Annotated in this window: 47 protein-coding genes, 2 tRNA genes and 3 pseudogenes (1 of these 52 cut by a window edge); 29 read left to right on the forward strand and 23 right to left on the reverse strand. The window is 56.6% G+C overall.

Annotation, left to right across the window (positions count from 1 at the left end; all coding sequences use genetic code 11):
* From B5D61_RS26435 to B5D61_RS18745, 4 genes and pseudogenes are all read right to left on the reverse strand, one after another.
* A pseudogene (locus tag B5D61_RS26435) lies at positions 1-234 on the reverse strand (IS110 family transposase); the annotation flags it as partial.
* Positions 235-327: 93 nt separating this feature from the next.
* Positions 328-717 (reverse strand): annotated as a pseudogene (locus tag B5D61_RS27235) (IS110 family transposase); the annotation flags it as partial.
* Positions 718-1,100: 383 nt separating this feature from the next.
* A pseudogene (locus tag B5D61_RS18740) lies at positions 1,101-2,921 on the reverse strand (NACHT domain-containing protein); the annotation flags it as partial.
* Between the two features lie 305 nt (positions 2,922-3,226).
* Positions 3,227-6,781 carry a beta strand repeat-containing protein gene (locus tag B5D61_RS18745; RefSeq protein ID WP_078814966.1) on the reverse strand — a complete coding sequence of 1,185 codons (3,555 nt, stop codon included), beginning with the start codon at positions 6,779-6,781 and terminating at the stop codon, positions 3,227-3,229.
* 159 nt (positions 6,782-6,940) lie between these two features.
* Here B5D61_RS18745 and B5D61_RS18750 point away from each other — a divergent pair, with 159 nt between their 5' ends.
* Positions 6,941-8,104 carry an acyltransferase family protein gene (locus B5D61_RS18750; RefSeq protein WP_078814967.1) on the forward strand — a complete coding sequence of 388 codons (1,164 nt, stop codon included), beginning with the start codon at positions 6,941-6,943 and terminating at the stop codon, positions 8,102-8,104.
* Positions 8,105-8,111: 7 nt separating this feature from the next.
* On the opposite strand, the gene B5D61_RS18755 is transcribed toward B5D61_RS18750, so the two are convergent.
* The 4 genes from B5D61_RS18755 to B5D61_RS18765 form a co-directional block, all read right to left on the reverse strand.
* Entirely contained in the window at positions 8,112-8,420 is a 309-nt protein-coding gene (locus B5D61_RS18755) for a Dabb family protein (protein WP_078814968.1), read from the reverse strand.
* Positions 8,421-8,481: 61 nt separating this feature from the next.
* The gene (locus B5D61_RS27010; protein ID WP_281251800.1) at positions 8,482-8,607 is read right to left on the reverse strand and encodes a hypothetical protein; all 126 of its coding nucleotides are present in this window, start codon (positions 8,605-8,607) and stop codon (positions 8,482-8,484) included.
* Positions 8,608-8,699: 92 nt separating this feature from the next.
* The gene (locus tag B5D61_RS18760; protein ID WP_078814969.1) at positions 8,700-10,391 is read right to left on the reverse strand and encodes an ABC transporter permease; all 1,692 of its coding nucleotides are present in this window, start codon (positions 10,389-10,391) and stop codon (positions 8,700-8,702) included.
* Positions 10,392-10,418: 27 nt separating this feature from the next.
* Positions 10,419-12,083, reverse strand: a complete 1,665-nt coding sequence (locus B5D61_RS18765) for an ABC transporter substrate-binding protein (protein WP_139373363.1) — start codon at positions 12,081-12,083, stop codon at positions 10,419-10,421.
* Between the two features lie 142 nt (positions 12,084-12,225).
* Here B5D61_RS18765 and B5D61_RS18770 point away from each other — a divergent pair, with 142 nt between their 5' ends.
* Positions 12,226-12,606: a YkvA family protein gene (locus tag B5D61_RS18770; RefSeq protein WP_176159528.1), complete on the forward strand. Its 381-nt coding sequence runs from the start codon at positions 12,226-12,228 to the stop codon at positions 12,604-12,606.
* On the opposite strand, the gene B5D61_RS18775 is transcribed toward B5D61_RS18770, so the two are convergent.
* From B5D61_RS18775 to B5D61_RS18795, 5 genes are read right to left on the reverse strand one after another with little or no spacing between them, the layout of a single operon-like run.
* Entirely contained in the window at positions 12,607-14,454 is a 1,848-nt protein-coding gene (locus tag B5D61_RS18775) for an acyl-CoA dehydrogenase family protein (RefSeq protein WP_078814972.1), read from the reverse strand. It lies immediately after the preceding gene.
* A gap of 45 nt (positions 14,455-14,499) precedes the next feature.
* Positions 14,500-16,632: a 3-hydroxyacyl-CoA dehydrogenase NAD-binding domain-containing protein gene (locus B5D61_RS18780; RefSeq protein ID WP_078814973.1), complete on the reverse strand. Its 2,133-nt coding sequence runs from the start codon at positions 16,630-16,632 to the stop codon at positions 14,500-14,502.
* A 27-nt stretch (positions 16,633-16,659) separates the two neighbouring features.
* On the reverse strand, positions 16,660-17,937 hold the full coding sequence (locus B5D61_RS18785; protein ID WP_078814974.1) for a thiolase family protein: 1,278 nt from the start codon (positions 17,935-17,937) through the stop codon (positions 16,660-16,662).
* 27 nt (positions 17,938-17,964) lie between these two features.
* On the reverse strand, positions 17,965-19,455 hold the full coding sequence (locus tag B5D61_RS18790) for a phenylacetate--CoA ligase family protein (protein ID WP_078814975.1): 1,491 nt from the start codon (positions 19,453-19,455) through the stop codon (positions 17,965-17,967).
* On the reverse strand, positions 19,409-20,449 hold the full coding sequence (locus B5D61_RS18795) for a patatin-like phospholipase family protein (RefSeq protein ID WP_078814976.1): 1,041 nt from the start codon (positions 20,447-20,449) through the stop codon (positions 19,409-19,411). The genes B5D61_RS18790 and B5D61_RS18795 overlap by 47 nt, the downstream gene beginning before the upstream one ends.
* 142 nt (positions 20,450-20,591) lie before the next feature.
* Here B5D61_RS18795 and B5D61_RS18800 point away from each other — a divergent pair, with 142 nt between their 5' ends.
* Entirely contained in the window at positions 20,592-21,512 is a 921-nt protein-coding gene (locus tag B5D61_RS18800; RefSeq protein ID WP_176159529.1) for a bifunctional riboflavin kinase/FAD synthetase, read from the forward strand.
* Here the strand turns inward: B5D61_RS18800 and B5D61_RS18805 are convergent.
* Positions 21,495-22,448: an endonuclease/exonuclease/phosphatase family protein gene (locus B5D61_RS18805; protein ID WP_078814978.1), complete on the reverse strand. Its 954-nt coding sequence runs from the start codon at positions 22,446-22,448 to the stop codon at positions 21,495-21,497. The genes B5D61_RS18800 and B5D61_RS18805 overlap by 18 nt on opposite strands.
* 16 nt (positions 22,449-22,464) lie before the next feature.
* A complete protein-coding gene (locus B5D61_RS18810) occupies positions 22,465-22,728 on the reverse strand; it encodes a Sec-independent protein translocase subunit TatA/TatB (protein WP_078815093.1) in 264 nt (87 codons plus the stop codon).
* Between the two features lie 182 nt (positions 22,729-22,910).
* On the opposite strand from B5D61_RS18810, the gene B5D61_RS18815 reads away from it, so the two are divergent.
* The 13 genes from B5D61_RS18815 to B5D61_RS18880 all read left to right on the forward strand — a co-directional run bounded on the left by B5D61_RS18815 (position 22,911) and on the right by B5D61_RS18880 (position 36,689).
* The gene (locus B5D61_RS18815; RefSeq protein ID WP_078814979.1) at positions 22,911-23,852 is read left to right on the forward strand and encodes an ABC transporter ATP-binding protein; all 942 of its coding nucleotides are present in this window, start codon (positions 22,911-22,913) and stop codon (positions 23,850-23,852) included.
* Between the two features lie 14 nt (positions 23,853-23,866).
* Positions 23,867-24,625 (forward strand): ABC transporter permease, encoded by a 759-nt coding sequence (locus tag B5D61_RS18820; protein ID WP_078814980.1) that lies wholly within the window; start codon positions 23,867-23,869, stop codon positions 24,623-24,625.
* A gap of 33 nt (positions 24,626-24,658) precedes the next feature.
* Positions 24,659-26,149 carry a DUF7088 domain-containing protein gene (locus B5D61_RS18825; protein WP_078814981.1) on the forward strand — a complete coding sequence of 497 codons (1,491 nt, stop codon included), beginning with the start codon at positions 24,659-24,661 and terminating at the stop codon, positions 26,147-26,149.
* A 14-nt stretch (positions 26,150-26,163) separates the two neighbouring features.
* The gene (locus B5D61_RS18830; RefSeq protein WP_078814982.1) at positions 26,164-27,999 is read left to right on the forward strand and encodes a DUF4340 domain-containing protein; all 1,836 of its coding nucleotides are present in this window, start codon (positions 26,164-26,166) and stop codon (positions 27,997-27,999) included.
* Positions 28,000-28,107: 108 nt separating this feature from the next.
* Positions 28,108-29,187 carry a pyridoxal-phosphate-dependent aminotransferase family protein gene (locus tag B5D61_RS18835; protein WP_078814983.1) on the forward strand — a complete coding sequence of 360 codons (1,080 nt, stop codon included), beginning with the start codon at positions 28,108-28,110 and terminating at the stop codon, positions 29,185-29,187.
* A 65-nt stretch (positions 29,188-29,252) separates the two neighbouring features.
* Positions 29,253-29,543: a hypothetical protein gene (locus B5D61_RS18840; RefSeq protein ID WP_078814984.1), complete on the forward strand. Its 291-nt coding sequence runs from the start codon at positions 29,253-29,255 to the stop codon at positions 29,541-29,543.
* Positions 29,544-29,546: 3 nt separating this feature from the next.
* The gene (locus tag B5D61_RS18845) at positions 29,547-30,359 is read left to right on the forward strand and encodes an LpxI family protein (RefSeq protein WP_078814985.1); all 813 of its coding nucleotides are present in this window, start codon (positions 29,547-29,549) and stop codon (positions 30,357-30,359) included.
* A 131-nt stretch (positions 30,360-30,490) separates the two neighbouring features.
* A complete protein-coding gene (locus B5D61_RS18850) occupies positions 30,491-32,119 on the forward strand; it encodes a tetratricopeptide repeat protein (protein WP_176159530.1) in 1,629 nt (542 codons plus the stop codon).
* A gap of 90 nt (positions 32,120-32,209) precedes the next feature.
* Positions 32,210-32,285: transfer RNA gene (locus B5D61_RS18855), tRNA-Ala, on the forward strand.
* Positions 32,286-32,405: 120 nt separating this feature from the next.
* Entirely contained in the window at positions 32,406-33,995 is a 1,590-nt protein-coding gene (locus tag B5D61_RS18865; protein ID WP_245846567.1) for a DEAD/DEAH box helicase, read from the forward strand.
* Between the two features lie 58 nt (positions 33,996-34,053).
* Positions 34,054-34,809: a CAAX prenyl protease-related protein gene (locus tag B5D61_RS18870; protein ID WP_078814988.1), complete on the forward strand. Its 756-nt coding sequence runs from the start codon at positions 34,054-34,056 to the stop codon at positions 34,807-34,809.
* A 48-nt stretch (positions 34,810-34,857) separates the two neighbouring features.
* Complete coding sequence (locus B5D61_RS18875) at positions 34,858-36,153, forward strand: MFS transporter (RefSeq protein ID WP_078814989.1); 1,296 nt, start codon at positions 34,858-34,860, stop codon at positions 36,151-36,153.
* A 95-nt stretch (positions 36,154-36,248) separates the two neighbouring features.
* Positions 36,249-36,689, forward strand: coding sequence for a MauE/DoxX family redox-associated membrane protein (locus B5D61_RS18880; RefSeq protein ID WP_176159531.1), 441 nt, complete (start codon positions 36,249-36,251; stop codon positions 36,687-36,689).
* Positions 36,690-36,706: 17 nt separating this feature from the next.
* Here B5D61_RS18880 and B5D61_RS18885 read toward each other — a convergent pair whose 3' ends face one another.
* Positions 36,707-37,879: a serine hydrolase domain-containing protein gene (locus B5D61_RS18885; protein WP_078814991.1), complete on the reverse strand. Its 1,173-nt coding sequence runs from the start codon at positions 37,877-37,879 to the stop codon at positions 36,707-36,709.
* A gap of 262 nt (positions 37,880-38,141) precedes the next feature.
* On the opposite strand from B5D61_RS18885, the gene B5D61_RS18890 reads away from it, so the two are divergent.
* On the forward strand, positions 38,142-38,627 hold the full coding sequence (locus tag B5D61_RS18890) for a hypothetical protein (protein ID WP_078814992.1): 486 nt from the start codon (positions 38,142-38,144) through the stop codon (positions 38,625-38,627).
* Between the two features lie 101 nt (positions 38,628-38,728).
* Here B5D61_RS18890 and B5D61_RS18895 read toward each other — a convergent pair whose 3' ends face one another.
* The 3 genes from B5D61_RS18895 to B5D61_RS18905 form a co-directional block, all read right to left on the reverse strand.
* Positions 38,729-39,901 (reverse strand): aminotransferase class I/II-fold pyridoxal phosphate-dependent enzyme, encoded by a 1,173-nt coding sequence (locus tag B5D61_RS18895; protein ID WP_078814993.1) that lies wholly within the window; start codon positions 39,899-39,901, stop codon positions 38,729-38,731.
* A gap of 21 nt (positions 39,902-39,922) precedes the next feature.
* Positions 39,923-40,402, reverse strand: coding sequence for an Lrp/AsnC family transcriptional regulator (locus B5D61_RS18900; protein ID WP_078814994.1), 480 nt, complete (start codon positions 40,400-40,402; stop codon positions 39,923-39,925).
* A 75-nt stretch (positions 40,403-40,477) separates the two neighbouring features.
* Positions 40,478-41,467, reverse strand: coding sequence for a hypothetical protein (locus B5D61_RS18905; RefSeq protein ID WP_139373364.1), 990 nt, complete (start codon positions 41,465-41,467; stop codon positions 40,478-40,480).
* Positions 41,468-41,599: 132 nt separating this feature from the next.
* Between B5D61_RS18905 and B5D61_RS18910 the strand changes: the two genes are divergently transcribed.
* From B5D61_RS18910 to B5D61_RS18925, 4 genes are all read left to right on the forward strand, one after another.
* Positions 41,600-42,382 (forward strand): glycosyltransferase family 2 protein, encoded by a 783-nt coding sequence (locus B5D61_RS18910; RefSeq protein ID WP_078814996.1) that lies wholly within the window; start codon positions 41,600-41,602, stop codon positions 42,380-42,382.
* Positions 42,383-42,429: 47 nt separating this feature from the next.
* The gene (locus tag B5D61_RS18915; RefSeq protein ID WP_078814997.1) at positions 42,430-44,073 is read left to right on the forward strand and encodes an esterase/lipase family protein; all 1,644 of its coding nucleotides are present in this window, start codon (positions 42,430-42,432) and stop codon (positions 44,071-44,073) included.
* A gap of 118 nt (positions 44,074-44,191) precedes the next feature.
* A complete protein-coding gene (locus tag B5D61_RS18920) occupies positions 44,192-44,551 on the forward strand; it encodes a hypothetical protein (RefSeq protein ID WP_078815095.1) in 360 nt (119 codons plus the stop codon).
* Positions 44,552-44,582: 31 nt separating this feature from the next.
* Positions 44,583-44,939, forward strand: coding sequence for an arsenate reductase family protein (locus B5D61_RS18925; RefSeq protein ID WP_078814998.1), 357 nt, complete (start codon positions 44,583-44,585; stop codon positions 44,937-44,939).
* 49 nt (positions 44,940-44,988) lie between these two features.
* On the opposite strand, the gene B5D61_RS18930 is transcribed toward B5D61_RS18925, so the two are convergent.
* On the reverse strand, positions 44,989-45,690 hold the full coding sequence (locus B5D61_RS18930; RefSeq protein ID WP_078814999.1) for a hypothetical protein: 702 nt from the start codon (positions 45,688-45,690) through the stop codon (positions 44,989-44,991).
* Positions 45,691-45,937: 247 nt separating this feature from the next.
* Here B5D61_RS18930 and B5D61_RS18935 point away from each other — a divergent pair, with 247 nt between their 5' ends.
* From B5D61_RS18935 to lpxD, 4 genes are all read left to right on the forward strand, one after another.
* Entirely contained in the window at positions 45,938-46,660 is a 723-nt protein-coding gene (locus tag B5D61_RS18935; protein ID WP_078815096.1) for a 3-keto-disaccharide hydrolase, read from the forward strand.
* A gap of 38 nt (positions 46,661-46,698) precedes the next feature.
* On the forward strand, positions 46,699-47,433 hold the full coding sequence (locus tag B5D61_RS18940) for a hypothetical protein (RefSeq protein WP_078815000.1): 735 nt from the start codon (positions 46,699-46,701) through the stop codon (positions 47,431-47,433).
* A gap of 236 nt (positions 47,434-47,669) precedes the next feature.
* Entirely contained in the window at positions 47,670-48,698 is a 1,029-nt protein-coding gene (gene bioB, locus B5D61_RS18945; protein ID WP_078815097.1) for a biotin synthase BioB, read from the forward strand.
* 172 nt (positions 48,699-48,870) lie between these two features.
* A complete protein-coding gene (lpxD, locus tag B5D61_RS18950; RefSeq protein WP_078815001.1) occupies positions 48,871-49,905 on the forward strand; it encodes a UDP-3-O-(3-hydroxymyristoyl)glucosamine N-acyltransferase in 1,035 nt (344 codons plus the stop codon).
* 31 nt (positions 49,906-49,936) lie between these two features.
* Here the strand turns inward: lpxD and B5D61_RS18955 are convergent, their stop codons facing one another.
* Complete coding sequence (locus B5D61_RS18955) at positions 49,937-52,561, reverse strand: VWA domain-containing protein (protein ID WP_078815002.1); 2,625 nt, start codon at positions 52,559-52,561, stop codon at positions 49,937-49,939.
* Between the two features lie 144 nt (positions 52,562-52,705).
* Between B5D61_RS18955 and B5D61_RS18960 the strand changes: the two genes are divergently transcribed.
* The 3 genes from B5D61_RS18960 (at position 52,706) to B5D61_RS18970 (ending at position 54,881) form a co-directional block, all read left to right on the forward strand.
* Entirely contained in the window at positions 52,706-53,713 is a 1,008-nt protein-coding gene (locus B5D61_RS18960; RefSeq protein WP_078815003.1) for an MBL fold metallo-hydrolase, read from the forward strand.
* A 43-nt stretch (positions 53,714-53,756) separates the two neighbouring features.
* Positions 53,757-54,146, forward strand: a complete 390-nt coding sequence (locus B5D61_RS18965; protein ID WP_078815004.1) for a VOC family protein — start codon at positions 53,757-53,759, stop codon at positions 54,144-54,146.
* Between the two features lie 114 nt (positions 54,147-54,260).
* The gene (locus B5D61_RS18970; RefSeq protein ID WP_078815005.1) at positions 54,261-54,881 is read left to right on the forward strand and encodes a hypothetical protein; all 621 of its coding nucleotides are present in this window, start codon (positions 54,261-54,263) and stop codon (positions 54,879-54,881) included.
* Between the two features lie 273 nt (positions 54,882-55,154).
* On the opposite strand, the gene B5D61_RS18975 is transcribed toward B5D61_RS18970, so the two are convergent.
* Positions 55,155-55,229, reverse strand: a tRNA-Val gene (locus tag B5D61_RS18975).
* Between the two features lie 109 nt (positions 55,230-55,338).
* Here B5D61_RS18975 and B5D61_RS18980 point away from each other — a divergent pair.
* Positions 55,339-56,913: a S10 family peptidase gene (locus B5D61_RS18980; protein ID WP_139373365.1), complete on the forward strand. Its 1,575-nt coding sequence runs from the start codon at positions 55,339-55,341 to the stop codon at positions 56,911-56,913.
* A gap of 82 nt (positions 56,914-56,995) precedes the next feature.
* Here the strand turns inward: B5D61_RS18980 and B5D61_RS18985 are convergent, their stop codons facing one another.
* Positions 56,996-57,445, reverse strand: the 3' portion of a protein-coding gene (locus B5D61_RS18985; RefSeq protein ID WP_078815006.1) for a hypothetical protein. 93 nt of this gene lie beyond the right edge of the window; 450 of the gene's 543 nt are visible here — the last part of the coding sequence; its start codon lies off the right edge, out of view; it ends in the stop codon at positions 56,996-56,998.

Consider the following 57,445-nt stretch of genomic DNA (forward strand, 5'->3'; position numbering starts at 1 on the left):
CCGCCACTGGCCGCTGTCGCGGTTGAACGGTGCTAGGCCTGCAAGTGCCGCGGCCTGCTCGCGTTTGAGGGAGCCGAGTTCGGGCATGTGGGCGCACAGGCACAGGGCGCTGCGCCAGTCGATGCCAGCCGCTTCATCCAGCCGTTGTGACCTGGCCTGAAGTGCGGCGTTTTCAGCGGCGACTTCGCGCATCAAGGTTTCGAGTTTGACGATTTCCAGGTTCAAGTTGGTCATGAGGCGTCTGATCTGGGCCGCCAACCAAAGGTCGGCATGTTGACGCAGGCGGGTTTTATAGCGGGCGCGCTCCTCAACGAGGCTGTCGCGCTGGGCCACCAGCAGGGCCAGACGGGCAGTGGCGGGATCTGCGGGTGGAGTGGTCGCAGGCTTGAGGGCGGAGCCATAAGCAGCAAGGATGGAGGCATCGATGCGGTCGGTCTTGGCCAGGCGGTTTTGAGCGCGGGCGAAGTCACGGGGCAGGCGTGGATTGACGAGGCTGAGGGGAATTTTGCCTTCGTGAAGAGCTTGGACCATGAGGCGCTCATAGCCGCCGGTGGCTTCGCAAATGACCTGCACAGAGCGAGGGTGTTTGGCGATGAGGTTGCGCAGCTTGCGCACGCCGCAGGGAGTGTTTGGAAAGGAGTGATTTTGGGAGAGGAAGGCAACTTCGAGAGAGTCTTTGGAGACATCAACGCCGAGGTAGACAGGATCGGGGCACATGGATTAAATGGAAGGAGTTGGTGAGGGGTTGGATCAACCTTGTGGATACGAACTCTCGCAAAGCGCGAAAACGCCGTGTGAGGTTCAGGCAACTGTTCGATCTCAGACCGATGAAGCAGAAGAGGGCCAAGCTGGGCTGCGAACTCCCGCAAGGGGTTCAAGGGCGAAGGGGCCTCTCTCCTGCTTGGCGAAGGCGGGCGGCCGCCCGCCTTCGCCAAACCGGTTTTCAACTTATGCAGAACCTCTGCAAAGAAAGAAACCAAATGGATATACAAGGGGGCGAGATAGAGGAGCTCTGCTAGCCACGTATGGACCATTAGCTGTGCGAGCTGCCTGCTATTCAAGTCCCTCGTGTGGTCAGCAGGCGGCGTTGACTCAAGGCGCTTATGCACCTCCGCCTCGTCATACCCCACGACTCGTGAGGTGATGAGGAAGCGGGCCTGGGGGTGGGCCTCGAAGCCTTCCCAGATGGCATCGCGGAGGGCGCGGCGTTTGGCGGGATCGCCGATCTCGTCGAGGCCGTCGAGCATGAACCAGGCCTCAGGGCTTTCCAGCAGGGCGGTCCAGGTGGTGTCATCGGTGGCGAGCGGGGCGGCCATGGCGGGTTTGTGCTCGTCATGCCGATGCCGCAGGAAGGTCTCCAGCAGGGTTGCCCAGGTCCATTTCTCCAGCTCCCTCGGCATGTCCCGCACGACCTCGCGCAGGATGATGGGCAGAGGGATGATCTTGCCAAAGGGGGCGATGTCCTTGGACGGCACCGGAGCGGCCAGGGCGGTGACGAGCCACTGGATGAGCGTGCTTTTGCCCATGCCCGGATCGGCTAGCAGGACGACGCGCCGATCCTTGACCAAGCGGGGGAGCAGGGCCTCGGTTTTGGTTTGCCCGTTCTTCATGGCTTCCTGCATCTCCTCCGGGCTGACCCGCTGCTCCGTGCAGGTGGGCTGGACAAAGAGATCCACGATCTTATCCGGCCCCTGCTTCTGCTTCGGGTCCTCCACCGCCGGGATGCCGACGGCGTTGTGGATGGAGAAGCGGGCGGTGAGGTTAGCCTTGTAGCGGGTAATCGCGGTGATGTGGAGTTGGTTGGCGGTGAGGTTTTCTAGATAGGCGTGGGTGGTTGCGTCGCGAGCTTTGCTCTGGGTGTCGCCATGATCCACGCTGCTCTGGAGGGCGTCCAGCTTGCCATCCATGGCCGCCAGGAGGGCGCTGTCTGTCTCATGGGCGGTGATGAAGGCGGTGAGCTTGGCGTTCAGTCCGGCGATCTGCTGCGGGAGGCGCTGCACGGTGCGGCGGACTTCATTGAGCATGAGCCGCTGAGTGGCGATGCGGAGGCGCTGGTGGTCCTTGTCCTTCAGCACGCTGCCAAAGGCGGCGGGGAACTCGATGGCCAGGGCAGCGAGGGTTTGCCGACGGAACTCGGACGCTCCGCCGAGATGGGGCAGGTCGGTGGCGCACAGGCTCTCAATGACCGGGGCCAGGACGGTGTCATACCACTGGGCGAGCAGGGTATCTGCTGTGGAGGCGAGGCTGTCATCCTGGAGGTCCAGGAAGGCGCTGTCCACCTGCCCGGCGGGGAAGAGGGCCTCGAAGGCGGCGCTGTCGCCCTTCTTCACGGCCTGCTGCATCTGGCTGCGCAGGTGGTCGGCGGCCTGGTTCAGGCAGCGAGTGATGAGTGAGTGTTTGGCCGCGCTTTGCCCTACGCTCTGGGCATACCGCCGGGGCACGGGCCCGCGCAAGGCCTGCTCCAGGGAAAGAATGAGGGCGCGGCGGAAGTCGTGTTTGAAGTCCGGGTAGTCTGCCGGTGCCTGGAAGGCGCGGGGAAAGGCATCGGCGGCGATGTTTCCCAGCAGGCCGCCAATGGAGTCGCCCAACTGCTCCTCGCTGCCCAGGGTATCCCCCAGCAGGTCATAGGTCATGTCACCCAGGAGGCTGCCCGCGTATCCGACCAGGGGGCCGCCAATGGCGACGCCGATGCCAATGCCAGCCAGACGACAGCAGGTGCGCGCGGGGAATTTCATGGGCCGGATGATGGAGAAGCCGCTTAGTCCCGGCAAGCGCAAGCTAGGATATTTTGCACGGTGGCTCACTCGTCCGTGACCGAACCCATGGGGCGCGAGTATGCCGAAGCGAGGCAACGCACCCTTTGTTTGGTTTGGGTAAGCTTTGAGGGCCAGGGCTGAGACAGTATCGGTGAGCCGACGCATATGGTGTAGGACTGCGGGGCGCTGGGAAAGTGAGGCGAGTGGTCTTCGACACACTCGCGCTCCGGTCGCTCGGTTTGCCTGGCGGTAGGGTCCAGGAGTGGGGGCTCCCAGCCCTCAGCCCGGATGTGTGAGGCCAAGCTGGCCTCACGCCTTGGGGGAAGCGAAGCGCTGGATGGCCTTGAGCTGCTCGGAGCCCCGCCTTGAAGCTGACTCAGGGGAGGCCCGATGCCCCCGAACCTTCCGGCTGAAGCCGGGGCTCCTAACGGGTTGAGCCTTCGTGGGGGGAATGGCCCTCGGATGCGGGTTTACCGCACGGATGCGGGTTTCCGCCGACGCATGAGGAGGAAGCCCAGGCCAAGCCCGAACAGCAGGAGGCGGGAGGGCTCGGGGACGATGTAAACGATGCCGTGGCTTTGGAAGAGGGAGGTGTCCCAGGAGAGGCCGATGTTGGTGATGTCGGGGAGCTCGAGGATGCCTGCGACGTCGCTTTGACTGATGCCGGCGATGCCGAGGCCGGAGAAGTCGAAGAGGTCAAAGACCATGCCGCTCTGGTAGGTGATGCCGGTGGGGATGATCTGGACTCGGGTATCGGCATGGAAGGTGAGGGTGCCGGTGACCTCCAGGGAATCGTGCTGGCTGCCGGAGGGGTCAAGATCGCCCAGGGCCAGGATGGCTAGGTTGCGGGTGGCCTGATCCTGGCCGGGATCAATGAAGGCGAGGGCGCCCTGAATCTGCACCTGAATGAGGGCATCGGCGAGGAAGCTGGCGCTGGAATTCACGGTGAGGGTGCCGATGGCGGTGCCGCGTGTGCCACCTGGAAGAACGGTGCCTGCCACGGTGATGGCGCGGCCGAGGGTGCCATTGCCACCGAGGGTGCCTGTGGCAGCGACCTGGAAGGCCGCGCTGGGAGTGAAGGTCTGCTGCTGGATGTAGAGGGCTCCATCCACCTGGGTCAGGCTGCTGAGCTGGAACAGACTGGCGCCGGTGCCGATGAGCTCGACGGTGGCGTCCTCGCCGATGCGCTGGATGCCGGTGGTGTTGCCAAAGGGATCGAGATCAATGGTGGCGAGGCCGGTCTGAGTGGCATTGGCGATCCAGGTGCCGCCGGTGAGCGTGCCTGCACCATCGTTTTGCACGAGGGTGATGTCATCGAAGGTGCCGGAGGCGGCGGTGGTGATGCGGAAGTTGCCGCCGAGCACCTCGACCGTGCCTTGGTTATCAAAGGTGCCTGCGCCTGTGTCGGAGCTGAAGCTGAAGAACTGCGCCTGATCGCCACTGGCGTCCGAGGCTTGCTTTTGAATGAGGCCGCCCGGGGCATTGGTGAAGGTATAACCATCGCGCATTTCGAAGTCGCCGATGTTGCCAAAGATGAAGCTGCCGTTGTTGACGAACTGGCCTCCCGACGTGCTGCCCGTGAGGTTATCGTTGGTGGTGCTGGGGCTGTGATTGAAGGTGCCGTTGTTGATGAAGGTGCCATTGCCCGCAAGCACTCGATTGCCATCTCCATTGACATTGAAGACACCGTCATTGACCACGCTCAAACCACTGGCGATCGAGAGTGTGGCGGTGCTGTTCCACTCGACGGTGCCGGTGGCGGCATTGAGCCACTGGCCCGCGCCGGTGAGTGCGCGGGTGCCGGTGCCGTTGATGTTGAAGGTGCCTTCGTTGCGCAGGCGCGTATCCGCCGCGATGCTGAGGGTGGTGGCCACATCCCAGTTGAAGCTGCCTGTGCTGCCATTGAGGAACTGACCGCCATCTTTGAGGGACCGGGTGCCGGTGCCGGAGATGGTAAAGATGCCGTCATTGCGGAAGAGGACGGTGGAGGTGATGCCCAAGCCGCCGCCGGACCAATCCACGCTGCCGGTGCTGTCGTTGATGAATGACCCCGTGCCCTCATAGCTGCTGTCGCCACTGCCGGTCTGGATGTTCCAGGTGCCTTGGTTCCTGAAGGTGCTGTTATCGGAGATGGTGAGCAGGCCGTCGGTGTGGTTGAAGACACCGCCTGCGGCGTTGATGAACTCGCCACCGCCGCTCAGTGTCTTGGTGCCGCCAACGGTGACGCCGAAAATGCCACTGTTGGTCAGGGTGTTGCCCTGGGTGAGGATGGTCTGCTGCGACCACACGATGCCATTGCCGCTGATGTTGAGCGTGAGCCCCGCCGTGCCAATGCTGAGGTCACTGGCCACGGAGCCGTTGCCGCTGTTGGCGATGCGGAAGGATGAGCTGGAACTGCCTTTGATGACGCCGGTCCATTCCCCGGCAATGTCTAAAGAGCCGCCGTCAGCCGTCCAGGTCGCGGTTTCCACACTGGTGCCGCCAGAGGCTAAGCGGAGAAAACCGACGGTGGCCTGGATCTCACTGCCATCCATGGCGTGGAATTTACCCACGCCGAAGACGAAGCTAGGGTCTCCACTGCTGGAGGTCTTCTTCAGGAGGCCTTTGTTCTCAAAGCTGCTGGTGTTGAGGAACTGGAGATCGCCCGCACCTTGGAAGTCGTAGGTGTCGGTGTTTTCATAGACGACGGAGTTGGTGAGGACGAAGTTATCGTTACCGCCACTCTGGATGTGGTTGAAGGTGCCGTTATTGATGAAACGACCTGTGCCTGCCAGGGTGGCGTTGTTGCCGTCAATGAATTGGGCGGTGCCATTGTTGATGACTTGATTGCCGTTCAAGGAGAGCGTGCCGCGATTGAAGGTCATCAGTCCTGCAGCAGTGGTCGTCAGCGTGCCTGTCCCTCCCAGAACGATGGTGCCGGTGCTATTCATGACGAGGGTGCCATCATTGCGGATGTTGGCATTCGCCGTGAGGTTGCCTTGCGTCAGAGTGAACGTGCCATCGGTGGCATTGATCAGGGTGCCGGTGCCCGCCAGCGTGATGGTGGTGGACGTGGTGCTGCCTTGCAGCGTCATGCTGCCATGGTTGGTGAAGTTGGCGTCCGTGAGAGTCAGGGTGCCGGACTCCAGTCTGAATTCTCCATCGGTGCCGTTTTCCACACTGCCAGTGCCCTGGACCGTGGCTCCCGTGCCCGCGAGGCGCAGAAGGCCGTCGTTGCGGAGAGTATTGCCATTGCCATCCAGGATCCCGGTGGTCCACAGGAGGCCGCCGCCCGTGATGTCCAGGATGGTGGTAGCTGCCTGAGCGGAAAAGATGCCACCGGTGCTTCCGGCAGGGTTTTCATTGGTGAGGGCCACGGAGCCGCTGCCCGTCATGCTGGAGACTCCACGGAGCAGGCTCCAGCCACCCGTGAAGGATAAGGTCGCCCCACTGGCAACGGTGAAATTACCCCCGGTGGATGCCGCCGCTCCGGCACTGGTCGAAGCCCCAGAGATATTAAGATGACCCGCATCCACTTGGATATCGCCATTGTTGACGAAGGCTCCCCCCGTCGTGCTGCTGAGTGGGAAGAAATAGGAAGGATCATTGGCCGAGCCATCGGTGCCCTGGGTCTTATGAATGAGGCCGTTGTTGGTGAATGTGGTGCCTGCCGAATTGAGACGTAGATCAGCTCCGCAGTCGATTTGAAGCACGCCTGCATTGATGATCTTGGCTGAACCATTGAGAACGATGTTGTCATTGCTGCTGTTGGTATCCAGAAGCAGCCGACCCCCCTCATCAATTTGAAGGGTGCCGGGGCCATTGAAGTTGCGACCTCCCGAGCCACCGGTGGAGTTGAAGGTGACAATGGCCCCGGTGGGGATATTCACCAGGATGCCCGAGTTGATGGTGATATCTCCGCCGGTCCAGGTATCTCCGTCAGCGAGAGTGGTGTTCGTGCTGAACGTGCCTGCGATATCAACCCCGAAGGCTGAAGACAGGGCAGCAGTTAACAAAAGAAAGGGGACCAAGAAGTGACGAAGCATGACTGTGGCAATGGGCGGGTGGGGATCCCAAAGGGGGAGGTCAGGTTAGGGGAAAATGAAACGTCATCTCAAGCACTTTTGATCACCCGATGAGAGCTAAAGGATTTCTTTGCTCATGGGCCGAAAGCCTGTCAGATCGAGTCGCGTTGGTTTCCGGCCATGTCTCCCACTCAGCGCCTTGTCTCCCTGGATGCCTTTCGCGGCTTCATCATGCTCTTGATGGCTTCGTCCGGGTTTGGCTTGGTGCAGATGGCCAAAGCGCATCCAGAGAGTTCCCTGTGGCAGCACGTGGCCTATCAGGTGTCTCATGTGGAATGGATAGGCTGTGCACTGTGGGATCTGATCCAGCCGGCCTTCATGTTTATGGTGGGGGTGGCGGTGCCGTTGTCTCTGATGCGACGGCAGGAATCAGGGCAGGGCTTTTTTCTCCGCTTGTTTCATGCGCTCTGGCGTTCGGTGATTCTGGTATTGCTGGGCGTGTTACTCTCGACCCGCACCACCGACACGCAGACGAACTGGCTCTTTACCAATGTGCTGGCGCAGATTGGTTTGGGCTATGTGTTTCTCTTTGTGCTGGCTTCTCTCGGGTGGGAATACTGTGCTGCGGCGGTGATCCTGATTCTGGTGGGGGATTGGTATTGGTTTTTCCAGCATCCATTGCCTGCACCTGATGCCGATCTGACTGCCTGGGGAGCAACTGCTGCCGATGTGATCCCTGGTCGCTTCGCCGCCTGGAGCAAACATCTCAATGCGGCGGCGGATTTTGATCGGTGGTTGCTGAACCTTTTTCCAAGGGCTCAGGCTTTTGTTGCCAACCCCGGTGGTTATACCACGATGAACTTTGTGCCAGCGCTGGCGACCATGCTCATGGGCGCGATTGCTGGGGAAAAGCTACTCCGCAGTTCAAAGACCCATGGGCAAAAGGCCGCAGGTTTGTTGATCGCGGGGATTGTGTGCCTGTTGATCGGCACCATTCTCGGCATCGTTGCTGTGCCGATTGTGAAACGCATCTGGACGCCGTCGTGGGTGATGTTCAGCGGCGGGTGGGTGCTGATGATGCTGTCCGTGTTTTACTGGCTGGTGGAAGTGGCCGGTCAGCGGAAGCTGGTCTTTCCTTTGGTCGTGGTGGGAATGAACAGCATCTTCATTTATTTGATGCATAGCCTCACCTTTGGCTGGCTGCGGGACACGCTGAAAGTGCATGTGGGGGCTCCCTTTTTCAGTGGACCCTGGGGGCCTGTTTGGGAGCACTGCGGCGCTCTAGCCATTCTGTGGCTCCTCTGCTGGTGGCTCTACCAGCAGAGGGCCTTTTTAAAGATCTAAAAGATCTTCAATGAATCGGAGCGGTGTCATAGACGATCACCTTTTCAAAGAAGGGCTTGCACGTATCCACGAAGCGTTTGTGCTTGGGGCAGTCCTTCTGGTAGAACTCGTGATCAGCGAGATTCTTGAAGTGCAGGGTCAGCGAGTAGTTGAAGCTGTGATCCGTGACGGACCGCTCTTCCGTGGGGGCAGGTTTGCCGACAAAGCCATGCTCAAGATAATCAATGGTCTTGAGGGCGATAAGTTCGTTTTCAAAGGTTTCGACCTGGGCTGGAGTCAGGTCCGATTTCAGCCAAAAATAGACGTTGTGAATCATGGTGACCGCATGATGACACGGACTGTGATGAGCCGTCAATCGGCAAGAACTTCACGTGCCCTTACTTCGAGTCCGCTTTGGTCGGCGGCGCGGCGGCTTCAGGTGGTAGTTTTTCAAAGACGGTCAACTTGGCCAATCCATAGTAGTAGCCGATGACACTGCCCAAAAGGAGCAAGAAAGCGAGCATGGGCCAGAAACCTGGAAGCCAGGGTGGAGATAAACGTCGGCGGCGTGACATAGGGAAAGGATGGCGATGACCGGTAAAGTGAAAGCGAAATCTTAGCGGAAGAGAGCTCCGAGTTTCTTACCCAAGAGCAGGGCTGCACCGACGATGGTGATGGTGAGGAAAATCATGGCCCAGACTCCCAAGGCTGAGGCGAGATTGGGGCCATTCCCCAGAGCCATCACCAAGAAGTAGATGGCTTTAGTGATGGGGAAATGAGCCGATTGCTGCGCAAGAATCATGGAGTCACTCACCTCCAGCATGGCAAAGGCGAAGGCTAAAAGACCGCCCGCGAGCAGATTGGGAGCTACCAACGGAAGTGTGACACGCCAAAGGGCCCGCTCGGGACTGGCCCCTAGGTTTTGCGCAGCTTCTTCGAGCGCTGGGTTCACCTGCTGAAAGCCTGCGGTGGCAGATCTTACGATGTAAGGAAGACGGCGGACGGCATAGGCGATCACCAGAATCAAGAAGGGATCTTCTCCCAGGACGAGCCAGTCAAAAGGTTGTCCTGGGCGAGTCATGGCGAGGTAGCCAAAAGCCATCACCACCCCAGGCACGGCGAGAGGCAGCATGGCCATCGCATCCAAAACCTGGCGGCCCCAGATGCGCGTGCGCACATTCACGTAAGCGACTCCGATGCCCAGCACCATGGCGAAAGCGATGGCGATCACGGAGTATTTGAGGCTGTTTGAAATGGAACTGAGCGTCAGTTCGTGACTCAAAGCTTCCTGGTAATGATGAAGCGTGAATGAATGAGGTAGGACCGTGGCATACCAATCGTCGGCAAAGCTGAGCAGCACCACCCCCAGATGCGGAATGACAGCCAGGAAAATGACCAGCGCGAAAAAGATCGTGCATAGCCACCCCAACCCATAAGGCAGATGAATCGTTTCACGGGCCATGGTGGCACGGCCTCCACCAGTCGCGTTGGCTCGGCCAAAGAAGAGCTTACTCAGTGAGTAAATAAGCGTGCTGAAGACCAGCATGACCACCACGAGAGCGTAGGGGAAAGGATTGTCACTGAGGTCATTGAGCGAGCGGAAAATCTGCACCGAGGTGACACGATCAAAGTCAAAGACCAACGGCACACCGAGCTCTGTGAAAGCCCAGATGAAAACGATGGTTCCACCAGCAAAAATGCCGGGCATGATGAGCGGAAGCGTGATCCGCCAAAAGCGCTCCAAAGGGCGGCACCCCAGATTGGCGGCCGCCTCTTCCATCGCCGGATCGAGATTGGCCAAGGCTGCGGCGACATTGAGGTATAGGACAGGATAGAGGTGCAGAACCTCCATGATCACAATGCCGAGCATTTGCCCCTCGCCTAACCAATCGGTGGGATGCTGCGGATTCATCCACCCAAGGTGGATGAGGGCGGAGTTGAGAGCACCGGCTTGGCCGAGGATCGCTTTGACTCCGATCGCCCCGACGAACGGAGGCAGGACCATCGGGGTCAGCACCAGGCTATTGAGCAAGTTTTTGCCAGGGAAGGCATAGCGGACGAAAAAGACCGCCAGGGGAATGGACATGACCAAGCAACCGAGCGTGGTCCAAATGGCGATGAGAAACGAATTGATCAGTCCTTCTTGGTAGATGTGATTGCGGAAAACCTCGAAGACAAACTCCAGCGTCAATTGGTGATCTGGCGTCTCGAATGCCAGCTTCACCGTGGTCCAGATGGGATAGGCAAAGAAACAGCCGAAGAATGCGGCCATGACGCCAAAGACCAGCAGGGCAAGGGTGCGAGACATGAGAGGGGAGCGATGGGGAGAGAAAAATTATTGGCCTCGACGCGCTAGGCGGATGGCTAAAAGATAGTTATGCCGGAAGCCATCGCCCAGAGTCCTGGCCAGCCGTGTTTCCGCCACCTTATCCCGAGAGCGGACGACTTTGGTGATGTCACCCGTCGCCGTGTCATAACGGATGTTGTTCAACTCTTGAAAAACGTAACTGGCACGTGGGGGCTGTTTAGCTTGAATCAGCGCTTCCCAGGCCTGACGTTGCTCGATATGGGTGTCCACGCACATCACTCGGATGAGGAACCTCAAGGTGCTGAAGGCTGAGGCCGTCCATTCGGGGTGGTAGGTGAAGGCCTTGGCTTTTTCATAAGGCATCTCATCGGCATCACTCATGTAACGAAGGTTCTCCGCATTGTAGAAGGCTTTACGAGCCGCCAAACGACGGAGTGCAGAACGCTCTGGGCCACCTGGGGCGCCTGCCCGGTAAGCCCAGATTTTTTGCCCGGCATCGCTGAGGACAAATTCAATGAAAGCCGTGGCCAACTCAGACTCAGGAGCACCGCGAAACATGGCAATCGGGTCCACGCTAACAGAGCTACCTCCCACAGGCATGATGAAACCGACACGGGAACGACCATCAGGCTTGCGTGTGGATTCTTCCGTGGAGCGCCCATAGTAGTCAATGCACATGCCAGCAGCGGCATCTCCTCTCGCCACATCCAGCGGGATCTTACTGGAGCTGTCACTGAAATAGCGTGCGTTGGCACTGATGCGTTGAATGAGATTAAGCCCGTTTCGCCAGCCTTCCCGGACGCCGACCGCTTCGATCTCTTCCGCCGTTTTGAGCATCCCTGGATTCTTGGTCAGGCGGGCGATGGCCTCCTGCATCTCTTGTTGAATGAGCATTTCAAAGGCCTTGGTCACTGTGGCACTGCGACCTGGGTCGGCGAGGGCCAATTGGCCAAAGAGGCGTGGATCTGCGAGATCGCGCCATTGCTGAGGATCGTTTTCGATGCCCAAACGGCGAAGCACATCCCGGTTGAAAACGATGCCGAAACTGGAGAGACAGCAGGCGATCCAGCGGTGTTTACCATCGCGGAAAGGCTCTCCGCTCACCATCTCGGGGATGCCCTCTTCTCCAAACCACTCGGGGTGTTTTTCATGAAGAGAGGCGATGCCAGTGCCTGGGGCATTTTGAGACACCAGAGTGCCCGCTTCGGCTTGGAGCTGGAAATCATAGGCCCCGCCTCCGAAAAAGACATCCATGCCGACTCCCACTGAGGAGTTCAAAAAAGCCTGTCGAGCCGGGAAATCTGCCGGTGCTTTGGCATTCATGAAATTCTGAGCCACTTCGGCGGTCCATTCTCGCCCCATCTGCCGGGTCCAATATTGCTGAAAGGCGGCACTAAATTCGGACTTCAGCATGACCGCGATTTCTGAAGTTCCGCCTGGGACGCGCCAGTCGAGGGCAATCGTTTCCCCGGTCTTGTCCTTCCAATATTTAACGAAAGCGACACTGAACTCAGCACGGAGCCGCTCTGGGTGGGGGGTGACGATGACTAACTTTCGACTGGCCGTGGCCGATGCGGTTGGCTGTCCCGGCTTCATCAGGAAGGGGCCGAGAAGCGTCGCCAGCAGAGCTCCCAGAATGAGGGCCTCCTTTCGCCAGCGTCTGAGAAAAGTGGGGGCAGCGGCATCTGTCATCACGGCGCCTATCCAAGCGGAGCCCGTGCCAGAGGGCAACCTAGCTTTTCCATAGTCAGCAACTTTTCAGCCGAAGAGGCATTGCAAAAAAGATTCTTTTTCAGAATCGCCAAAGAGGTGCATGGTGAGAAACTCTGCCGCTATGTCCACCCCAGACGCCCAGCACGATATCGACATCGCTAAAGTGACCCAGCGAGCCAAGGATATTGAAGACAAGCTCCCCAAGCTGCGTCAATGGATGGCGCACGGGAAGATCATGCTGGATTTGGTGAAGGATTACTGGGCAGGTCGTTATCGTGATGTTCCCTACTGGGTCATCAGTGCCGTGGCTCTCGCCTTGCTGTATGTGCTGAACCCGGTGGACGTCATTCCCGATGTGATTCTGGGCATCGGATATCTGGATGATGCCACGGTCGTCGCCTTTTGTCTGAAGCTCATCGAACGTGAGCTTCAGAAGTATAAGGACTGGAAAGCGGCTCAGACTCCCGATGGAAAAGAAGCCGTCAAGGTGATCGACGTTTGATCAATTGACCAAGTCCCGCACGATCTCGCGAGCCGCTTTTTCATCGCTCTCATGCAGGGCTTTGTAATGGCTGAGCAGGCGCTTTCGGGTGAGCTGGCCAAAGTAGATCACCTTGCGGATGAGTTTGTCGATGACATCAGACTTCACGCTGGAGTCGGTAATGAGGTTCTCGGCATAGGCCAGTGTGGTGGACCACACAAAGAGTTCTGCCCCGATATCCACGATATGGCCTAACAAAACCTGCCGTCTTTCCAAAGCGGGGCCGTTGATGACCATGGCATGGAAGAGTGTCCGGGCGAGTTTCTTACTTTGGCGCGCGACTTCTGCCAAATCATCACGCAGGTTCGGATGCAAGGTCTCACCGGCGCGTCCTGGGAAGGCAGGCAACCATGTGGAAGGATACCATGTGGAGTAAGTTCTGGCTGCACGCATGGCCGCGCGAGCCCTACGCTTCATGGGCAGTGTGGAGTTCACCACCTCTGCACCGATCTTGAGGTGGGGGTCCAGAGCCTCACGGGCGATGAAGAGACGCATGATCTCACTGCTGCCTTCAAAGATGGTGTTGATGCGGCAGTCACGGAAAAGGCGCTCCACAGGATCAGGTCTTTCACCACGAGCTTTGAGGGAATCCGCAGTCTCATAGCCACGACCGCCGCGGATCTGCATCGTGTCATCCACAATGGTCCAGGCATGCTCACTACCCCACAGTTTGGCAATGGCAGCTTCCAGACGCACATCGGCGTGTTTGTCACGATCAACCAAGGCGGAGACGTAATGCACGACCGCTTCCATCGCGAAGCTATCAGCCGCCATGCGGGCCAGCTTATCGGAGATGGCGGCATGTTTGGCCACAGGTTGCCCCCACTGGACACGTTCATTCGCCCAGCGAGTGGAGATTTCCAGACAGCGTTTCGATAGACCCGCACAAGCGGCCGGCAGGGTGATACGGCCCGTATTGAGAGTGGTCAGGGCCACTTTCAAACCGCGTCCTTCACCGCCCAAGATATTGGCCCGTGGCACGCGGACATTATCAAACCGAACGACGCCATTGTAGAGCGCCTTGAGCCCCATGAAGCGGCAACGATGAACAATCTCGACACCTGGCCAGGAGGTCTCGACGATGAATGCTGTGGTGGCATGAGGTTTATCAGGCGTCGGCGTGCGTGCCATGACCACGATGAGTCCGGCTTTGAGGCTGTTCGTGCACCAGAGCTTTTCACCATGGATCAGGAAATGGTCTGGACCATCAGGCACCGCAGTGGTCGTCATCCGGGCTGGATCGCTCCCTACATCATTTTCTGTTAGGGCAAAGGCACTGATCTCCCCTTGAGCACAGCGTGGTAGATAGCGAGCTTTCTGCTCCTCTGAGCCAAAGAGAATGAGAGGCTGGGGCGCGCCGATGGATTGGTGGGCCGATAGCAGTGCAGCTAAATTTCCGCATTCTCCACCCAGCAGCATAGCTGCGCGTGAATAGTTGGTTTGTGAGAGACCCAGACCACCATGAGAGGTGGGGATCTTGATGCCAAATGCTCCCACATCCGCCAACTCTTTCAGCAGGCTTTCGGGGATTTCTCCCGTGCGGTCGATGGCATCTGGGTCTGCATGATCAAGGATCGCTCTCAAGCGAGAGAGAAACGCATCACCTTGATCGTGGTCCTCCAGAGATTGCTTGGGGAAGGGGAGCAGCTTGCTGAAATCTGGCGTGCCGAAAAAGAGTCCCGCCGCCAACCCCACATTACTTCGCTCATCACGAGCGGACTCGGCCATTTCGAGGGCAGCCTTCTGCCCCGCTGACATCTTCGACATATCGATCATCGAAGCTTGAGAAGGAGTGAGTTCTGTTTTCATAAAGTGGAGTGGTTGAGGTGAAATCTGGTTTAATCGCAAAAGCGGTTAGGTTTTGGGGAAGGCCGCAGGCTCGAACGCGTTCGGTTCGGGGGTGCTGACATTGAGCATCCGGAGTTCGACGGCAGCATTGTCCGTCCCGAAGTCATTCAGCCAAGCTAAGGGCCCGCCTCGGAAAGGCGGATAGCCTGTGCCCAAGATCATGGCCAAGTCGATCTCAGATGGTTGCCGAGTCAGACCTTCATAGGCGCAGCGGGCAGCTTCGTTGCTCAGCAACAAGGCGAGCCGATGCTGCACATGCTCGATCATGGCGTCGTCATGATGGATGACGGTTTTCCGATTTCGGCCACCGTCTTTATAGCTGTAAAATCCCTGACCGGTTTTTTTGCCCAGCTTGCCTTCTGTCACGAGGCGCTTCAATAGGCTGGAACCTGTCAAACGATCCGGATAAGCCGCGCACAAGGTGTTGGCGACATGATCGGCCACGTCCAAGCCAATTTCATCCAGCAGACGCATCGGGCCCATCGGCATGCCAAACTCCAGCATGGCTTCATCGATGACTTCGGCGGCAACACCCGTTTCGTGAAGACGAACGGCCTCCATGAGGTAGGGCATGAGGATGCGATTGACCACAAACCCAGGGCTGTCTTTAACAACGATGGGCGTTTTCCCCAGACGCTGGACAAAGGCAACAGCGGTGGCGGTGACGTCGTCCGAGGTCTGGTCGGTCACGATGACCTCCACAAGAGGCATGCGGTGCACGGGATTAAAGAAATGCAGACCGATGACGCGTTCGGGATGGGGAACCGTCGCGGCCAATTCGGCGATGGAAAGCGCCGAAGTATTGGTCGCCAGGATAGCATCCGGGCCGCTTCGCTCAGCTAAGCCGGTAAAGATTTTTTTCTTCAATTCCATGTCTTCCGTCGCGGCTTCGATCACCAAGTGGTAGCGAGCCAATGGCACCGAGGTATGTTCCATCGTGAGACGATCCAGAGTGTCCTGCATATCGCGCCGGGTGAGGGCGCGACGTTTGATCCCGTCCTTCAATAGATCTTGAATGCGACCCAGCCCTTTGGCTAAGGCCAACGGATGGATGTCTTGCATCAAGACGTGGTTACCCCGGCTAGCCGCCCAGTGGGCAATGCCTGAACCCATGACCCCTGCACCGATGACAGCCACTTCATGAATGGGCATGGCCACCCCGCGTGGGTAGGGTTTCTTGGAGGCTTCTTCTTTGCGGAAGAAGAGATCGATCAAGTGCTCGGTCTGAGGGGTAAGAGCCAGATCCAAAATCGCGTGGCGTTCCAGATCCATGGCCTTTTCCAAGGGAGCTGCGGAGGCCGCTGTGGCTACTTCGATGGCACGCAAAGGGGCCTGATACAGACCTCGGGTTTTTTCCAAGACCTGATTGCGCACACGATGCGCCAGAGCGTTGCGAATCCCCGGCAGTTTCCAGAATGCGTGATTGAGTGGGACATCACGCTTCGGCAGACCTTCAGTGATCATTTTGCGCGCGGCTTTTTCCAGGTGTTCGCGCGGCACCACCTGATCGACCAGGCCTAGCCGTTTGGCTGAGGATGGTTTCAGCAGCTTTCCGGTGACGATGAGTTCGAGACCGGTGGGAAGTCCCAACAGTTGTGGCAAACGAGTGGAGCCACCCCAGGCGGGGATGAGGCCGATCTGGGTCTCAGGCAATCCTAAACGAGTCTGCTCACTGTCGCTAGCCAAGCGAGCATCACACGCCAAGGCCAATTCCAAACCACCGCCAAGGCACGCCCCGTGGATGAGAGCGAGCTTCGGCATCGGCATGGCGGCGAGGCGGTTGAATACCTTTTGGCCTAACTGAATGAGCGTTTCCACTCGACGCACCGGGGCATTGCGCACGGCTTTGAGGTCTGCACCGGCGATGAAGATTTTATCTTTGGCACTCTGGATGACCAGTGCTTTGGCCGCTCCCTCTCGACTGAGGGCTTCCAGGCAGAGAGCGAATTCTCGAAGGGTGTTTTCGTTCCAGACATTGGCGGCGCTGCCTTGCATGTCAAAGGTGATCCAGGCGATGTCCTCGTGGTCTCTTTCCACCTTGAAGTGGTTCAGTGAATGCACTCGGTTGGCCGGTGTGGGCGGATTGGGGATAAAGGAATCCTTATCCGCCACGATGTTTTCCAGCAGATGAGTTTTCATAAGTTTAAAGGGGTGAAGGTTTTGAATTCAGACTCTTTCCAGGATGGCTGCTCCACCCTGACCGCCGCCAATGCACAGGCTGACGAGTGCCCGACGACCCTGGTTTTCACGCAGTTGGTCGAGGGCTGTTAACACGAGTCGGGCTCCCGTGGCGCCGACGGGATGACCGAGGGCGATGGCACCACCTCGTGGGTTCAGACGCTCCTCGGGGATTTCACCCAAGGGGGCTTCTAAGCCCGCACGGCGTGCGCAGGCGGGATCTTTGAGGGACTGCAAAACGGCGAGCACTTGGGCGGCAAAGGCTTCATTGATCTCCACCAAATCCATATCTGGGAGATGCAGGTGGCTGCGGTGAAGGACGGCATCAATCGCACGCACAGGGCCCAAACCCATGCGACGGGGATCACAGCCGGTGTAGGCATAGTCCACCAGACGCCCCAAGGGTTGCCAACCATGTCTAGAGACAGCCTCTTCACTGGCGACTAGCAGAGCAACGGCACCATCCGTGATCTGGCTGGAGTTCCCTGCGGTGACGGTGCCCTGATGGCGATCAAACATGGGCTTGAGACGGGCCAGCTTATCCAGGGTGGTGTCGCTTCGCACGCCGTTGTCTTCTAAAACTGGCTGCACCGAGCAGCCCATGACATAGAGGGGGCTGACTTCTCCGCGTAAAGCGGAGGCCGCAGAGAGTGCCCGCTGATGACTGCGCAGGGCAAAGGCATCTTGCATCTCCCGACTGATTTTAAACTCGCGGGCTAGGAGCTCGGCGGTTTCTCCCATGTTCATATCAACCACGGGATCAGTGAGGCCGAGCTTCAGTCCGATAACAGGGGCAAAGTCGGAGGGACGAAAAGTCGTCATGGCGCCGATCTTCTGGCCAAAGCTTTTGGCTTTACCTAGCAGGCCGAACTTCTCCGCAGCGCTGCGTGAGAAATAGAGCGGCATGTTGGACATGCTTTCGGTGCCGCCGACAATAAAGATATCCCCCTGGCCAGCGCTCATTTTCGCGTGCGCTGTGGTCAGGGCTTCCAGACCAGAGGCGCAGTTACGATGCACGGTCATGGCAGGTTTGCTTTCCGGCAAACCGGCGCGCAGGGAGATAACACGGGCGATGTTTTGCGCCTGGGCAGGCTGGCCAACGCAACCAAAGATGGTTTCATCGACGGTATGGGGCTCCAAGCCTGTCTTAGCAAGAAGGGCGGTGATGGAGGCGCGCCCGAGATCCACAGCATCCAGGCCGGCGAGGCTGCTGCCCGCGCGGGTGAAGGGAGTGCGGATCGCTGAGATGATGTAAAGAGGTTTCATGGAAAGGGAAGGTTGATGTGATGGGACCTACCGAGAAGAGAGTTGAGCATCGGAAGCGCGCGCCTGTTTGCGGCGGTCGAGCAGCTTCACTTCTTTGAGCAGCTTGCCGACTCCGAGGCGCTCACGCATGTCCGCAAGGTCATGCAGGTGAATGGCATTGGGTTTGATTTCGGTGACCTCGGCAAAGCGGCGTTGGATGCGCTGCTCTAGCGTATTTGATTCAGTGCCTCGCTCAGGTGCGACGTGCAGGATAAGCTCATCGACTTCATGAGGATCGTCATGGCGTTTGCAGAGCTCGATCTGCCAGGCTGCGACACCTTTTTGATCATCCAGGAGATGTTCCAAGATATTGAAATTCACCAAGGTGCCTTTGATCTTGTCCAGATGCAGCTCACGGACTTCACTCACGCGACTGATGGGACCCAGTAAGCGAGGGCAAGTGCGACCACAGTAGGGGCAGCGAGACCAAGTGAGGCCTCCTTCCGCAATGTCCCCGGTGCGGTAGCGTAGGACCACAGTGCCACGGGCGTCCAGCGGAGTGAAGACGATCTCTCCCGGGTGCCCGTCAGGAACGGGGAGGCCGTTTTGCGGAGAAACGAGTTCAATCATCGCCAGATCAGGGCTGATATGGAAGCCACTGCCCGTCTCAGCAGGGCATTCGGGGAAGGCCATCTTCGCTTCGGTAAAGCCGTAGGTGCTGATGACATAGACATGTTCACTGCCTAGCTCTGCGGCCAATGCGATTAGGCGAGCGCGTAAGCCCTCGGCGACTTTTTCGCCACCGAGGACGATGCGTTTGAGGTTAGGCCAATGCCTCCCCGTTTCGACAGCCTCACGCATGAGATGATACATGAAGGTGGGCATGCCGATCAGCACATCGGGTTGGATCCGATCGATCAGATTCATATTGCCTTCGGTGCCTAGGCTCTTACCTCCACCGGTGCTGACCATGAAGGTGCCGAAACCGAGCCCTGCGTGGTGGGTTTGCCAGAAGGCGAGATGCGGTGCAAAAGGGAAGGCGTTGATGTGGCGAAAATCCTTCTGAGAGCGCCCACATTCCATCAAGCGGCGGCCGGCGATATCGAGGTTATGAAGGTCGTGCTTGGTGAAAAGGAAGGGCACCGGGTCCGAGGAACGCCCAGTCGTGCTGGTGAGCATGACGGGACGAAACTCCTCTTCAATGGCGTTCTTTGCGGCTTCACGGCCATGCAGTAGTGCGTTTTTTATGACGCTCCATTCTCGGCGGAGAACCGCTTCTTCGGGCATCAGCACGAACTCACGCTGCTGATCCCTAGGCACGGTCAGGTCGCTCTTGCTGGTGAAGGGGACATGAGCCCAGTCTTCCAGGCTGCGAAGATCCTGAACTGTCAGATCATGTTCCTTAAACAGTCGCCGGTAGTGGGTGCTAAAAGGGAGCACGCGCTGGCTGAGGTAGGTGCGGAGACGATGGAGTTGCCAGTCCTTCCAGACCTCACGCGGCGCAGAGTCCCAAGCAGGGGTTGTCGATAGAATTTTCATGGTCGGGGTTTTGGTTAGAATTGACCTTGTCCAAAAGGGCCCGGATTCGAGGAAGAGCTTCTTCTGCTGCTCGCCGCCCTGCGGTGATGTAGCGGTCGAAGTTCTCAAAATCGAACCAAGTGCTTTCACAAAAAAAGGGATGGATGACCACATCCGCCCGGCGGCATTCCTTTTCCGCAAGTCCTAGCTGTGCGGCCATGAGGCCACGGCGGAAGGTGTCCATGACATTGCCGTAAGCGAGAAGGTTGATGGGCTTGAGCAAGGCGCGAAGGGGATGTTTCCAAAAACTATTGGACTCAGGCGGTGCTCCGAAGGCCGCATCACGACAGTGGAGAATGTCTTGCGTGGTGGGCAGGACATTCACGGCAATGATCGAATCCAAGGCGAATCGGCCCTGAAGTAAACTGGCAGGCAAAGGTTCCGCCGCACCTCCATCGGTGAAACGCCTGCCATTCAAATGCACGGGGGCGCAGATCCCGGGGATGGCGGCGCTGGCCTGCACGGCTGCACCCAGAGGACCGCTATCGAAAACATACGGCGAGAGCGTGTCTAAATCCGTAGCCACGATCAGAAGCGGGATGTTTAAATCATCAAAAGTTCGATTGCCCAAGGAGCGTTCCAGGTGACGGCGGATTTTATTGCCACGGATCAAGCCGCTGCTGGGAGGAAAAACAGGGTCCAGGAGGCGGAGTAAAGTGCGACGATCTTTGATTTCTTGGGCCAAAGATTGCAGATCTTCACTTTTGAATCCGGCGGCATAAAGCGCGCCGACATAGGCCCCCATGCTGGTTCCCGCGATCGCAGCGATGGGGATGTCGTTTTCCTCCAAAACCTGGAGGACGCCGATGTGTGCGAGTCCGCGGGCACCTCCACCAGAGAGAGCTAACCCGACACGAGGTCCAGAGAGTGGAGGGAGCGGGCAGCCGCCTCCACCTCCCAGATCCTCTGCGTTTCGCATCCACCCGGGGGGAGATGGATTGAGGTTGGGATTCATGTTGATTGCCTCCTTCTTGATAAATTGGACGAGGTAATGGACTGAATCGTTCAACTCTAAATGGTAAATTTAGTGTCTTTTAAAGGCATCCATTCTTTGCTAAACGACGTAGGCTGAGCCACAAGCCAGTCTCATGTTATTCATGCGCTCCATCTCTGAACTTTCCCGATTGCGGGGCCCTGTGTCTTTAGCCATCGGCGTGTTTGACGGAGTGCATTTAGGACACCAAGAAGTGATCCGGGCAGCACTCGAGCATGCTCGGCAACATCAGGGGCAGGCCGTAGTGATGAGCTTCGATCCCCACCCCCTCAGTGTCCTGCGACCGGAGGCAACGCCTAAGCGCTTGTGTGGGGAGCGGCAGCGCTCTCGTGTGCTTAAACAAATGGGTGTGTCAGGCACGCTGTTATGCCCGTTCACGAAAGAAACGGCAGCCACTTCAGCTGAGGAATTTGTGGACTCATTGGTTCAGTCTTGCAGACCCTTGGGATGTATCTCAGTGGGATATACCTGGAGTTTTGGGAAGAACCGAAGTGGCAACATTCACGCCCTGATGGATCTCGGCCAAAGGCATGATTTCGCTGTTTATGGAGTGCCACCCATCCGAGTCGGTGGAGAAGTGGTCAGTAGCACTCTAATCCGCGACGCGGTCATGGCTGGTCATTTGGAGCGTGCGGCGCAAATGCTTGGCAGACCTTACTCTTTGTTAGGGGAAGTGGTGGAGGGGAAAAAGCTGGCGAGGCAGTTGGGTTTTCCCACGGCAAATCTAAAGTTGGAAGCCGAAGTTTTACCTCCCTATGGTGTGTATGCGACGGAAACGCTGGTGGCAGGGGTGTGGCTGCCTGGGATTGCCAATTTGGGGGTTAGGCCCACGGTGGAGGCGGGCGGTTCTGCCCCAGCCCTGGAGGTGCACCTCTTCGATTGGAGCGGCGACCTATACGGCCAGGATTTGGAAGTGCGTTTGAGTGCGTTTTTACGTCCAGAGCAAAAGTTCATCAGCGTGGATGAACTACGATTGCAGATCGAAAGGGACATCGCGCAGGCACGCTCACGGCTGACCCTGTGAAGCCACAGGCGGGCGAGGCTTCAAGGTCATAACGATCGGACGATGATCGCTCGCTTGGTCGAATTCGGCGGAGGAGAAGATGTAAGTGCCTTTCGTTTCGACGAGAGGACGCAAGGCTCGGCTGACAAAGAGATAATCCAGGCGTCCATAGACATCTGCATCATCCCAGAAATGAGTCCAGACCAGCCCATGCTCATCCTTGAGATGGAGATCGATCATGTAGCTCGGACTCGATCGTGAGCCGATGATCTCGCTGATGGCAGGCTCGTTACGATGTTCATTGAAATCACCGTAGCAGACGATTTTTTCCTGAGGGTTCTTATGGAAGACGCTATCGAGATGGCGGCGCAGAAGATGGGCTTCGTTACGGCGCATCAGGGCTTCATCGGCCTCAGGGATCGCCCGCTTGGATTTCAAATGAACGCCAAGGAAACGAATCTGCAACTGCGGGGAGAGCGTGACGGTGGCATCCAAGATGCCACGTTGCATGAGGAAGATGTCTTCGCCGATGTGGTATTCGAGTTTAACCTGCGAGTCCCGTGCGGTGATTGGAAAACGAGAAAGCAAGCCCAGGCTGCGGGTGGGGTCACCACCCATATTATGCTCCAGATAGGGGAGGTCGATGCCTTGCTGACGGAGACGGGTCTGGACATCCTGCAAATCCTCCAGTTTGCCGATCTCACAGACGCCGAGGATGTCTGGCCGGATGGTTTTGAGAAACTCAATGACCTTGCGCTTTTCCTTTTCAGGTTTTGAGGTCGGTGGTGCCTCCTTATCGTCAAAAGAACGCTGCATGAGCAGCCAGTTCTTGAGATTGTAGGAGCAAAAGACGACGGACTCGTGGCTCCACGATGAAGCCTGGCCGAGGAGAGCCAGACAAAAGAAAACGGCGGGGATTAAACCCCGCCGCGTGATCAGATGGTTATGGGAAACCATTAAAGCTGCCTCAAACTCAGACGTCTTGAGAGGAATTGACAGGCTGGCGTTTTTCCACTGGCGCTGGGATGGTTGGGCGCTGGGCTTCGTCTTGAGCGGTAGTCAGTTCGCGCTCGAACTCATCACGAGCTTTCTTGAATTCTCCCATGCTCTTGCCGAGGCTGCGGGCAAAAGTCGGAAGCTTCTTCGCCCCGAAAAGGACGAGGACGAGGATGGCGATGATGATCAACTCAGGGGTGCCGAGAGGACCAAGACCGGCTAGGATGACAGGTGTGTTCATGGCTGGGGGATAGATACTGGCTAAAACGAGGCTGCGCAAGCTGACCTTTCGGCAACATCACCGGCCTCAAAATGAACAGACTCTTTGGGGGAAAGTCTGTTCAGAGGTTGTCATCGGCTTTTGTCTGGTCTTTATTTCAAATCCTCCGAAAATAAATTTTTCTCTTTTTGCCCATTTCACAGATGATTTCCGTTCAAGACCTCACCAAGCAGTATGCAGGGCGCCTGGCGGTGAATCATATCTCCTTTGAGGTGCAGCCAGGGGAGATCGTCGGCTTTCTGGGGCCCAACGGCGCGGGTAAATCCACGACCATGAGGGTTCTATCAGGGTATATGCCCCCTTCTTCGGGGAGTGTGAAGATCAATGGTTACGATGTGTTTCGTGATTCCTTGGAGGTTCGGCGCTCAGTCGGCTACATGCCCGAGACGGCACCGCTTTACACCGATATGAAGGTGAAGGAATACCTTCGATTTCGAGGCGAGTTGAAAGGTTTGAAGGGGCGAGATATGCGCCGCCGGGTCGGGGAGGTCATGGATATGTGCTCCGTGACGGATGTGCGCCGTCGTTTGATTGGCAACCTTTCCAAGGGCTATCGGCAGCGTGTCGCGTTGGCGGATGCCTTGCTGCATCAGCCTCCTCTTTTGATCTTGGATGAGCCCACTGCGGGGCTGGACCCAGTGCAGATCCGGCAGGTGCGGGAATTGCTCGCTGGATTACGCCCCAAGCACACCATTTTGCTCTCCACCCACATCCTCCAGGAGGTGGAGCAGATTTGTGACCGGGTGATCATGATCCATCATGGCAAGCTTTTGGCCAATGATACGCCGGTGAACCTGATGCAAAAACTGCGTGCGCTGCACCAAGTCCAGGTGGAAGTGCAGGGGAAAGGCCAGATCTTGACGGACTTCGAGTCGATCCCTGCCGTGCGAAAGATTTCTGAAGAACCCAAGGACGGGGAGTGGAGCCGCTTTACCTTACGTGTGGAACCTGGCCATGACGTGCGCGAAACGGTGATGAATCTTGCCACCACCAAAGGCTGGAAAATCCGCGAGTTGCACCGCCAACTGCCAACGCTGGAAGATGTTTTTGTCGAACTTGCGGCCTCTGAACCCATCAAATCTTGATCTGACCGACACTCATGAGAATTTTCTGGGTCCTGCTGAAAAAAGAACTGCGCTCGTTTTTCGTGTCGCCGATGGCCTACATCGTCTTGGCGCTCATCATGGTGCTGAATGGTTTTTGCCTGCGCGCTGCGCTATCCCTGCTGGAAAGTGCGCCTAGCGAGGGTTCGATCGTTACTTGGACCTTCGATGCCATCTGGTTCTGGCTCTCCTATTTCTTCGTTTTCCCACTCCTCACGATGCGCCTCTTTGCGGAGGAAAAGAAGATGGGAACCTTCGAAACGCTGTTCACTGCACCCATTCGTGCCTGGCAGGTGGTCGGAGCTAAATACGTGGCCTCGGTCACGATCTACTGCATCCTTTGGGTGCCGAGTTACTTCAACTTTGAATTGCTGGGCTGGATCAGTGCCGGGCAGGTGGAGATGCCCCCGGGAGCCCTGAAGGGAAGTTACCTGATCTTGTTCGTCATGGGCTTGTTCAATCTGGCGATGGGCTGTCTAGCCTCCGCTTTGACATCCAATCAGATCATTGCAGCGGTCATGTCTTTCACCGCCAGTTTGCTGCACTTTTTGATGGGACTCTTCATCAGTGTCATCGGCCGTCGTGTGTCTGAGACCTTTGTGGATATCACCAACTATTTTGCCACCCGTGAACACATCCGCACGTTCACCAATGGTCTGATCGATACGAGACCGCTGGTTTATTATACCAGTTTGGCCCTTTTGTTCTTGGCGCTGACTCACCAGGTGGTGGAATTCCGCCGTTGGCGTTCATAAACGTGTTTTTAAGAGTTTTTGTTCTTCGCTGCGATGTCTGATTCTTCTCCGCAACCCTCATCCGCATTACCTTCTTCGGCTCCGAAGCGGTGGGGGATCGGCTTAAACGTGGCTTTACAGATCCTGCTTATCTTGGCCATCTTTTTTGGTCTCAACCGGTTGAGCTATCGCTATCACGTCCGTTGGGATCTCAGTCCTCAGCAGAGTTACACCCTAAGCGCGAATACCACGAATTATCTCAATAAGCTCTCCAAGGATGTTTTTATCGCGAACGTTTTTGCTCGCGATGCCAAGATTTTCCCCGATGTGCAGGCTCTTCTGGAAGAGTATCGGCTGAACGGTAAAGGGCGTATCAAGCTGCGCTCCATTGACCCTCTTCGGGACATAGATCGAGCTGAAGCCCTGAAAGCGGAAACTGGAATGGCATTGGATCAAAATGGTGTCGTCATTCGTGCAGGAGGACGCACTCGTTTCATCCGGGAAGAAGAGATGGTGATTCGAGATACGGGGACTGAGTCTGCTCGTCCGATCAAAGCCTTCCGCGGCGAGGATGCGGTGACCTCTGCCATGATTAACCTCATTGAAGGGGATGGCCGAAAGTTTTATCTGATCGTCGGGAAAGGATCTCGAACAGAAGCCGCACTCGCCGATGCCTTAGCGGCTCTCGGAGAGTTGGGACGGCAGCAGAACTTTAAGCTGATGCCGCTTAATTTCGCTGAGATCAATGGAGTGCCTGAAGATGCGGATGGGCTTTTGTTTGCAGGGATTCGTTACGACCTCTCTGAACGTGAAATTGCCATGCTGAAAGCCTATTGGGAGGGCAAGCGCGCAGGGCTGCTAGTGATGCTGGACCCCGCAGGAGAGACGCCTCGTTTGAATGCGTTTCTGGGCCTGAATGGAGTCACGCCGCGTGAAGACCGTGTTTTATTTGCCGAAAGCACCGGGGCAGGGGTGCGCAAGGAATTTTCGGTGCAGGCGATTTTTGATAACGAGTCGCCGATCACTCAGCCACTTTCGACTTCCACGATCATTTTACCGGGTCAATCGCAGTCTCTCGATGTGCGATTTGACGATGAGTATCTGCAAAAGCAGAACATCCTGGTGCACCCCCTGATCGGCGCTACCGATCGCTATTGGGGGGAAAAGAACTACCTCGAAGAACTACCGATCGTGGACGAGGAAGACCACAAACAACCCATCTACCTCGCAGCCTCAGTGGAGCGCGGCAGTGTGGCGGATGAGCGTCTGCGCGTGGATAGCTGTCGCATGGTGGTGGTGGGGAATTCCTACATGCTGGACAAAAAGTCGGCCTTAGCCGTAAACCGTGACTTTGTTGCTGCCAGTCTCAATTGGATCGTTAATCGCGAGAAACTCAGTGGAGCCCCCCCGAAACTCAAACACAGCTACCGCATCCAACTCAATTCACGGCAGAATGAGTTGATCTTTTGGATCACCACCATCGCTATGCCAGGGCTTGTTCTCGTCTTGGGGATGATGATCTGGGCGTCTCGGCGCGCAGCTTAATTTTTCGTTTGTCTATGAGCTTACGTACTACGGTCATTTTACTGGTCCTCGTCGCTGCTCTCGGGGCAGTCATCCTCGGTGTCGAGCGTTACCTCCCTTCTACCCGCGAGCTCTTAGAGATGAAGCGCGGCCCCGTGAAATTCAATCGTGGCGAGATCTCTCAGTTCGAGATTGATTCCAGTGGCGGTGATGGAGTGACCCTGGCTTCGCAAGAAAAAGTGTGGTTCGTGCGTCGGCCCTTCAATGATCTGGCCGATCCCGAAAAGGTGGATAAGCTGATGAATGAGCTGACGGCCATCGGTTGGATTGAGAGAGTTCATCGTGAGGAATTCGATGATAATGGCTGGACCAAAACCGCCCTGGATCAGCCGCGCCACAAATTGCGCCTGATGGAGGGCGAGCAATGCGTTCTCGAGCTCTGGGTGGGTGCTGCTTCGCCGATTGAAGACAGTCATTACCTAGCCATCAAAAAAACGGAGAGCAGTGACGAGACTTCTTATTATGTAGCTCGGACCGCCCTGCCAGAACTCCTGAAGCCAGCCCCCAAAGACTGGCGGGACAGCAAGCTGATCCGCCTACCAGCAGACCAGGTGGTAGGATTGAAAATTGTGCAAGAGAGCGGCCAGATTGAGCTCGCCCGAACCGGCAGAAAAATGGAGTGGTCGTTGGTCAAACCTCTGAGCACACGTGGAAGTAAGGAGAAGATCAATGAATTGCTCTCCACACTGCTGAATCTGGAGATCAAAGATGCCGTCGAGTTGGCCAATGGAGCCAGTGCCGTGAAAGAGGCGGGGACCGACATCACGTCCCAAACTTTAAAATTATCCATCGTGACCGAGGAGACTCGGAATCAACCCGTGGAAATCACGCTCACTAAGCCGAAAGCGGATGCATCTGAAACGAAAGCCACCATCAGCCATCGGCGCCCGGTTTTTACGGTGTTTTCTAAATCGCTCGCTAATTTCTGGGCTTCACCCAATGACTTGCGAGACAAAATGCTGGCGAGAATCGATGAGGATGCGGTGCAGTCCGTTCAGATTGAGTCCGGGGCATTCCCTCCTGTATTGCTAGAAAAGCAATCGGAGTCTTGGTTCTTGCGGCGCCACAATCGCTTGGAAGCTGCCAACGGTGACCGCGTGGCACGATTGTTCCAGGCGCTGAACACGCAGCCTGTGCGCAATTTTACCTCAGATTCGGCAGCTAATTTGGCTGCCTATGGATTGGATAAAGCCTTCCTGGCGGTGAGTTGGTCCGGGGAAGGGATCACAAATTCGCGCCTTATTTTTGGTGCCAATGCGGACCACACTGAGTTTTATGCCAAATATGAAAGCGAGCCGAGTGTTTACCAAATCGATGCCGCTCTACTGCCCAGCATTCCTCAGGAAGGCATCAAATGGAAAGGTTTAGGAGCCCTTCGCTTCACCCAATTTGCGTTGAGACGAATCAGTTTGGCCGCCGGAACCCAGCCACCGGTGATCCTCAATTATGACCCCACGACTGCGCAATGGACAGGCGAACGTGCTGGCCGGGATGTCACCTCAATGATCGATCGTGTGAAGGCGGATCGCTTGGCCGGGGCACTGGCTAAGTTCAATGTTCAAGATTGGTCGGCAGATGCGACCAATGCCATCCAAGCCCTGAAAAATCCAGCCCTGACGGTGGTGGTGACCTTGGGAGACCCTGGCACGAATTCCGGTCCTACCCGTGACATCGTTGTCCGTTTTTCTCCTACGCAGGAGGGCATGGATACGGCACTCTACTTCGGGCAGGTCGACGCCGGTCCTGACGTGTTTTATATTGCCCGAGCTTCGCTGTTGGAACTCCTGGCACCGGTTTTCAAGAGCGAGTAAAAGGAGCTGGAGATTGAAACTTGGGCTGTATCCGCAGTTGCGCGCGGGCGTCTTGCTTCTACCTTTGCACCCCTTTTTCATCTGCCTGCCGCAGGCAAAACGCCAACCATGAGCACACACGTCAAACTCTACATCCCCGGTCCCGTCGAAGTCAGCCCCGCCACTTTTGCGGCCATGTCCCAGCCGATGATCGGCCACCGTGGGAAAGGTTTCCAGGATCTGTATGCTGAGATCCATCCCATGCTGCAGGAGCTGTTTGGGACCAAGGGGCTGGTCTTTCTGAGCACCTCTTCTGCTTTTGGGATCATGGAAGGCTGCATTCGTAACCTTGTGGCTAAGAAGGTGCTCAACTGCTGTAACGGAGCGTTCTCGGACAAATGGCATGATGTGTCCAAGCGCTGTGGTAAAGAGGCTGAAGCCTACACCGTGCCTTGGGGCCAGCCTGTGATGGCAGATGAAATCGATAAGCGTCTCGCCACGGGAGAGTTCGACGCCGTGACTTTCATCCACAATGAAACCTCCACGGGGGTGCTGAGCCCCATTGCGGAGATTGCTGCTCTCAAGAAGAAGTATCCCGATGTCATGTTCATCACGGATTCGGTTTCTGGTTTTACCACCGTGCCGCTGAATTTCGATGAACTGGGTCTCGACGTCTTGCTGACCGGTAGCCAGAAAGCCTTCGCCCTGCCTCCTGGCTTGGCTCTTTTCACGGCATCTGAGGCAGCCATGGCCCGCGCTGCAACGATTGCCGATCGTGGTTACTACTTCGATTTCCTTGAGTTCAAGGCCAATGGCGAGAAGAGCATGACTCCTAGCACCCCATGCATCAGCCTGATCTACGGGCTGCGTCACCAGCTCAAGACCATGTTTGCTGAGGGGTTGGAAAACCGTTATGCCCGCCATGCCCGCCTTAACGGCATGGTGCATGAGTGGGTGCGTAAAAACGGCTTCGAGTTCTTTGCACCCGAAGGGTATCGCTCGAAGTCGCTGACCTGTGTGGCTAACAACAAAGAGATCGATGTGGCTGCCCTCATCGCATTGCTGAAGAAAAACCACAGCCTCATCATTGATGGGGGCTACGGGAAACTGAAGGGCAAGACTTTCCGTATCTCCAACATGGGCGATGAGACCGATGAGAGCATGAGTGCTGTCATCGCGGCTCTCGATGATAGCTTGGCCAAGCTGTAAGCAGGTCTTGATGCTGCGGCTCTCGGCTCTGTTCACACGGCCGCAGCAAAACTTCCTTCGTTGCGATGTCTTTTCAGCCTCCAGGTCAATGTCCTTCATGCGGCGAATGGGTGCCGCGGAAAGCATTGGCCTGTGACTGCTGCGGGGCTTGTGCCAAAAGCGGTTGGAAGGCCAGTGCCGATGTTTACGATGGCCTGGATCTGCCCGATGAGGACTTCGATTACAATGAATTTGTCGAGCGTGAATTTGGTTCTGAAACCTCGCTCAAGACAACCTCGCGAGAGACTCTCTGGCGATGGGTGGCCGCCATTCTGCTGGCGGTGATGGTGCTAGGTTATTTGTTATCCGTGCGTTGAATCATGACACCCGACTTGCCCTGCATAGCTCTCATTGCCGGAAACGGTATTTATCCTGAAACTTTCGTCAGAGCTGCGCGCAAAGCCGGTGTGAAGCGTTTGGTAGCCGCCGCTTTCATCAACGAAACCAAGCCGGAGTTGGCAGAGATGGTGGATGCCATCGAGTGGTTTCGAGTTGGGCAGCTCAGTAAGATGATTTCATTCTTGGTTAGGCAGGGTGTGACGCAGACGGTCATGGTCGGTCAGATCGCCCCCCAAAATCTCTTCGATCTGCGTCCCGACTTTCGCACGTTGTTGATGTTGGCCCGGCTCAAACAACGTAACGCTGAGACGCTCTTCGGTGCCATCGGCGATGAGATGGCCAAAGACGGCATTGAGCTGCTTCCGGCCACAACCTTCCTGGACGATCTGATGCCTCCCAAAGGTCATGTCGCTGGTCCGACGATCAAAAAACGCCGATGGGAAGACGCTGAATACGGCTTCAACATAGCTAAGGAAAGCAGTCGGCTGGATATCGGCCAAACGGTAGTGGTTAAAAACGGCACTGTCCTTGCCGTGGAAGCCTTCGAAGGCACTAACGAAGCCGTTAAGCGTGGCGGGGCGATGGGCCGAGGGGGAGCCACGATGGTGAAAGTCTCCAAACCGAATCAGGACATGCGATTCGATGTTCCGGTGATCGGGCCCGATACTATCCGCACGGCCTCGGAGGCCGGTGTCGATTTGATCGCGGTCGAGGCAGGGAAGACATTGTTGTTAGGCCTGGATGAACTCCAGCGGGAATGCTTGCAACGAAAAGTCTCTGTAGTCGCTCTGTAAATAGGCCGGAAAGAACCGGGCTAAATTTTCTAAAAAGAGCGGTAAAGTCTTGATTTATCAGGTTAAAACCTGAAAAAATGAGCGCTTCTCGCTTAGGCGGGTCAAAAAAAGAGTTCTCAAACCAACCCCATATGTTACTCACAGCCCTCAAAGTAAAACTTGCTGCCATGGTCGCAGTCGCCGGTCTTGATACCGCCGAGATGCAGCAGCCAAGCCCAGAACTTGTCACGACTCTGGAGAAGCTGGCCGCAGATCAAAAAGCTGCCGCCGAACAGCCTGGCTCCGGCCCCGACGTCAATGCAGCTTTCAACAACGCTTTGGCCAAGGTCAATGAGCTGGCCAAGAAAGGTGATAAAGATGCTCAATATGCCCTGGCTCACTGGGGTGTTCTCAGCAACAGCAACATCTCTGAGATCATCGATCTGTATCGTAAGTCCGCCGCTCAAGGCCAAATCTTAGCCAAGGCTGAACTTGCTCAGGTGTTGCTCCAGGCTTTCCCTCAGGACGCCGAGCGTGTTGCTGAAGCTGTGAAGCTGGTCCAAGACGCCGAAGCTGCTGGCAACAAAGTGGCTCGCCGTCTTTTGGCGAACCTCTACATCGCCGGTGCCGGTGGTCTGGAAAAGAGCGTGGATAAAGCCCGGGCTCTCCTGGAAAAAGGTAGCACTGAAGGTGATGGTGAAGCTACCCTCGGTCTGAGCCAGCTGTATGCCGCGGGTGTTCCTGGGCTGCCTAAAGATGAGCAGAAGTCTCTGGACTATCTGATTAAAGCCACTGAGCAGAAAAACGCTGTTGCGATGAGCACCTATGCAGCTCGCCTTTTTGATGGTGATCCTGCAGCTGAAGGCAGCAAGCAACTGGTGAAGAAAGATCCAGCTAAAGCCATGAAGATGTTTGAAGATGCGGCCGCTACCGGTTTCGCCGCTGCAAACCGTCTTCTCGGTGCCATCTATGAGAATGGTCTGGGCGGTCAATCCAAAGACCTGAAGAAGGCTGTGGAATACTACACCAAGGCTGCCAACGGCAACGACCCTCAGGCTCTTTTCCGCTTGGGTAACTTCTTCGAAGCGGGTCTTAGCCAAGGTGAAGGTGACAAGGCAGAAGTGATCATTCAGCAGAATGCTAAGAGCGCATTAGATCTCTATCGCCTAGCTGCTCAGAACGGTCTTTCGGAAGCCTTCTACAACGTTGGTGTGTATTATGAAACCGGCACTGTGGTGGACAAAGATCCAGCCAAGGCTTTCTCCTTCCATCTGAAAGCTGCCAGTGCTGGCCTGCCACAGGCTCAGCATCGCCTGGCTGGTCTGTATCAGGCCGGTAACGGTGTGACCCAAGACCTCGTGGCTGCCATGGGCTGGTATCAGCGTGCAGCTAATGCCAACTTCGCGGCGAGCCAGATCGCGCTGGGCCAGATGTATGAGTCCGGAGCCGGTGGTCGTCCAAACCCAACCGCTGCTGCTCAGGAATACACCAACGCTGCAGAGCAGGGGGCACCTTTGGCAATGCTTCGTTTGGCCAGCCTCAATGAGCGTGGCCTTGGCACTGTTAAGAATGCACCTGATCTTTCCCGTGCTTTGGCTTATGCCGAACTGGCAGTCGAGGCCTCCAACAGCGCTGAAATCGCAGTTAAATATCGCGATGAGTTGAAGGGCAAAATGACCGCAGATCAAATCGCTGAAGCGAAGAAGATCTCTGATAGCTTGAAGAAGGCACCTGCCGCTGCTGAACCAGCCAAGCCTGCGACTCCTTCCAAGAAGAAGTAACTGAAAAAAACTTCAAAATCAGCTTGCCAGAATAAGCTGAATGGATAATCTCCGGCTCCCCACCGCAAGGGGAGCCGGTTTTAATTTTCCGGGGCATTAGCTCAGTTGGTAGAGCGCTTGCATGGCATGCAAGAGGTCAGCGGTTCGAACCCGCTATGCTCCACCAAAACAGGTGGTAACAATAAACCCCTGATAACTGAAAACTTCAGTGCATATCCTCACCCCGTTATTTGCATTGTCGTTCTTCATAGCTGATAGACACAGCTAGTCCTACCCAAAAACGATTGTGAGCGAATCCCGACATTCCGAGTCCAAGAAAAAGCCCTCTTTGCTGAGTCGCCTGACATCAGGCATCAAGAAACTCCTGGGATTGGGAAAAACGACAGAAGTAGAAGCGGGCTCGTCTGCGGCAGATTCAAAACAAAAGCCCTATGACAAGCCTTCTCCTGAAGGCCGTGGTGAGCGCCGCCGAGACCGTGATGGCGGACAGCGTCGTGAACGTGGCCCGAGACCGGAGGGAAGAGGCCCGCGCCCAGAGCGTGGTGAACGTCCTGACCGCCGCGGACCTAAGCGCGGAGACCGTCCTCCCCGCGAGCGAGATGCCTCCGAATCGAAGCCGCGTCAAAACTTCGAACCGCTAGCCCCACCGCCACCACCACCTGTTCCTGAAGGTCCTTATCCAGAGGCATTCCAGATTCTCGGATTGAGTGATGCCGTGTTGGCAGGCATCCGGGACTCTGGCTATGAGAAGCCGACCCAGATCCAAGAGCGCTCGATTCCTGTGGTGCTGAACCAGAAAGATGTGGTGGGAGCCTCTCAAACCGGAACCGGTAAAACCGCCGCGTTTGCTCTGCCCACGTTGAGTCGTCTGGGTGCTCCCGGTAAGTTCCGTTGCCTGGTCCTGGAGCCTACCCGTGAGCTCGCTGCCCAGGTGGTGGCACAGTTTGAGAAATACGGCCAACACACCGGCTTGCGTGTGCTCTTGGTGCACGGTGGCGTGGGTTATGAAAAACAGCGCAAAGGCCTGCAGCAGGGCGTGGACATTGTCGTTGCTACCCCAGGCCGTTTGTTAGACTTCATGCAGGATGGCACGGCGAAGCTGGATGATCTCGAAGTGCTCATTCTCGACGAGGTGGATCGCATGCTGGACATGGGCTTCTTGCCAGACGTTCGTCGCATCGTTGAGCGCACACCGAAGTCCCGCCAGACGCTGTTCTTCTCGGCCACCATGCCGCCGCAGATTCAGACGCTTGCAGACTTTGCCTTGAAGGAGCCCACCAGCATTGAAATCGGCGTTCGTTTCTCTCCTGCAGAAACCGTTAGCCATTACATGTATCCAGTGGCGAGTGATCAGCGTGAGGAGTTGCTATTGGCGATTCTCAAGCAGACGCACTTCGAGAGCCTGATGATCTTCACCCGCACCAAGGCTCAGGCAGACCAACTTTACGGAGCTCTCAAGCAAGGTGGTGAATATAAAGTCGCCGTGATGCACTCTGACATCCGCCAGAGTGAGCGTGAAAAAGCTCTCAAAGGCTTCCGTGATGGCGAGTTTGAAGTCATCGTCGCGACCGACCTCGCAGCCCGTGGTTTGGACATCAGCGGCGTGACTCACGTCATCAACTTCATGGTGCCGGAAAACTCTGAGGACTACGTGCACCGAATTGGCCGCACAGGTCGTGCTCAAAAAGAAGGTGATGCCTACACCCTCTTCAGTGCTGAGGAACTGCCTTATGTGGCGAGCATTGAGCGCTTGATCAGCCAGAAGATCGAACGCAAGAAGCTGGACGGCTTTAGCTATAAATACACGACAGTGCTGGACGAAGAAGATAAGGCACGCGCCATCCTTCATGGTCGGGCCAAAAAGCGTCGCCGCTAAGCTGAGATAAAGCTGGGCTTGCATCACCAATGGCCCGTGCGACTCGGTGTTCATCGTCATGCTCGCACGCCTTCAGAGCCTTCGTGAATCCGCTACGGTAGCGCATGTGCTGCCCCTGGCGCTTTTCCTGAGCATCAGTGCGCTGCCAGCCATGCTGGCCGTGGCGAATCCTGAGCTCCCGTGGCATCGGCAGGCACCTGAGCATTGGATCTATCCGATCCAGACCCTATTCATTGGGGCCGTGCTGGTGTTTTTTGGTAAACACTACACGTTTCGGCCTTGGCGTGGTCTCAGTCTCGCTGTCTTACTAGCGGTCGTGGGCATCGCGGTGTGGATTATCCCCGCTTGGATTTACGAGCGAAATTTCACCTCACCAGAAGCTGTGCCTGGATGGCTGGCTTGGCTGGGAGTCGAAGAGCGGAGAGAGGGCTTCAATCCAGATCTCCTTGCCGCGTGGCCGGGCTGGCAAACCGCGTCAGTAGTCATGCGGTTTGTTAGGTTGGTTATCATCGTTCCTTTGGCCGAGGAGCTCTTCTGGCGTGGGTTTTTGATGCGCTACGTCAATGCCGCGGATCGCGCGTGGCAGTCGGTGCCGTTTGGTGAGCATTCCTGGCGGACCTTCATCGTGGTGACTAGCTTGGTGGTTGTGGCACATCAGCCCGCTGACTACGTGGCCGCTGTCGTCTGGGGTTCGTTGGTTTATTACCTCGCGGTGCGCACGCGTAGCCTAGGGGCCTGTGTGACCATGCATGCGGTGGCTAATTTACTGCTCGGTCTTTATGTGATGCAGACCCGTCAGTGGGGATTCTGGTGAGCCATTGGGCTTGCCATCGTGGAGCAAATGTGAAAACTCGCTCCCCACATGACCAACCCGGCAAAGACTCCTGAAATCACCCGCCTGCGGGATCTGTCCTCTCATCAAAAGAAGTCAGGATTGGCCGCCTGGCTCGGCTGGCTGTTTGATGGGTTGGACATGCACATCTACACCCTCGTGGCCACTCCCTTTGTGGCTGCGTTGCTGATGAAGGATGGCATTGCGGCACCCGCAGGTGAGGTGGATACCAAAGCCTCCATCATTCAGGCGGCTTTCTTGGTCGGTTGGGCTTTAGGGGGCGGCGTTTTTGGGTGGATTGGTGATCGGCTGGGGCGCAGTCGCACCCTTATGCTCACCATCTTGTTTTACGCAGGCTTCACTGGCCTATCGTATTTCTGCACGGAGTGGTGGCACTTGCTCATCTGCCGTTTCCTCTCAGCTCTGGGCATCGGTGGCGAGTGGGCGGTGGGGGCATCGTTGCTGTCGGAGACCTGGCCCAAGAAGTGGCGTCCGTGGATTGCGGCCACGTTACAAACGGCTGTGAACGTGGGCATCCTCCTCGCCTGCTTTGCCGGCTGGCTCCTGCGTCATGATGAGAGCCACAGGCTCATCTTCCTGGTCGGCATCTTACCCGCGTTGCTCACCTTGTGGATTCGCAAAGCCGTTCCAGAGACGGAGGAGTGGGAAGAGGCGCGTAAGGGTGCCGAGCCTCCGCGGGTGCGAGATTTATTCGGCCCGGCGGTATCTGGGGTGACGTGGCGGGTGCTCATCATCTGCGCGGTTTCACTCACCGCTCACTGGGCCTTCATGTTCTGGCAGCAGAGTCTCATCCGCTCATTACCGAAGGTGAAAAGCCTGAGTGGCCCTGAGCAGACCGATGCCGTGGTGGTGGCGCTCATGTATATCATGATCGGCTCCATCTTTGGCAACTACGTCGCCGGAGCGTTGGCCAAGATCATGGGCTACCGAAAAGCCATCACCCTCATGCTGGCCGCTTATGGGGCCTGCATGATCACCGCTTTCTCGGGTGAGTGGACCCATCAGCAACTGCTGTGGTGGTATGCGTGGATCGGGCTCTTCCAGGGCGTGTTCGGGCTGTTCACCATGTGTCTACCGCCGCTCTTCCCCACACTGCTGCGCACCACGGGGGCGGGCTTCTGTTATAACATCGGGCGCATTGTCGCCGCCATCGGCACCGTGATGTTTAAGCTCTGGGTGCCTGTGGGGGACTATCGCCTCGCGCTCTACTATGCGGGATTGCTGTTCATCCCAGCGGCAGCCATCGCCATGCTTTTACCGGAGGAGAAAGAAACCGCAGGTCCTGTCGAACTGCCAGTCGATTGAGCCGACCGTGTGAGCGCGGAATGAAAAGGGATGCGGCATCTCTTACCTGCGCGCAGATTGCTGCCATCGTCCTCATCCTCGTCATCCTGCCTGTCATGAAGCTCTTTCATTTTCTCCTGCATCTGCTCTTCGGTGGCATCTTCATCTATGCAGGGGCTCTGAAGGCCATGGACCCAGGTGTCTTCGTCATGGATGTGCGTAGTTTTGATCTACTACCCGATCCCTATGCCGCGTGGCTGGCCATGGGCTTGCCTTGGTTGGAGATCTTCACCGGCTTCACCGTCATCACAGGCCTTTTTCGGCAGGGAGGGCTGCTGGTGCTCAATATCAGTTTGCTGATCTTCCTCGCCGCCATCGGCATCTCCTGGTATCGGGGCATTGATATCCAGTGTGGATGCTTCGGTGGCAGTGGCGATGCCAAGAGCAACTACATCACCCTCATCTTGCGGGATCTCGCGCTCTTAGCGTTGGGGGGCTACTTGCAGATCGTCGCCATCGGCACCGCCTTGAGCCGTCGTCGTCCGGCTCAAGGCTGAGTCGCGATCCATCCTTCTCACTTTTTCTTCACGGCTACCGCCGGCTGCACGGTGACTCCGGCGGCTTCCATCACCAGATGCTGGAAAGCATCCTTGGGTTTGCCGCTATCAGGCACCAGGACATTTTGCACCAGATAGACCGTCGCGATCCCGTGCTCCATATCCACCCAGCCATTGGTGGCAAAGGCACCCCCGTGGCCGAAGCTGCCCACTGGCATCTGAGAGCACACTCTCTGCGTGGCCGTATTCACCTGCCAGCCGCAGGCATAGTTCAGCGTCTTACCACCGGCGGAAACCGGCGTTGTCATGTCCTTCACCGCCTTCTCACTGAGCAGGCGCTTGCCTTCAAACTCCCCGCCGCCGGCGATCATGGCATAAAACCGCCCCATGTCCCGTGCAGTGGAAAACAAGCCCCCCGCAGGCTCCGTCATGTGTCGCACGGAGGCATCACTGGTCACAAAGGGATTGTAGCCGGGCACCAGACTCTGGCTGTCCTCCTCCATCTTATACGTGCGAGCGATCCGTGCCCGCAGCGCATCATCGGGGTGAAAGGTCGTATCCTTCATATCCAGCGGCCCAAAGATCCGCGCCTTGAGAAACTCATCATACTTCATGCCGGAGACGATCTCCACAATGCGTCCTGCCACCGTGGGGCCAAAGCCATACTCATAGGAAGAGCCCGGTTGAAAGGCCAAAGGTGCGTTCACCAGTGTGGCCACATACGCACGCAGAGAGATCGCTCCATCCGTCGCCTTGCGTGGTGGGAAGGCGATGCCCGCCGTGTGGCTCAGCAGCGTCCTCAGCGTGATGGGGTTCTCCGGGCCGCTCCCATCCGCCAGCTTCACCTTGCCGAGATCGGGCAGCCACTTCGAGGCGGGCTCATCCAGAGAGAGTTTGCCCTCATCCACCAGCAGCATCACCGCCGTGGCATTCACAGACTTCGTCATCGAGGCGATCCAGAAGACCGCGTCCTTCTCCATCTTCCGGTCCTGAGCGATATCGGCAAAGCCCGCTGCATCATGATGCACGATTTTGCCTTTCTCCATCACCAGCGTGACGATGCCCGCGGCCTGTTTGGCCTCCACGGCCTGTTCCATGGCTGAGTGAATGGCCTCGAGCTTGGTGGCATCCAGGGCTGACAGCAGAGCTGGCGTGCAAAGGAGGGCGGAAAGGAAAATCGAGCGGAGCATCCGCTATGAACGGGAGAGTATCGGAACCTGTTGCAAAGAACCTGAGAAGGAATCCGCCGCCCGCGCATCATGAAGCAACCATCTTTGGCATGGAACATGGTAAAACTCAGCCATGCCCGCCTGTTTCATCCGACGTCCAGAGACAGTCAGAATTAGGGGCAAACGTCGAAGACCAGGGATAGCCATTGTCTCGACAAGACGACCACATCGAAATAAAAGCAGGGTTCGCAGAACCTTGGACCCTCTCACCGATTGAGCCCTTATGCCGGAAGACCAGGTGACCATCTACGATCTCACAACGCGGACCTTCACCAGCATTCCGCAGAGTGAACTCGCCTCAGGGATGGTCCGTGGGCAAGTCGTCGGGCATGAGGGAGTGGTGTGGATGGAGGCTGAACAACTCAAGATCAGCGACTACCGTCATCCGCCTTTTACAGGGGATCGCAAATTGGAGGTGCTCACGCTGGTCTATGCCTTCCCAGGTGTTTATGAGCAGACGTATGCTTTCTGGGAAGATGGATTTCGACGAGACCTGAATCCAGATCGTGAGATCGCTGTCTGGAAACACATCGCTGCAGTGTATGGAAAGCATGCGAGAGGGCATGCCTTGGCTTATCGCCAGGAACTGTTTTCCCTCGTTCTGGCTTGTAGCAGCGCGGATGCTGAGCGGATCGGATTGATCTTTCAGTGCGCCGTGATTCCCGATCATGATTACCGAGAGATCACAAGGGACTATTACGGCCAGTAATAAGCCGTGAGCGACTATGATTAAGGCACATAACCCCAATCAAAACCCCCAAGTCCATGACTGAACTTGGGGGTAGTTAAGGTTTAAAGAATGGATGAGGATTACTTCCGCACTTCGTTCACATACTCTTCCATGAGGTCCATGGCTTTGACGATGAGCTCGGGGGCGGTGGCGTAGCAGCAGCGGACGAAGCCTTCTCCGGCTGCACCAAAGGCGGTGCCTGGGACGACGGCGACGCTCTTTTTCTCGAGCAGGCCGATGGCGAATTCCTTGCTGGTGAGGCCGGTGCTGCGGATCTCGGGGAAGACGTAAAAGGCTCCTCCGGGATTGAAGCAGTGCAGGCCCATGCCATTGAGACGGCTGACGATGACGTTGCGGCGTTGCTCGTAGCTCTGGCGCATGTCTTCATAAGCACTGGCCCCCATTTTCAGGGCTTCCAGGCCGGCCATCTGACTCATGATGGGGGCGCACAGCATGCAATACTGGTGCACTTTCATCATGGCTTCGATGAGTGGGGCCGGGGCGCAGGCATAACCGAGACGCCAGCCAGTCATGGCAAAGGCCTTGCTGAAACCATGCAGCAGGACGGTGCGCTCTTTCATCCCGGGCAGTTCAGCGATGCTGAGATGCTGGCGGTTGTCGTAGAGGAGCTCACAGTAGATTTCATCGGTGAAGACGATGAGATCGTGCTTGATGGCCAGGGCGGCGATTTTCTCCAGTTCCTCCCGGGGCATGATACCGCCGGTGGGGTTGGTGGGGAAGTTCAGCGCGATGATCTTGGTGCGTGGCGTGATGGCTTTTTCGACATCGGCCGCCATGAGGGCGAATTCATTTTCCTCACGGGTCTCCACCACGACAGGCACGCCGTAAGCCATCTTGATGCTCGGAGCATAAGAGACGTAGCAGGGCTCATGATAGATGACTTCGTCGCCCGGGTTCAGCAGGGCGCGGAAGGCGATATCGAGCGCCTCAGACACGCCGACGGTCACCAGGATCTCTTTTTTGGGATCGTAGCTGACGCGGAATTGATTCTCCACATAACCACTGATGGCGACGCGGAGGGATTCGAGTCCGAGGTTGGAGGTATAGCTGGTTTGGCCTTTTTCGAGGGAGCGGATGGCGGCCTCACGGATCGGCCACGGGGTGGGCTTATCCGGCTCACCGACGCCGAGAGAGATGACGTCGCTGCGACCGATGACGAGTTCGAAAAAGTCCCGAATGCCAGAGCGCGGAAGGTCGCGGATCTGGGTGGAGAGCTTGCTGTTGTAGTCCATGGTTGGTCTTTTAGATCATGATCAAGGACTGACTGGCAGGCGCTCTTCATCATCGCCTGAGTTGGCGAGGAAACCGGCTTGTTTATAAGCCTTGAGCTGGAAGTGCGTGGCGGTGGAGAGCACGCCGCCGAGGGTGCTCAGTTTTTCGGCCACGAAGTTGGCGACATCGAGAAGGTCTTTACCTTCCACGAGGACGGCCAGGTCATAGCCGCCGCTCATGAGGAAGCACTCACGCACTTGGTCGAACTTCGCAATGCGCTTAGCCAGACGGTCAAAGCCGCCTTCACGCTCAGGAGTGATACGCACTTCGATCAGAGCCGTCACTCCACGGTGACCGGCCTTCTGCTTATCCACCACGGCGTTGTAGCCCAAGATCGTCTTATCCGCCTCCGCCGCTCGCATTCTGCGCACGACTTCATCTTCAGAAAGGCCCAGAATTTGAGCCAGCTCACTGGTGGAGCGGTTGGAGTTGATTTGGAGGAGTTGAATCAGAGGATCCATGGGACGCGCAGTTTAACGTGTCTCTGGAAACCTGCACAAAGTTTGTTTGAATCGTCGTGCAGCTTTTTCAGGACCTTACATGCAGCAGGGGGCTGACCCACCCGCTGAGGAGGTCGGCCAAACGAGAGTGGCCAAAGCGGGTAGGGCGACGACGACATCTGCCCAGACACGGAAGGCTTCAGCCGAGAGGCGCTGCCTGTTGAACCAAAGGATTTTCAATCCCAGGAGACCTACCGCCACCGCAGAAGAGAGAGGCAGGAGATTGGCAGGGACATATCCGAGAGGCACCGCGATGAGGGTGAAGGCGACAATGACAAGAGAGCTGATCAGCGTTCCATGGGCACGCAGATCCGCTCTGGGACCAGCTTCTCGCGCGGTGATCAGCGCCAGATTGCAGGTGAAAAGCAGGGCAAGTAAAAGCACCGCAGCCCAGCTCTCCACACTGGTGCTGCCGAAATCGTGAAAGCGGCTCCAGGTGGTGCAGCCGAGTGCGAAAAGAATACCGGCAGCCACCTCCTTGCGGAAAAACCTCTCGATCTGCTCATGAAGCCGGAGCGTCATCAACAGGACTGCGGCCCCAGCGATGATGAGGGAGAGAACGAGCTTCAGATTCTCCTGGAAAGGCAGGGCATTGATCGCGAAAAGCAGCAGCACCAACCCTGCTTGGAGCAGGCGCAGCCGCACCTGAGAGGAAGCCACTGAATAGAGAATCAAATAGACGCCAATGGGGAAAAGCTGGAGGACGGAGTTGGTGAGCAGCCGTGCAGGCACGACCCAGAGGCCCAGCCATGCCAAGTAAACCGCTACGGCGGGCATGACGATGAAGACCAAGGCCCAGCGCCAACGCCTGTAGAAGCGATGCCGCAGGCTGAGCGCACTCTCTGGCACGCCAAAGGTATCCAACACACGATCGGCTAAGTAAATGAACCAGACCGAGAAACCGAGCCCCGGCACCACTCCTGGCATGATCTGGAGGTGATCTAACCGGGAGATCCCCAGCAGCCACAGCACGGCCACTAGCGGAGCCTCAAGGCTAAGCACATGAGGCCACAACCAAAAGGGCATGGAAGAGTGGCGGGTGGGCTGAGAGGAGTTGGTTGGCAAGGGGGGATATGAAGGGCGGTTGCCACCGGAATGCAAACAGAGAGACTTTTCGATTTCCATTTCGTCGCTCCCGCTCTTCCATCCAGTTCTGTCATGCCCCATCCGCTTTCTATCGCCATCATCTCGAAAAATGAGGAGGCCAATCTACGCCGCTGCTTAGCCAGTGCGGTGGATCTGGCCCAGGAGATCATCATCGTGGACAGTGGCAGCACCGATGGCACTCAGGCTGTGGCAGAGGAGTTTGGCGCACGCTTTGTCTCACAGGCTTGGCTAGGATTCACCGATCAGAAAAATCTCTGCAACAGTCTCTGCACCCAGCCCTGGATTTTGGCTTTGGATTGTGATGAGGAGTTGTCTCCAGAGCTTCGTCGCTCCATCGAGTCCTTTTTTACCGATGGTAGCACGGAGAAATATGAGGCCGCCTGGATGGCGCGGCGAGTTTGGTTCCTCGGGCGCTGGATTCGCCATGGGGACTGGTATCCCGATAAAAAAGTGCGCCTGTTTCGGCGAGATAAAGGCCGTTGGGAGGGCCATGCCAGCAGTCAGGTGCATGAGCGTCTAGTTGTGGATGGACCTCACACCACCCTGGAGGGGGATCTGTATCATTACTCCTTTACCAGCATGGGGCACTACCTGGATAAGCATGTCGGCTATACCGATGTCTTTGCTGAGCATGAACAGGCGGAGGGGCGTGGCTGGTCCCTGGTCCACGCTTTGTTCCGCCCGTGGTGGCGTTTCATGCGCGCTTATGTCCTGCGGCGTGGTTTTATGGATGGTTTTCCTGGCTTATGGATCGCCATGTCCACGGCCTACTTCACCTTCATGCGCTACAGCCGTGCTTATGAGGTGAAGGTGCGCTCGAACCAGCCGCGGTAGGTCCTTGCATCTGGGTTTCTCTCCGCATTTCTTTCGTCTTCTCGCGCATGCTTTTTTCCCGTCTTTCCTGTGCCCTAACCGCCACCCTCTTGGTCAGTTGCGGCTCGCCAAAGGCTCCCACCGTGCGGGAGCCGTGGTTGCCTAATCTGGGCTTATCGGAAAAACTCATCTCCGTTCAGCTGGATAAAGCCGCCCAGGCCTGGGACGTGATGCAGAGTGACTCCGCTACCCGCGCAGAGAAACGTCAGGCCGAGAATGTTTATGAAGGAGCTTTGGCCTTGGTCATTAAAAACTGGAGCCGCAGCTCCCTCCCTCGCAAATGGGAAACGGGCAGCTTGTTCGAGATGAGGGATCGTCAGTATCAGGTGCATCTCCAGCCTGCTCCGGGGAATCCAGAGGAAATCTCCCCCCTGATGCTGGATCGCCTCATTCCGGCTCAGGATGTGAGATTGGCCAAAGGTGCCACCCCGGTGATTGACGCTGGGCTCGGCGTCCCGGTAGTCGGGCAGGCTCAGCATTCCAAGGCCCTGGCGGCGAAGTATCCGATGATGCCTCTCAACGGTGCCTTTCTCACTCTGACGGCGGTGATGGAGTTTGACCCACCTGCTCCAGGCAAGCCGCGTGCTGCCCATCTGCATCTCTACAATCCCCTGAGGAAAGCCGAGGCTCAGGTGAAAGGCGAGCGCACCCACTTGGCCGCCAACTACACCGCGCCGAAAGAACTAGCACTGAACAATCGCTTCCTGCGTGGGTTCTCCCTCATCGGGCTGCTCTTTCCTGAAAAGACCCTGGATGAAAGCGAGATCTACCGCTTGGAACTCTACGATCCCAAGCGCATCCCTGTCGTCTTCGTCCATGGGCTGATGTCAGATCCCCATATCTGGTATGAGGCCATCAACGCCATCTATGCCGATCCCGTCTTGCGGGCGAACTATCAACCTTGGTATTTCCTCTATCCCTCTGGCATGGCCGTTCCTGCGACTTCCTGGCAGTTGCGTCGATCGCTGGAAGAAGCCCGCGCGAAGCTGGATCCTGAAGGAGATGATCCCGGCATGAATAACATGGTGATGGTTGGCCACAGCATGGGCGGCCTGCTCAGCCGCATGCAGACCATCGATAGCGGTGACTCCCTTTGGAAAGCGTACTTCAACTGCGAACCAGAAAAGCTCATGGTGTCCAACCACACCCTTGAGCGCCTGAAGGACACCCTCGAATTCAAAAAGCAGCCTTATATCAAGCGCCTCATCTTCATCACCGTGCCCCACAAAGGCAGCACCATGGCTGATCGCGGCATCGTCTATCGCTTGACCCGTCTCATCAAGCTCCCCACCGACTCCCTTGTGCTGGCGAAGGAGATCATGACCGGGAACATCGATTACCTTACCCCCCAACTCCGCGACTGGGGCACTTTTGGTTTCCTCAGCATCGGCACCCTTTCACCTAAGCATCCGTATCTGAAGGCTCTGAATGCGCAGCCCATCCCCGTGCCGCACCACAGCATCGTCGGTCAATATGGGGAAGGTGAGCTCCTCACCAGCAGTGACCGCGTGGTGCCTTACTCCAGCTCTCATCTGGACACGGGCACCGAGCTCGTGGTGCCCTACTGGCATGGCTGCGTCGAGAAGCCTGAAGTCACGGCCGAGATCGCCAAGCGCCTGCGTCAGCATCTGCACGAGCTTGGCCGGCTGTAGGGATAGATCGGGTGCAATGTCAGCTTGAAGAGAGAAAGCCATTCAATCTGCCCCGCTCGATATTCAGAAGCCTTGCGCAGCCGCTTAAATGGCTGCAAACAACCCTTTCCCTTTTCGCATGTTTTCCACCGGTCAAAAAGTCGTCTGCATCAACGATCACTTCGAGCCCTGGGTTTTTGACCTTTACACGGCTCTGCCCAAAAAAGGTCGCACCTACACCATCCGAGCCATCTCTGTCGGGCGCTCCAATCCCAAATTCTCCGTCAACGACGACGCCGAAATCAAACTCACCGATGCCGAGTTCGATATCCTGGTTCTGCTGAAAGAGCTGCAAAATCCCGAGGATCCGCATTCTTCCGTCAAACAAGAACTCGGTTTTCGATCTGAGCGCTTTGCTCCTCTGGAAGAAGACGAGGAGGAGCTCGAAGAAGAAGCCGAAGAACTCATTGGTGCCGGAGCCAGCACCAAGAGTTGGTAACGAAAAGCCACCCGCTGCTCTCTCTACTGCCATGCTGAAAGTCTATGCTTATCAAGGATGCTCCACCTGCAAGAACGCCGTCAAATGGCTGAAAGGGCAGGGGATCGAGTATCAGGAACTCGCCATCCGTGAAACCCCACCTAGCGTGGCAGAACTCCGTGCCATGCTCAAAGCTAAAGGCGAGTTACGGTTGCTCTTTAACACCTCCGGTCAGGATTACCGTGCCCTCGGGATGAAAGACAAACTCCCCACCATGACTGAAGACAAAGCTATCAAGCTTCTCAGCAGCAACGGCAATCTCGTCAAACGCCCCTTCGTCATTGATGAGGCCGCAGGCATCCATCTGGTCGGTTTTAAAGAAGCCGAGTGGCAGGCGATTTGGGAGTGATTGGGAGATTGCTCTGAGGCGAATTTAAGCTCAGGATAGCTGTTGCTGCTTACCTATTCGTAATGCTCTCCATCAAAGGAATCGGTGTTGGATTGCTTTCGAGAGAATCAACGATTCCTCGAGTTGGACAAAGGTAGATTTCATTTTCGTCACCTCCCATCAACATGCCGATCGCTTTTCCAGTTTCTTGACTGAAGAAAGGCGAACCGCTTCGACCCTGAAGTTTGACTTCCGAGAGCAGTCTCGCCGTCATCATGTGCCCCTTATCTTCAACGATCTCGGCTTCAACCCACGTGTAACCGATGGATTCTTCTTCTGCCTTATTCGGAAACCAAAGTTTGTGACCCTTCGAATAATGGGCAACTTTTTCGATTTCAATTCCGACGCATCCATCTGGAATTTTTTCCAAGGGCATGATCAAGAAATCGTTTTGGATATCCTCAAATTTTTGGATCGAGGTCGTTTTGGGTTTGCCCGCGCTGGTTCGGAATCCCGCGATAGGCTTTGATGAATGGACATCCAGCCAAATGGCTTCAAAAAGTCCGCCTGCATCAAAGTCGAGGAAGTGAATGCTCGTGACACCATAAGCGTGGTTTTCATGCTTCAAAAGATAGCCTGTTCCTTGATGGGTCACTTCTGAGGTTGCCCAGATAAGCATCGGCTGGAACAAAAACTTACCCGTCGGTTTTTCGTTGGCACATAGGACATGTGTCGATGCCACGAGGAGAGTGATGAGCAGTAGATTGCGCATAGCGTTGGATGTTAAATTAAAAGCCGAATGAGGTGTCAATAAACGGGGGGCCTGTGATGTCGCGCTGACAGGTCTCGAACACGAAAGCGCTCTGACAGAAGGGTTTCTGGCAGGGGAAATCGTTTATCCACAGTGTGTAGCTCGGTCCAGTATGTAAAACAATCTTTGACTGGTAAGGTTGAGAACACCAATCGCGATAGACAATCCCATGGCTTCACGTTACAACGGCCCCGTTTTATCCAACCTCATGAAAGTACATTTTCTCACCCCTCTTTTCGCCGCTTTGGTTTGTTCTCTTTCCGCAGCGGAACCCATCGAAATCTTCAATGGCAAGGACCTCACTGGGTGGGAAGGGAATCTGGAGCTATGGAGTGTGAAAGATGGTGCGATCACCGGCATCACGCCTCCCGACCCGGCCAATCCTGAGAAGGGCGTCATTAAGCACAACACATTCCTCGTTTGGAAAGGCGGCACGGTGAGCGATTTCGAGCTGACCTTTCAATACAAAATCGTGAAGGGGAACTCCGGCGTGCAATATCGCAGCAAGGAATTGGAGGCGGGTGAGTTTGGCCCGATCTTGTCGGGGTATCAGGCAGACTTTGAAGCGGGTGATAAATACAGCGGCATTCTTTATGAAGAAAAGGGGCGTGGTATCCTGGCTCTTCGAGGTGAGAAGACGGTGATCAAACCTGCGGCGGATGCCAGTAAAAAGCCGGTGGTGGAGAAGCAGGGCATCGTGGGTGATAGCGATGCGATCCAAGCCTCCATCAAGAAGGAAGACTGGAACGAATACAAGATTGTGGCCCAAGGCAATCACGTGCAGCACTTCATCAATGGCTTGCAAACGGTGGACGTGACGGACGAAGATGCCGCTAATGCACCGAAGGAAGGAGTGCTTGGGTTACAAATCCATCAGGGCCCGCCGATGATGGTGCAGTTTAAGAACTTCAAGATGATCTCTCTGAAGTAAGCGTTGCCAGCGCTTGCGGAGCGTATTTATTCCGTCTTATGTCTCTTCCCCCTTTTCTGGTCAAAGCCACCCTCCTGCTGACGGTGCTGCTGGGTTTCTCCAGCATGACGGCTCAGGCGCAGAATGAATACATCATCTGCTCGGGGGGACCCGCTTTAAGAAAGTGGGAAGATCTGCGCAATCCTGGTCAGCAGCATGACCGCTGGTGGGGGAACTTCGTTCGGACGGCCCGTGTGCGCATGCAGGAACTGCAGCGCACGCAGCCGAAGGGGACTGTCGTCACGTGGCTGGTGTATCGGGACTCTTATCTGCGTCGGGCCGCCGAGGATCACGATCCGCTGACCAGCCACATTGAGTCCGTGCAGAGCACCTATGGAATCAATCTGGTGTGGTTTCGCAGCAAAGATGATCTGATCAATTACATCAATCGCGGCAGCAGCACAGTGCCTCGCAATCGCCATAAGATCTCGGGCTTCGAGTTCTTTGGACACTCGAACAAATACTGCTTCCTGTTCGATTACAGTTCGGACGTCTATGCGGCATCCACGGTCTGGCTGCATGAAAATGATCTGCCTCGCATCAGCCGGGGAGCTTTTGCTCGCAATGCCTACTGCCAGAGCTGGGGCTGTCACACCGGGGAAAGCATGAGCCGGGCCTGGAAGAAAGCCACAGGCGTGCCCATGGTCGGTGCGATCGGTAAAACGGACTACTCCTTCATGCACCTCCGTGGTTGGAAAGTCGCCTTGGGTAGTGGTGGCCGTTGGACGAACTAAGCGCACCTTATCAAATCCCAACGGTCATCTGAAAGGCAGCCTATCTGGGTTGCCTTTCTTGTTATTGATAGAGAGTTGCGACGCCGTGAAAAGCTACGCCAACAGGAGCTGAAAACGCGGGAAGTATGAGTCTGAGGTCACTCGGGTCTCAAAACTTTCCTCCCAAAAGCCTGGAATAGCCAAATACGTTTGCCCTGGGACGGGTTTCATGGCAAATGCGTCACAGCTTTCAGTGCATGAAATACGCCGATCTTCACCGCATCTACCATCAGCCGTTCTTTGATCTCCTCAAACAGGCCCGTGCCGTCCATGAGGAACATTGGACGGGCAATGAAGTGCAGCTTTGCACCCTGCTGAGCATTAAAACCGGGGGCTGCAGTGAGGATTGTGGCTACTGCGCTCAGAGCGCCCGCTACAATACGGGGGTGCAAGCCGAGAAGCTGATGGAGAAGGATCAGGTCATGGAGCGCGCTCGTGCAGCCCGTGCCAGTGGTTCCACCCGTTTCTGCATGGGCGCTGCCTGGAAAGGTGTGCGCGTCGGCACTCAGAAGTTTGATCAGGTGGTGGACATCGTGAAGGATGTGGCCACGCTCGGCATGGAAGTGTGTGTGACACTGGGTCAACTCGGTTCTGAAGAAGCTCGCATTCTGAAGGAAGCTGGCGTGACGGCATACAATCACAACATTGATACCAGTCCCGAGCACTACTCCAACATCGTCAGCACCCACACCTTTGACGATCGCCTCAGCACCATCCGCCATGCGCAGGATGCGGGCATGTCGGTCTGCTGCGGGGGGATCCTCGGCCTGGGGGAAACCATTGAGGACCGCCTGAAGATGCTTGAAGTGCTCAGTAACTTCAATCCGCATCCTGAGAGCGTGCCGATCAATGCCCTCATGCCGATGAAGGGCACTCCCTTGGGTGAAAATGTCCAGGTGGATAGCTTCTCTCTCGTGCGCATGATCGCCGTGACCCGCATCGCGATCCCTCGGGCAAAGGTTCGCTTGAGCGCAGGCCGCACCAATCTCAGCCGTGAGGCACAGGCGCTGGCCTTCTTTGCGGGTGCCAACTCCATTTTCTACGGGGATAAACTCCTGACGGCCGCCAATCCTCAAGCTCAGGAAGATTTGGCCCTTATTCAGACCCTCGGTCTGAGCGCACAGCAGCCGAATCCTGACATGAGTGCTCCTGAAGCGGACGAGGTTCGTGAGTTGTCTCCCTCACCCGCTTGCCAGGTGGAATGTGGCTCGGGCTGCTCTGCTTAAAATCACCGTCTATGGCGTTGCGATCACCAGGAGAAAATGTCCTGGTGGTCCTTGCAGAATGCCTTTTCCAAAGCCTCAATCCAGGTTTCAGCGATTACAAAAACAAGATTAGATTGGACTTCGGCAATCAATGCTCGCCATGGTGGCGAAACTGTGAGAGAAGGCGCGTCACATGAACGTCGCTCTCTCTGAGTTGGCTGAGCTGCTTGGGGGAGAGATACTCACTGGCAATCCAGATACACGCATCACCGGTTTTGCTTCTCTCAAAGAAGCTGTTTCGGGGGATCTCAGCTTTTTTTATGATGCCCGATATAGGGAAAGATTAGCTGCGACGAAAGCCGCTGCGGTGCTGGTGCCCATAGGCCTGGAGTCTGCTCCAACGCAAGTGGCTTGCATTGCGGTCGAGGATCCGTCACGAGCCTTTGAAAAGGTCGTGGATGCCTATGGCTTCCACGCCCACAGCTTTGAGGTGGGGATTCATCCTTCAGCCGTCATCGCTTCGGATGTGCAGGCTGATCTCACCAAGATCTCTGTAGGAGCGTGTGCTGTCATCGAGAGTGGTGCGCAGATTGCTGATGGTGTGGAAATCGGCGCAGGTTGCTATGTGGGGCGGGACGCGATTATCGGGAAGGACTCCAAGCTTTTCCCCAACGTCACTCTTCAAGAAGCTTGTGAAATCGGTGAACGAGTGATTCTCCATTCAGGTGTTGTGATTGGGGGCGATGGTTTCGGTTATGAATTCCAGCAGGGCCGTCATCGCAAGGTGCGTCAGGCAGGCATCGTGCAGATTGATAACGATGTGGAAATCGGCGCTGGCACCATGGTGGATCGGGCACGCTTTGGCCGCACCTGGATCGGTGAAGGCACGAAGATCGATAACCTCGTCCAGATCGGCCACAATGTGGTGATTGGAAAGCACTGCATCATCGTGGCCGCGTGTGCCATTGCAGGCAGTGCCGTCATTGGAGATTACGTCGTGATGGCAGCGCAATGTGGTGTGGCCGGACACGTGAACGTCGGCTCCTTCGTCACCTTGGGCGGGCGCAGCGGCGTGACCAAGGATATCCCTGCAGGCAAGGTCACCTACATGGGTTTCCCTGCGGTTCCTGTGATGGAGGAGAAGAGGCGGTTGGCCAGCATCAACCGCCTACCTCAGCTGGTGGCACGGGTGAAGACGCTGGAAGGGCAGTCCAATACCGACGAGTAAGCCAGAACAGAAAAAGGAAGGCAGTTAGGGGTCAGGTGGAGCCACTTGGCTTCTTGGCCTTCTTGAGGAGGAGGTCTCGAATGACCTCCCAGATGCCCTGCACATGCTCCCAGCGGCGGATGGCCACATCCGCGAGGAAGAGCAGGAGCAGGGCTAGCACCAGCGGAGGCCAGAGTTCGATGTATTGCACGGCGCTTGTCTGGCTGAGATCGGGGAGTTCACCAGCCTTGAGTATTTGTCCCTGCGTGAGTTGAGTGGCCTTTTTCAGGAGGCCCTCATTCACCGTGCCCAGGCTGGCTTCGTTGCTGGGGTTATGCACCACGCCGGCGGAAACCATCTCGGCACCGCTTTGTGCCCGCACCAGATAGACCCCGGGTTGGTCAGGACGGAAGTGGCCTTCATAGAGACCGGGGCCGGTTTGGCCTAACAAGAGATTTTGCACAGACTTCAGGGGGGCTCCCAGAGAATCCGCAGCGACAAAGAATACCTCGGCCTGCACACGGGCATCGTTGGCGCGTGTGCCGGCATCTTCTTGCAGGTCCACATGCATCAAGGCTCGATCACCCTGCATCTCTACAGCCAAGTCCATGTGGCGACCTTGTGGTGGGCGGGCTGTCTCACGCAGCACCTGGGACCAGAAGCAGTTGAAATCTGGCCAGCGCGCAATCCACAGGCCTGCCCAGCGGCTCTTGGCATCACTGGTGAAGGCAGTGACCTTGCCCAGGCCATAACGCCAATGCGCCAGCAGCGGATCACCCGCATCGGTCACCAGCGGCACCTGCGCCGTCGCTTTGCGGATGGTTTTGACGTAACCCAGCAGGTCAGGTGAGTTCCACGGCTCAAAGCCAGCCAGCATGGCGTGCTTCTCCACGAGTTGCGGCAAGAAGGGATCCTCGCGCAGCATCCGACCTGTGTGCATCAGGGTATCTTGCGTGAAAATGCGGGTGATACCCGAGGCATCCAGGGTGGTGTAGGATTGCCCCCCGCCACTACTGGCGATGGCTTGGAGCAGGGCCACGTGTGAGCCTTCGCCGATGGAGACGGTGGAGATGGTGATGCCCTCGCCACGACATTGGGAGGCCATGGATTCATAACCGCTACCGCTGGTTTGGCCATCGGTGAGGATGATCATGTGTTTCACCTTGGCCTTCACTCGGCGCAGAGCATCGCGGGCTTGTTCAAAGGCAGGCTGGAGATTGGTGCCACCGCCTGAGGCCACCGCGGCGATCTGACCCGCCACTGCGGCGGTGGAAGTCAGCCGGGTCATTGGCACCACCACATGGGCTTCACTATCGAAGGCATAGACGCCGATGAAGTCATTGCGCCCCAGCACCTCTGCTGTGGCGATGGAGGCGCTCTTGGCCATCTCCAGCTTCTCCCCAGCCATGGAGCCGGAACGGTCCATCACGATCGCCACCGCCGCACTTTGTTTCTCCTCCTCATCGGGGGCTTTCAACCGCACAGGCAGCAGGTCATCAATGGGTGTTTTGTAAAAGCCGCCCAGCGCAAAGCTGTTCGGCCCACCGAGCATGAGAAAGCCGCCGCCCAGCTTATCCACATAGTCACGCATGGCATTCATGGTGCCCTCGCCCAGACGATGCGCGGAGACATCGCTGAGGATGATACCATCGTATCCCGCCAGTTGCTCCAACGAAGCTGGGATATTCCCCGGCTGGCGCAGATCCAGCTCGATGCCTTCTTTCTCCATCGCCTGCTGGAGGTATTGGGCCTCCGCAGGTTCGCTGTCCAGATACAGCAGGCGCAGGCGCCCACGCACATCCACCAGGGTCAGCGCACTGTTGTTGGCAGGCAGGGTATCTGCGGTGATGCCCTCCAGCACGGCGCGATACTTGAAGATGTTTCGTTCGTTAGGAGTGCGGGTAAAGGTTTCCGTCAGGGACTGGCCAGCCTGAAGAGTCACGGGGCGCTGTTCCACCTGAATCCCATTTTCATACAGCTTCAGCATTCCCTCAGTATTCAGGGTAGATTCCAAATGGGCCGTGAGTTTTAGTGTCGCTCCTTCATTCAGTCGGCTGCGGCTGGGCACCAGATCCAGCACTCGAGCATCGGGCTTCTTCGGTCCAGCGAGCGCACGCGCATGTAGACGCACCCCGGCTAGACTCGCGTCCTGAGCTGTCTCGATCAGACTACCACGCGTCTCGTGCCCATCTCCGATCATCACGATGTCTCGACTGGCTCCGGCGGGAAACAGTGCTTGGGCATACTCGATGGCCGCGCTGTATTGGCTATCACCTCCGTGCGCTTGCTGAAACTCGCCCAGCGCCGCTTCCTGGTCCTTTTCAGGAACATCGGGCAACAGGGCAGGTTCATCCCCGAGCATGACGATGAAACTCTCCGTCCCCATCCCGAGGCGCCCCTGCATCTCACGCGCTTCCTTCAGAGCTTCACGGCGGCCTTCCTCACCGAGGCTCTGGCTGGCATCCAGCACGATCCCGAGCGCCTTTTTCCCCGTCTGAGCCACGCGTGCAGGTCCCGCCAGGGCCAGGAGGGCCAGCAGCAGTCCCAGAGTCCGCACGACCAGCAGCAACCTCTTCCGCAGGCCCTCCATCGGATGCACCGAGCGATTCTCGATCCACAGCAGCAGCGCTAGGGCAGGCAGAGCCAGTATCAAAAGTTTTGGCGATTCCCAGTCCATGTGAAGATACAAACGCCACGCTACGAGCGAATGCTACGTCTTCCAAGAAGGAATGACGAGAGAATGGTGAAGGGGATGGCGATGTGTGGGTTATGCATGGCATTCCCTTCGAAGTTTGATATAGACGACCGATCCCCAATCATCATGAGCATTCATTTTCGCATTCTAGGCGGTCCTGGCAGGGATAATGCCTTGCTGGTTCAGGTGGATAGCGGTCAGGCTGTGGAACGGTTGCTCTTTGATTGTGGGGAGGGCTGCGTTAGCGAGTTATCCTTTGGTGAGATCCAGGACATTGATCATGTCTTTTTCTCCCACTTCCACATGGATCACATCGCGGGCTTCGACTCGTTTTTTCGATGTGTTTTCAATCGTGAAACGAAGCCGAATTACATCTGGGGACCGCCAGGCACGAGGAAAGTCATGCATCATCGTTTTCGCGGGTTCCTGTGGAATCTGCACGAGCAAATGGCAGGTTCTTGGCGCGTCTCCGATCTCTATCCAGAGGAAGGCCGAATCTCTACAGGGAGATACGAATTGAGGGAATCCTTTGCCTCGGCTCATGAAGTGAGTGAAGCGAGGTTGCCGCAGGGAGTTGGCTACACCGTTGAAGCCTTCACCATGAATCATCGCACTCCGAGTATGGCGTATCTAGTGCGTGAGAAAGCTCGTTGGAACATTGATGCTTCACGCCTCGGATCGCTCGGGTTACGGCCGGGCCCCTGGCTCAAGCAATTGAAGGACTCAGTCGATGACGAAAGCACGCTCGACATTGAGGGCGTGACGTATTCAGTGGCCGACCTTCGAAAAAGCCTGCTCACTGAAACCCCCGGTGACTCGATTGCTTATCTCACGGATTTCCTCATGGATGAGACTGCCATGAAGCACCTCGAACCCGCCCTGCTTGGCTGCCGTGTGATCGTCTGTGAATCTCAGTATCGCCATTGTGATGAAGAGTTGGCCCAGAAGAACTATCACATGACCAGTGTGCAGGCTGCTACGCTCGCTCAACGTGCTGGAGCGGAAATGCTGGTGTTGTTTCATTTGTCCGATCGTTATCGCCCAGATGAGTGGCTGGAGATGATCCAGGAAGCACGCGAGGTTTTTTCCAACACTCGGGTTGCTTCCGAGTGGGGGTTGATCCCCAATATCTGAGCGTGCTGTGAGCGGTCTAACGAATAATAAACTTCCAAAATCCATGGAAAAAGTAACAGGAATCGGCGGCTTCTTCTTTTTGAGTTCCAGCGCAAGTGCGCTGGATGACTGGTATGAGCAGCATTTAGGCGTGCGGAAGGTGGGGAAGGAGTATGCCGATGGCTCATGGTGGCAGGATGCAGGGCCAACTGTGTTTGCCGCTGAATCCGACGATGCTCAGGTGGGTGGGGTAGGGCGCTCTTGGCGGATCAATTTCCGGGTGCGGGATCTGGATGCGATGGTGGCTCAGCTCCAAGCTGCAGGCATTACCGTGGAAGTCGAATCCACCGAGTATCCCAATGGTCGTTTTGCTCATCTGCATGATCCCGAAGGTAACGGTATCGAACTCTGGCAACCTGCGGGTGCCGATTTAGTGAGGCCGTCGGATGGCTGATATTTCAGCGGCATGGAGGGAGGTATCCGATCAGAACGCCTCACGTTTTTGTGCCTGCCGGGAGCAATGCCTGCTTGAGTTCACCTCCTCATTTGAGCGATAGTCTGTCCTCGTATGAAAAAGCTGACGACTGCGCTTCTGCTGCTGTTGAGTTCGATGGTTAGCCTTCAGGCGAAACCACAAATTGAAAGGCTGAAGACTTATTATGAGGTTCAAGGGGATGCTCTGTTCGTGCCTCTCTATTGGCTACCTGAGACACGCGAGACGGTGCGTCAGCACATACCCGATCACGAGCAGTGGGTCGGTTTTGAGAAGGATCGGTGGCAGAAAATCGAGGACGAGGTGAAACAACAGACGCTTCAAGAACTCGGGCAGACGCTCGATGCGATGTCCCCAAGTCAATTGCAAGCCACGTGGCGGAGAATCGGGGAATGGCAGCGAATCAGCACCCAGTTGAATTTATTGATCGTTGCCATGCACAGCCAAGAGGCTTTCCTGACCATGGGGTATCACGACGCTCTTCTCCGCCCGGCTTATGACTGGGTGAAAAAGCGTCGGCCAGCGGCTTTCGATCTGGAGGTCGTCGGCGCGGGAGATACTTTAGCAACAGGTGAAGTCGCCGCATTCATGGCCGTTCTCACGGAGCACCTGCTGGATTGCTTGGAGAAGGATCGGCTGCTCTGCTATTCACGTCTTTTTGCGACCATCGCTGAGACGAAAGCGGAATCAAAATGAAAGCGAATCGATCTTGCGTTTCTTTTGGTTAGTCACTCTTGGTGTGGCTGAAATGAATCATGCCGATTCCAAAGAACAACTCGTGAGCTGCTTGCGCACTTTTTGTGTCGCAGTGCATTAGATTGTGGGCGGGGCTAAGACCTGGGTTCTCAAGGTTTGAGTATCGAAAACGCAGGATTTTGCCTCCAAATGGGAAAACGTAAGCTCGGGGAGGTGGTTTCGAACTTTGTCTGGTTGAGGCCAGACTTTGAACTCTTTGTCGTGAAAGAGAGATGGTGCGCGGTGCAGGGTTCGAACCTGCGACCCCTGCCGTGTGAAGGCAGTGCTCTACCGCTGAGCTAACCGCGCGGTGTGTGGGACGGGCAGTTAAGCGCGGGATGAAAACTTTGCCAGTTCTTTTTTACAAGATTTAAAGGTTTCCAAAGTGCGGCCTTCCGAATGCGTTTATGATGCACCTATGTTCTCGCTGACCAACCACCTGCGGATTGTTTTTCTCGTCGTGGCTTTGCCTTATACGGGCTGGGCGCAAGCGCCTGCCCCAGAGGCTGAGAAGATGCCTGCGGCGGAACCTGCAAAAAAGGAAGAAGCCTCCAAGAAGGACGGGAAGCCGGAGAAGGAGGAGCCTAAAGAAGAACGGAAGGTGGTGACGGAGCATAGCATCATGCTCAATGGCGTGAAGGTGGACTACACCGCGACAGCCGGCATGCTAAGCCTGAAGAATGCTGAGGATAAAACCACGGCAGATATCTTCTACATCGCCTACACCCGCAAAGGCGTGGAGGACGTGGCGAAGCGACCGCTGACGTTTTCCTTCAATGGCGGGCCGGGTTCCTCCTCCGTGTGGATGCATATGGGGCTGCTCGGCCCCAAACGCGTGAAACTGAGGGACGATGGTTTCGCCGTGCCACCACCCTACACCTTGGTGGAAAATGAGTCGTCATTACTGGATGAAACGGACTTGGTTTTCATTGACCCGGTAGGCACGGGCTACAGTCGTGCGAGCAAGCCTGATGAGGCGAAGAACTTCTTTGGCGTGACTGAAGATGCTCGCAGTGTTGGCGAGTTCATCCGGCTCTACATCACGAAACACTCGCGTTGGCCTTCACCGAAGTTTTTGATCGGAGAGAGCTACGGCACGACACGCGCGGCTGCTTTGAGCGGAGAACTGCTGCGCGCGCATCGGATGAATCTGAATGGCATCATGCTGGTGTCCACGGTGCTGAACTTTCAAACCATCTGGGGAGATGAAGGAAACGATTTGCCTTATGTCCTGTATCTTCCGAGCTATACGGCGACAGCGTGGTATCACCAAAAGCTGCCCAAGGATCTTCAGGCCAAGCCCCTTCAAGAGGTCCTCAAGGAGGCGGAAGCCTTTGCGAGTGGTGACTACAATCAAGCACTGCTAATGGGCAGCGGTCTGCCTCAGGCCACTCGTGCCAAGGTAGTGACGCAGATGGCGCGGTTGACGGGACTGAGTGAGGCTTTTGTGGCGGCGTCAGATCTGCGTGTTTCCCTCAGCCGATTCAATGCCGAGTTGCTGAGAGATCAGCGTCTGGTCGTGGGTCGTTTTGACAGCCGCTACACGAGCTTCATGCGTGATCCGCTGAGTAACGATGCAGAGCGCGATCCCAGCGCGGATGCGGTTTTCAGTGCCTTCGCCTCGACCTTCAACCATTACGTGAGGAATGACCTCGAGTTCGAAGAGGATCGCGCCTACAACATTCTAGCCAGCGTGGGGAAATGGAATTGGAACGCCGAGAATCAGTTTGCCAATGTCTCGGGTATTCTGGCGGAGAGCATGACGGCGAACCCATTCTTAAAAGTGCATGTCTCCAATGGCTACTTTGACATGGCGACGCCTTATTATGCTTCTCGTTATACCTTTTCGCATTTGGGAGTGCATCCTGAGTTGCTGAAAAACGTGACCGAGGATGACTACACGGCAGGTCACATGATGTATCTGAATCTGCCTGATCTGAAAAAGCAGAAGGAAGACTTGGCGAAGTTCATCCGCTCCGCATCAGGACAGTAAAGGGCTATGAAACTCAGAGACGCTCATCTGGAGGTGGAAAACCTCTCGATGGGCAAGGATGAAGAGGAGCAAGCTTGGAAGCTCAACTCTCAGGATAAACAGCCACGGCCATAACCCCTTCGCTGGGGAGCCAGCCGACCACTTCCACGCGGCGGCGAGTCTTAGCCGTTTTATCACCGAGGCCCTGGCTCACGGTATCGAGCAGTTGTTTCTGGGTGTCCGCATTGACATCACTGCCGAAGAAGTTGGCGAGGTTCGTCAGAATAGGGGCAGGGGCGTCCATGCCCACAATCGTGACCGGAGTGCGGTTGCGGCCACTGGCGATGATCTGCTCACGCATCATCTCAGGCGACATGCCACCGGGCATGAGGATGAGTTTGCGGAGGCGAGCTACCGTTGGAGCATTGATCTGGGGCTGAGCCGTTGCAGCGGCCAGGCCTGGGCCTGCGGTCGGTGGTTTGATCGACTTGCTCGGTTTTAGGAACCGAATTTCTGGCTGCGCTGGGGCAGCGTTCAGACCTGAAAAATCTGC

Source organism: Prosthecobacter debontii (assembly GCF_900167535.1).
Lineage (GTDB): Bacteria > Verrucomicrobiota > Verrucomicrobiia > Verrucomicrobiales > Verrucomicrobiaceae > Prosthecobacter > Prosthecobacter debontii.

Excerpts from the sequence above, each read along its gene's own strand:
- B5D61_RS18745 (WP_078814966.1), bottom strand. The coding sequence starts at position 6,781 with ATGCTTCGTCACTTCTTGGTCCCCTTTCTTTTGTTAACTGCTGCCCTG.
- B5D61_RS18750 (WP_078814967.1), top strand. The coding sequence starts at position 6,941 with ATGTCTCCCACTCAGCGCCTTGTCTCCCTGGATGCCTTTCGCGGCTTC.
- B5D61_RS18755 (WP_078814968.1), bottom strand. The coding sequence starts at position 8,420 with ATGATTCACAACGTCTATTTTTGGCTGAAATCGGACCTGACTCCAGCC.
- B5D61_RS27010 (WP_281251800.1), bottom strand. The coding sequence starts at position 8,607 with ATGCTCGCTTTCTTGCTCCTTTTGGGCAGTGTCATCGGCTACTACTAT.
- B5D61_RS18760 (WP_078814969.1), bottom strand. The coding sequence starts at position 10,391 with ATGTCTCGCACCCTTGCCCTGCTGGTCTTTGGCGTCATGGCCGCATTC.
- B5D61_RS18765 (WP_139373363.1), bottom strand. The coding sequence starts at position 12,083 with ATGACAGATGCCGCTGCCCCCACTTTTCTCAGACGCTGGCGAAAGGAG.
- B5D61_RS18770 (WP_176159528.1), top strand. The coding sequence starts at position 12,226 with ATGTCCACCCCAGACGCCCAGCACGATATCGACATCGCTAAAGTGACC.
- B5D61_RS18775 (WP_078814972.1), bottom strand. The coding sequence starts at position 14,454 with ATGAAAACAGAACTCACTCCTTCTCAAGCTTCGATGATCGATATGTCG.
- B5D61_RS18780 (WP_078814973.1), bottom strand. The coding sequence starts at position 16,632 with ATGAAAACTCATCTGCTGGAAAACATCGTGGCGGATAAGGATTCCTTT.
- B5D61_RS18785 (WP_078814974.1), bottom strand. The coding sequence starts at position 17,937 with ATGAAACCTCTTTACATCATCTCAGCGATCCGCACTCCCTTCACCCGC.
- B5D61_RS18790 (WP_078814975.1), bottom strand. The coding sequence starts at position 19,455 with ATGAAAATTCTATCGACAACCCCTGCTTGGGACTCTGCGCCGCGTGAG.
- B5D61_RS18795 (WP_078814976.1), bottom strand. The coding sequence starts at position 20,449 with ATGAATCCCAACCTCAATCCATCTCCCCCCGGGTGGATGCGAAACGCA.
- B5D61_RS18800 (WP_176159529.1), top strand. The coding sequence starts at position 20,592 with ATGCGCTCCATCTCTGAACTTTCCCGATTGCGGGGCCCTGTGTCTTTA.
- B5D61_RS18805 (WP_078814978.1), bottom strand. The coding sequence starts at position 22,448 with ATGGTTTCCCATAACCATCTGATCACGCGGCGGGGTTTAATCCCCGCC.
- B5D61_RS18810 (WP_078815093.1), bottom strand. The coding sequence starts at position 22,728 with ATGAACACACCTGTCATCCTAGCCGGTCTTGGTCCTCTCGGCACCCCT.
- B5D61_RS18815 (WP_078814979.1), top strand. The coding sequence starts at position 22,911 with ATGATTTCCGTTCAAGACCTCACCAAGCAGTATGCAGGGCGCCTGGCG.
- B5D61_RS18820 (WP_078814980.1), top strand. The coding sequence starts at position 23,867 with ATGAGAATTTTCTGGGTCCTGCTGAAAAAAGAACTGCGCTCGTTTTTC.
- B5D61_RS18825 (WP_078814981.1), top strand. The coding sequence starts at position 24,659 with ATGTCTGATTCTTCTCCGCAACCCTCATCCGCATTACCTTCTTCGGCT.
- B5D61_RS18830 (WP_078814982.1), top strand. The coding sequence starts at position 26,164 with ATGAGCTTACGTACTACGGTCATTTTACTGGTCCTCGTCGCTGCTCTC.
- B5D61_RS18835 (WP_078814983.1), top strand. The coding sequence starts at position 28,108 with ATGAGCACACACGTCAAACTCTACATCCCCGGTCCCGTCGAAGTCAGC.
- B5D61_RS18840 (WP_078814984.1), top strand. The coding sequence starts at position 29,253 with ATGTCTTTTCAGCCTCCAGGTCAATGTCCTTCATGCGGCGAATGGGTG.
- B5D61_RS18845 (WP_078814985.1), top strand. The coding sequence starts at position 29,547 with ATGACACCCGACTTGCCCTGCATAGCTCTCATTGCCGGAAACGGTATT.
- B5D61_RS18850 (WP_176159530.1), top strand. The coding sequence starts at position 30,491 with ATGTTACTCACAGCCCTCAAAGTAAAACTTGCTGCCATGGTCGCAGTC.
- B5D61_RS18870 (WP_078814988.1), top strand. The coding sequence starts at position 34,054 with ATGCTCGCACGCCTTCAGAGCCTTCGTGAATCCGCTACGGTAGCGCAT.
- B5D61_RS18875 (WP_078814989.1), top strand. The coding sequence starts at position 34,858 with ATGACCAACCCGGCAAAGACTCCTGAAATCACCCGCCTGCGGGATCTG.
- B5D61_RS18880 (WP_176159531.1), top strand. The coding sequence starts at position 36,249 with ATGAAGCTCTTTCATTTTCTCCTGCATCTGCTCTTCGGTGGCATCTTC.
- B5D61_RS18885 (WP_078814991.1), bottom strand. The coding sequence starts at position 37,879 with ATGCTCCGCTCGATTTTCCTTTCCGCCCTCCTTTGCACGCCAGCTCTG.
- B5D61_RS18890 (WP_078814992.1), top strand. The coding sequence starts at position 38,142 with ATGCCGGAAGACCAGGTGACCATCTACGATCTCACAACGCGGACCTTC.
- B5D61_RS18895 (WP_078814993.1), bottom strand. The coding sequence starts at position 39,901 with ATGGACTACAACAGCAAGCTCTCCACCCAGATCCGCGACCTTCCGCGC.
- B5D61_RS18900 (WP_078814994.1), bottom strand. The coding sequence starts at position 40,402 with ATGGATCCTCTGATTCAACTCCTCCAAATCAACTCCAACCGCTCCACC.
- B5D61_RS18905 (WP_139373364.1), bottom strand. The coding sequence starts at position 41,467 with ATGCCCTTTTGGTTGTGGCCTCATGTGCTTAGCCTTGAGGCTCCGCTA.
- B5D61_RS18910 (WP_078814996.1), top strand. The coding sequence starts at position 41,600 with ATGCCCCATCCGCTTTCTATCGCCATCATCTCGAAAAATGAGGAGGCC.
- B5D61_RS18915 (WP_078814997.1), top strand. The coding sequence starts at position 42,430 with ATGCTTTTTTCCCGTCTTTCCTGTGCCCTAACCGCCACCCTCTTGGTC.
- B5D61_RS18920 (WP_078815095.1), top strand. The coding sequence starts at position 44,192 with ATGTTTTCCACCGGTCAAAAAGTCGTCTGCATCAACGATCACTTCGAG.
- B5D61_RS18925 (WP_078814998.1), top strand. The coding sequence starts at position 44,583 with ATGCTGAAAGTCTATGCTTATCAAGGATGCTCCACCTGCAAGAACGCC.
- B5D61_RS18930 (WP_078814999.1), bottom strand. The coding sequence starts at position 45,690 with ATGCGCAATCTACTGCTCATCACTCTCCTCGTGGCATCGACACATGTC.
- B5D61_RS18935 (WP_078815096.1), top strand. The coding sequence starts at position 45,938 with ATGAAAGTACATTTTCTCACCCCTCTTTTCGCCGCTTTGGTTTGTTCT.
- B5D61_RS18940 (WP_078815000.1), top strand. The coding sequence starts at position 46,699 with ATGTCTCTTCCCCCTTTTCTGGTCAAAGCCACCCTCCTGCTGACGGTG.
- bioB (WP_078815097.1), top strand. The coding sequence starts at position 47,670 with ATGAAATACGCCGATCTTCACCGCATCTACCATCAGCCGTTCTTTGAT.
- lpxD (WP_078815001.1), top strand. The coding sequence starts at position 48,871 with ATGAACGTCGCTCTCTCTGAGTTGGCTGAGCTGCTTGGGGGAGAGATA.
- B5D61_RS18955 (WP_078815002.1), bottom strand. The coding sequence starts at position 52,561 with ATGGACTGGGAATCGCCAAAACTTTTGATACTGGCTCTGCCTGCCCTA.
- B5D61_RS18960 (WP_078815003.1), top strand. The coding sequence starts at position 52,706 with ATGAGCATTCATTTTCGCATTCTAGGCGGTCCTGGCAGGGATAATGCC.
- B5D61_RS18965 (WP_078815004.1), top strand. The coding sequence starts at position 53,757 with ATGGAAAAAGTAACAGGAATCGGCGGCTTCTTCTTTTTGAGTTCCAGC.
- B5D61_RS18970 (WP_078815005.1), top strand. The coding sequence starts at position 54,261 with ATGAAAAAGCTGACGACTGCGCTTCTGCTGCTGTTGAGTTCGATGGTT.
- B5D61_RS18980 (WP_139373365.1), top strand. The coding sequence starts at position 55,339 with ATGTTCTCGCTGACCAACCACCTGCGGATTGTTTTTCTCGTCGTGGCT.